43 protein-coding genes (2 of these 43 running past the window's edge) are annotated in these 57671 nt (G+C 61.0%); 15 read left to right on the forward strand and 28 right to left on the reverse strand.

All coding sequences use genetic code 11. The features are described 5' to 3' along the window. On the reverse strand, positions 1-22 hold the beginning of the coding sequence (locus VGF98_05080; GenBank protein ID HEY1680987.1) for an NTP transferase domain-containing protein. Its footprint begins 569 nt before the window's first position; 22 of the gene's 591 nt are visible here — the first part of the coding sequence; its start codon is at positions 20-22; its stop codon lies beyond the left edge, outside the window. A 432-nt stretch (positions 23-454) separates the two neighbouring features. Between VGF98_05080 and VGF98_05085 the strand changes: the two genes are divergently transcribed. Further along, positions 455-1564 carry a hypothetical protein gene (locus tag VGF98_05085; GenBank protein HEY1680988.1) on the forward strand — a complete coding sequence of 370 codons (1110 nt, stop codon included), beginning with the start codon at positions 455-457 and terminating at the stop codon, positions 1562-1564. 141 nt (positions 1565-1705) lie between these two features. Next, complete coding sequence (locus VGF98_05090) at positions 1706-2788, forward strand: hypothetical protein (GenBank protein HEY1680989.1); 1083 nt, start codon at positions 1706-1708, stop codon at positions 2786-2788. A 54-nt stretch (positions 2789-2842) separates the two neighbouring features. On the opposite strand, the gene VGF98_05095 is transcribed toward VGF98_05090, so the two are convergent. Beyond that, entirely contained in the window at positions 2843-3754 is a 912-nt protein-coding gene (locus VGF98_05095; GenBank protein ID HEY1680990.1) for a hypothetical protein, read from the reverse strand. Further along, entirely contained in the window at positions 3715-4317 is a 603-nt protein-coding gene (locus VGF98_05100) for an alpha/beta fold hydrolase (GenBank protein ID HEY1680991.1), read from the reverse strand. Before VGF98_05100 ends, VGF98_05095 begins: the two co-directional genes overlap by 40 nt. 187 nt (positions 4318-4504) lie before the next feature. Between VGF98_05100 and VGF98_05105 the strand changes: the two genes are divergently transcribed. Together VGF98_05105 and VGF98_05110 are read left to right on the forward strand one after the other, a co-directional pair. Continuing rightward, entirely contained in the window at positions 4505-5404 is a 900-nt protein-coding gene (locus tag VGF98_05105) for a hypothetical protein (protein HEY1680992.1), read from the forward strand. 3 nt (positions 5405-5407) lie between these two features. Continuing rightward, positions 5408-5809 carry a hypothetical protein gene (locus VGF98_05110; protein HEY1680993.1) on the forward strand — a complete coding sequence of 134 codons (402 nt, stop codon included), beginning with the start codon at positions 5408-5410 and terminating at the stop codon, positions 5807-5809. 445 nt (positions 5810-6254) lie between these two features. Here the strand turns inward: VGF98_05110 and VGF98_05115 are convergent, their stop codons facing one another. Further along, complete coding sequence (locus VGF98_05115; protein ID HEY1680994.1) at positions 6255-8954, reverse strand: adenylate/guanylate cyclase domain-containing protein; 2700 nt, start codon at positions 8952-8954, stop codon at positions 6255-6257. A 177-nt stretch (positions 8955-9131) separates the two neighbouring features. Here VGF98_05115 and VGF98_05120 point away from each other — a divergent pair, with 177 nt between their 5' ends. The 3 genes from VGF98_05120 to VGF98_05130 are packed head-to-tail and all read left to right on the forward strand — an operon-like array spanning position 9132 to position 13325. Next, positions 9132-10676, forward strand: a complete 1545-nt coding sequence (locus VGF98_05120) for a LuxR C-terminal-related transcriptional regulator (protein HEY1680995.1) — start codon at positions 9132-9134, stop codon at positions 10674-10676. A gap of 1 nt (position 10677) precedes the next feature. Continuing rightward, positions 10678-11241: a hypothetical protein gene (locus VGF98_05125; protein HEY1680996.1), complete on the forward strand. Its 564-nt coding sequence runs from the start codon at positions 10678-10680 to the stop codon at positions 11239-11241. Positions 11242-11285: 44 nt separating this feature from the next. Beyond that, on the forward strand, positions 11286-13325 hold the full coding sequence (locus VGF98_05130) for a SpoIIE family protein phosphatase (protein ID HEY1680997.1): 2040 nt from the start codon (positions 11286-11288) through the stop codon (positions 13323-13325). 6 nt (positions 13326-13331) lie between these two features. Here VGF98_05130 and VGF98_05135 read toward each other — a convergent pair whose 3' ends face one another. Both VGF98_05135 and VGF98_05140 read right to left on the reverse strand, forming a co-directional pair. Beyond that, positions 13332-14099, reverse strand: a complete 768-nt coding sequence (locus VGF98_05135) for an SWIM zinc finger family protein (protein HEY1680998.1) — start codon at positions 14097-14099, stop codon at positions 13332-13334. A gap of 1 nt (position 14100) precedes the next feature. Then, a complete protein-coding gene (locus VGF98_05140) occupies positions 14101-16977 on the reverse strand; it encodes a DEAD/DEAH box helicase (GenBank protein HEY1680999.1) in 2877 nt (958 codons plus the stop codon). Between the two features lie 67 nt (positions 16978-17044). On the opposite strand from VGF98_05140, the gene VGF98_05145 reads away from it, so the two are divergent. Then, on the forward strand, positions 17045-17608 hold the full coding sequence (locus tag VGF98_05145; GenBank protein HEY1681000.1) for a GNAT family N-acetyltransferase: 564 nt from the start codon (positions 17045-17047) through the stop codon (positions 17606-17608). Here VGF98_05145 and VGF98_05150 read toward each other — a convergent pair. Then, positions 17605-18813, reverse strand: a complete 1209-nt coding sequence (locus VGF98_05150; protein HEY1681001.1) for a S8 family serine peptidase — start codon at positions 18811-18813, stop codon at positions 17605-17607. The genes VGF98_05145 and VGF98_05150 overlap by 4 nt on opposite strands. Before the next feature lie 166 nt (positions 18814-18979). Here VGF98_05150 and VGF98_05155 point away from each other — a divergent pair, with 166 nt between their 5' ends. After that, a complete protein-coding gene (locus VGF98_05155) occupies positions 18980-20041 on the forward strand; it encodes an SMP-30/gluconolactonase/LRE family protein (protein HEY1681002.1) in 1062 nt (353 codons plus the stop codon). 3 nt (positions 20042-20044) lie between these two features. Here the strand turns inward: VGF98_05155 and VGF98_05160 are convergent, their stop codons facing one another. Then, a complete protein-coding gene (locus VGF98_05160) occupies positions 20045-20701 on the reverse strand; it encodes a hypothetical protein (GenBank protein ID HEY1681003.1) in 657 nt (218 codons plus the stop codon). A gap of 18 nt (positions 20702-20719) precedes the next feature. After that, the gene (locus VGF98_05165; protein ID HEY1681004.1) at positions 20720-23809 is read right to left on the reverse strand and encodes an error-prone DNA polymerase; all 3090 of its coding nucleotides are present in this window, start codon (positions 23807-23809) and stop codon (positions 20720-20722) included. A gap of 130 nt (positions 23810-23939) precedes the next feature. On the opposite strand from VGF98_05165, the gene VGF98_05170 reads away from it, so the two are divergent. Then, positions 23940-26189 carry a hypothetical protein gene (locus tag VGF98_05170; GenBank protein HEY1681005.1) on the forward strand — a complete coding sequence of 750 codons (2250 nt, stop codon included), beginning with the start codon at positions 23940-23942 and terminating at the stop codon, positions 26187-26189. A gap of 3 nt (positions 26190-26192) precedes the next feature. On the opposite strand, the gene VGF98_05175 is transcribed toward VGF98_05170, so the two are convergent. Both VGF98_05175 and VGF98_05180 read right to left on the reverse strand, forming a co-directional pair. After that, positions 26193-27515, reverse strand: coding sequence for a hypothetical protein (locus VGF98_05175; GenBank protein HEY1681006.1), 1323 nt, complete (start codon positions 27513-27515; stop codon positions 26193-26195). Continuing rightward, on the reverse strand, positions 27436-28206 hold the full coding sequence (locus VGF98_05180) for a hypothetical protein (protein HEY1681007.1): 771 nt from the start codon (positions 28204-28206) through the stop codon (positions 27436-27438). The genes VGF98_05175 and VGF98_05180 overlap by 80 nt, the downstream gene beginning before the upstream one ends. 840 nt (positions 28207-29046) lie before the next feature. Here VGF98_05180 and VGF98_05185 point away from each other — a divergent pair. Further along, positions 29047-30048: a hypothetical protein gene (locus tag VGF98_05185; GenBank protein ID HEY1681008.1), complete on the forward strand. Its 1002-nt coding sequence runs from the start codon at positions 29047-29049 to the stop codon at positions 30046-30048. A gap of 97 nt (positions 30049-30145) precedes the next feature. Here VGF98_05185 and VGF98_05190 read toward each other — a convergent pair whose 3' ends face one another. The 5 genes from VGF98_05190 to VGF98_05210 form a co-directional block, all read right to left on the reverse strand. Continuing rightward, positions 30146-31075, reverse strand: coding sequence for a hypothetical protein (locus tag VGF98_05190; GenBank protein ID HEY1681009.1), 930 nt, complete (start codon positions 31073-31075; stop codon positions 30146-30148). 55 nt (positions 31076-31130) lie between these two features. Further along, positions 31131-33248 carry a hypothetical protein gene (locus tag VGF98_05195; protein HEY1681010.1) on the reverse strand — a complete coding sequence of 706 codons (2118 nt, stop codon included), beginning with the start codon at positions 33246-33248 and terminating at the stop codon, positions 31131-31133. After that, positions 33248-33886, reverse strand: coding sequence for a pentapeptide repeat-containing protein (locus VGF98_05200; GenBank protein HEY1681011.1), 639 nt, complete (start codon positions 33884-33886; stop codon positions 33248-33250). Before VGF98_05200 ends, VGF98_05195 begins: the two co-directional genes overlap by 1 nt. A gap of 110 nt (positions 33887-33996) precedes the next feature. Further along, positions 33997-36087, reverse strand: a complete 2091-nt coding sequence (locus tag VGF98_05205; GenBank protein ID HEY1681012.1) for a pentapeptide repeat-containing protein — start codon at positions 36085-36087, stop codon at positions 33997-33999. Then, positions 36084-36470 carry a BlaI/MecI/CopY family transcriptional regulator gene (locus VGF98_05210; protein HEY1681013.1) on the reverse strand — a complete coding sequence of 129 codons (387 nt, stop codon included), beginning with the start codon at positions 36468-36470 and terminating at the stop codon, positions 36084-36086. The genes VGF98_05205 and VGF98_05210 overlap by 4 nt, the downstream gene beginning before the upstream one ends. A gap of 98 nt (positions 36471-36568) precedes the next feature. Here VGF98_05210 and VGF98_05215 point away from each other — a divergent pair, with 98 nt between their 5' ends. Both VGF98_05215 and VGF98_05220 read left to right on the forward strand, forming a co-directional pair. Beyond that, positions 36569-37624: a hypothetical protein gene (locus VGF98_05215; GenBank protein HEY1681014.1), complete on the forward strand. Its 1056-nt coding sequence runs from the start codon at positions 36569-36571 to the stop codon at positions 37622-37624. A 33-nt stretch (positions 37625-37657) separates the two neighbouring features. Next, complete coding sequence (locus VGF98_05220; GenBank protein ID HEY1681015.1) at positions 37658-38329, forward strand: DUF1345 domain-containing protein; 672 nt, start codon at positions 37658-37660, stop codon at positions 38327-38329. Between the two features lie 255 nt (positions 38330-38584). On the opposite strand, the gene VGF98_05225 is transcribed toward VGF98_05220, so the two are convergent. The 3 genes from VGF98_05225 to VGF98_05235 are packed head-to-tail and all read right to left on the reverse strand — an operon-like array spanning position 38585 to position 41546. Further along, positions 38585-39016 carry a hypothetical protein gene (locus tag VGF98_05225; GenBank protein HEY1681016.1) on the reverse strand — a complete coding sequence of 144 codons (432 nt, stop codon included), beginning with the start codon at positions 39014-39016 and terminating at the stop codon, positions 38585-38587. 33 nt (positions 39017-39049) lie between these two features. Then, the gene (locus VGF98_05230; protein ID HEY1681017.1) at positions 39050-40219 is read right to left on the reverse strand and encodes an adenylosuccinate synthetase; all 1170 of its coding nucleotides are present in this window, start codon (positions 40217-40219) and stop codon (positions 39050-39052) included. After that, the gene (locus VGF98_05235) at positions 40212-41546 is read right to left on the reverse strand and encodes a glycoside hydrolase family 125 protein (protein ID HEY1681018.1); all 1335 of its coding nucleotides are present in this window, start codon (positions 41544-41546) and stop codon (positions 40212-40214) included. Before VGF98_05235 ends, VGF98_05230 begins: the two co-directional genes overlap by 8 nt. Before the next feature lie 291 nt (positions 41547-41837). Between VGF98_05235 and VGF98_05240 the strand changes: the two genes are divergently transcribed. Continuing rightward, entirely contained in the window at positions 41838-42239 is a 402-nt protein-coding gene (locus VGF98_05240) for an ATP-binding protein (GenBank protein ID HEY1681019.1), read from the forward strand. A gap of 12 nt (positions 42240-42251) precedes the next feature. Here the strand turns inward: VGF98_05240 and VGF98_05245 are convergent, their stop codons facing one another. The 3 genes from VGF98_05245 to VGF98_05255 are packed head-to-tail and all read right to left on the reverse strand — an operon-like array spanning position 42252 to position 49909. Then, positions 42252-45374, reverse strand: coding sequence for an efflux RND transporter permease subunit (locus VGF98_05245; GenBank protein ID HEY1681020.1), 3123 nt, complete (start codon positions 45372-45374; stop codon positions 42252-42254). Beyond that, positions 45371-48616 carry an efflux RND transporter permease subunit gene (locus VGF98_05250; protein ID HEY1681021.1) on the reverse strand — a complete coding sequence of 1082 codons (3246 nt, stop codon included), beginning with the start codon at positions 48614-48616 and terminating at the stop codon, positions 45371-45373. Before VGF98_05250 ends, VGF98_05245 begins: the two co-directional genes overlap by 4 nt. Positions 48617-48634: 18 nt before the next feature. Beyond that, complete coding sequence (locus VGF98_05255) at positions 48635-49909, reverse strand: efflux RND transporter periplasmic adaptor subunit (protein ID HEY1681022.1); 1275 nt, start codon at positions 49907-49909, stop codon at positions 48635-48637. 169 nt (positions 49910-50078) lie between these two features. Here VGF98_05255 and VGF98_05260 point away from each other — a divergent pair, with 169 nt between their 5' ends. After that, positions 50079-50396, forward strand: a complete 318-nt coding sequence (locus VGF98_05260) for a hypothetical protein (protein HEY1681023.1) — start codon at positions 50079-50081, stop codon at positions 50394-50396. A gap of 114 nt (positions 50397-50510) precedes the next feature. Here the strand turns inward: VGF98_05260 and VGF98_05265 are convergent, their stop codons facing one another. From VGF98_05265 to VGF98_05290, 6 genes are all read right to left on the reverse strand, one after another. After that, entirely contained in the window at positions 50511-51554 is a 1044-nt protein-coding gene (locus tag VGF98_05265; GenBank protein ID HEY1681024.1) for a HAMP domain-containing sensor histidine kinase, read from the reverse strand. Continuing rightward, complete coding sequence (locus VGF98_05270) at positions 51551-51901, reverse strand: response regulator transcription factor (GenBank protein ID HEY1681025.1); 351 nt, start codon at positions 51899-51901, stop codon at positions 51551-51553. The genes VGF98_05265 and VGF98_05270 overlap by 4 nt, the downstream gene beginning before the upstream one ends. Positions 51902-52374: 473 nt before the next feature. Next, the gene (locus tag VGF98_05275) at positions 52375-53565 is read right to left on the reverse strand and encodes a hypothetical protein (protein ID HEY1681026.1); all 1191 of its coding nucleotides are present in this window, start codon (positions 53563-53565) and stop codon (positions 52375-52377) included. A gap of 119 nt (positions 53566-53684) precedes the next feature. After that, a complete protein-coding gene (locus VGF98_05280; protein HEY1681027.1) occupies positions 53685-55886 on the reverse strand; it encodes a DEAD/DEAH box helicase in 2202 nt (733 codons plus the stop codon). Between the two features lie 5 nt (positions 55887-55891). Then, entirely contained in the window at positions 55892-57121 is a 1230-nt protein-coding gene (locus tag VGF98_05285) for a BREX system ATP-binding domain-containing protein (GenBank protein HEY1681028.1), read from the reverse strand. Next, positions 57121-57671, reverse strand: the 3' end of a protein-coding gene (locus VGF98_05290; GenBank protein ID HEY1681029.1) for a TerB N-terminal domain-containing protein. Its footprint extends 946 nt past the window's final position; only the last 551 of its 1497 coding nucleotides appear in the window; its start codon lies beyond the right edge, outside the window — the gene reads right to left on this strand; the stop codon is at positions 57121-57123. Before VGF98_05290 ends, VGF98_05285 begins: the two co-directional genes overlap by 1 nt.

The following is a 57671-nucleotide window of genomic DNA, read 5'->3' on the forward strand; positions in this document are numbered from 1 at the left end:
ACACGACGTACGCAAAACGCATGGCGTTCGCTACGCGCTCGCGCCCGGCGTCTCCCGGCAAAAAATGGGAAAGAACTTCGATTACCTCATAGCGACCAATGCCGACATTTCGGATATCGAGGTGATCGCGATCGAAGGAGACGATTCTCGTATCAATTCGGCGCCCGCGAAGGCACCGTCGAAGTGGGTATCATCGAACGCGCCGGGCCATCACTGACCGCGTATTTCACGCGGCGGCGATGCGCATTCGCGAAGTACCGATCGTCCCGGATAGCTTATTTCGTAACGATAAGCAAGCGTAATACAAGTACCGCATTCTAAATCCAATGGGACTAAAGGCACGGATACGCAGTCGCAAGCTCCCTAAAAATACGGCGCTTATACCCGATAAACACAACAGGCCACGAGGTAAAAGAGAACGTAGATCGATGCAATACCTTCTGGAGGAATTCAAATGCGTACCATGTCCCCGCTCCTAACGCGTTTCGGCGGCGTCGCAGCCGCAGTTACATTCTTGTCCGCATGTTCGGGTAACATGCAATCGCAAGTTGCGCCATCGACGGCCACGTCGGCTGGCGTCACGTCGTATGCAACCAACGCTGCAAAAGGCGTTCTATCACCGTGGGCATTTCGCGGCCCGCTGCCGGCCGTCAAGCCGGATCGCAAGAAGTCGTGGATCTCGCCGGACGGTAAGAAAGCCGGAAACGCGAATTTGTACGTTTCCAATTTCGGCACCGCCGACGTCACGATCTATACGTACAAGAAGAACGGACTCAACACCGCGCTCACCGGAACGCTGACCGGTTTCACCGAGCCCGCCGTTCCGTGTGCGGACTCCGCCGGCAACGTGTTCATTCCGGATTACGGCACTGGTAAGATCTACGAGTACGCGTACGGCGCGACGACTCCCAGCCAGATCTTGACCGACCCGAACGGTGGTCCGGTCTCGTGTTCGGTCGATCCGTCGACCGGGAATCTCGCGGTTTCAGAGTTCGCGCCGTCCGCCGCTAACGGCACCGTCTCTTTCTACACCCACGCAACTGGATCGCCCACGACCGTTACGGTGAGCAACATTCCCCACCCGGCATTCGTCGGTTACACCCCGACGGGCGCGCTCTACGTGGATGGATTAGACAGTAGCTCGAGCTTCGCAATCGCGGTGGCGCCGAGCGGTTCGACCGCGTTCTCGCCCGTCACGGTTACGGACGGCGTTACGATGTATACGCCCGGCGCCATCGTATGGGGCGGCTCGTATCTGTTGGTCGGTGACCAGACGTACCAGAACAATCCGACGTCGGCTATCTATCAGCTCTGCACGTGTGGCACCGCGGCGACCCTCACATATAAGGGCCAGGCCCCGATTGCCGGCTCCAGCGACGTCATCGGATTCTGGAAGCGCGGCCAGCAGAAGGGCACCACTGCTCGCTTCATCGCGCCGGACTTTGGTAACGCTGCCAACGGCGTCATGATCGACAATCCGTTCACGCAACAAATCACCGCGAACATCACGGACTCCGTGTCGCAACCCGTCGGAGCGACGATCAGCCAAAAAGGCAACCTGTAACCCCTCGACACGCAAGGATGGGGGCGGCAACTGTTGCCTACCCCCCATCCTAACGAGCTGTAACGATCCTCTAACCGGCTCCAAGGATGCTTGGCCGCCAAACGGGGTATGTTGGTTCCTGAAGGAGCTTGAGGAACAGCAATGCGTGTAACAGGATTTTTAACTGCGGTCGCCTTCGCGGCGGCCCTTCCCCTAGCGACGGCTGCGCCGGCAAGCGCTCAGCTGTACGTCGGGATCGGCGCACCGCCGATCATGCCGGCATACCAGCAGCCGTATTTGGCCAACCCAAACTATCAGTGGATCCCTGGATACTGGGGATACGGGTCGGCCGGTTACTACTGGATCCCCGGCACCTGGATGGCGGCTCCGCAGTACGGAATGCTCTGGACCCCCGGATACTGGGGTTATCAAGCCGCGCAAAATAACTACGGATGGAACCAGGGGTATTGGGGCCGCACGGTCGGTTACTACGGCGGCGTCAACTACGGCGGCGGTTACTACGGTAACGGCTTCGTCGGTGGCGCTTGGTCGGGCAACCAGTTCCGCTATAACACCGCCGTGATGCGCGTCAATCCGCGGTACGTGCGGAACGTGTACGTCAATCGTACGGTCGTCGTGCACAACGTCAATCGCTATAGCTACTACGGTCCGGGCGGCTCGAGGGTCGTAGCCACCCCGGCTCAGATACAGTACGCTCGCCAGACGCACATCGGTTTGACGCCGTATCAGCGAAATCACATCAACACCGCGGCGGCGGATCGCAATATGTACGCCCGCGTCAATAACGGACACCCTGCCGAACTCGTATCGGCCAAACCGCTGAGTTCGACAAACCGTCCGCCGAACTTCAAGCCGGTAACTGCTGCAGATAAGGCTGCCGCTCCGAAGCCTCCCGCCAATGCTGCAAAGCCTCCCGCAAACAGCACCAAACCGGCACCGAAGCCGCCGGTCAACACCACTAAACCGGCGCCGAAGCCGCCGGTCAACACTGGCGTGGGAAAGCCTCCGATGAACAGCACGAAGCCGGCACCTAAACCGCCGGCAAACAGCACCAAACCGGCGCCGAAGCCGGCCTACAACACCAAGCCCGCGCCCAAGCCTCCGGCAAAACCGCCGACGCACGCGGCACCTCCGAAGCCTCCGCAAAATAGCGGAGCCAAACCGCCGCAAAACGGTGGAGCTAAACCGGCGCAAAACAGCAACGGCGGAAAGCCGCCCCGCTAACACCCTCGATCGCCGGCACGACTAACACCGTGCCGGCGATTTTCTTTTACTGCGTCAGGGAAGCCAACCGTCGGCAAATGGCGGAAACACTTCAACGAGCGTTGCGGGCGTCACGTCCGACGCGCGGTACACCACCATCGCTGCCAGTGGGTCGCGCGGCAACACCACATCGACATAGGTAAACTCGTTCGGCGCCAGCACGTGATCGTCGTTAGCGGAGAGCGCCGCGTCCGCGACCGCTTCGGCAACGAACGGCGTATCGGTTCGCGCTTCGATGTGCACGCTGTGCGGATGGGTCGTCTCGAACGACGGATAGTTAAGATAGAGGGAAACGACTCCGGGCGATACTTGATTACGAATCGGCTGATTGTCGAGGACGCTGCCCGAAACGCCGGCGATCGTACCACCCGTGTCGCGAAGAATCACGAGTGTGTCGTCGACCATTCCACCCATTCCATCGTAAATAGCGAACACAACCGTCGAGTTCGTCGCGTCCGAATGGGCGGCACTCCAAGTAGCGGTTTGCTGCGCCCAGCTCCGCGCCAACGTCGCGTACCCGGTCCCGTCGTGCACCGCGATCGCTTCTCGCAACGCGGTGTACGGTCGTTGGGTGGCGGTCGTAACGCCGTCGACGATGCCGAGCGTGCTGGCCGACACGATACTGGCCGGGTTCTTGAAGCCGTGGGCGATGTCGTCGAGCGCGCTGACTCCGTCCATGACGAGGCGCTGGGTATCGGGCGCGTTTTGACTGGTGTGCGAGTACCGCTCTTGGCCGAGTTCGATCACGAGGTGCGGCGCGGCTTGCGTCAACGTTTCGAGCCGGTACTCCGCGCCGGCTTCGCCCGGTACGTCGATCCAACGGTAGTTGAGATTCGCTCCGCTGATACGAACCGTTCCATCGGAACCGCTCTCGTGCGATTGCCAGGTCAAATGATTCTGCCAGAAGGTGTGATCGCTGCCACCCATGCTGAAGCAAACGTCTCGGCATATAACGGCTCTGCTGCATCGTTCCACGCATCGAGCCACTCGCGATTGAGTTGCAGCAGAAAGTCGCTGCCGTAGTCGAGATCTTCCAACACACGCTTACCGACCGACTGTCCTTGGGTCAACGTTCGAAAGAGATAAGCGAGTTCGGTACGCCCGAGCTGCGCCATCGTCGAACCGTGATTGGCGCCGGCGCACGAAACAAAGTGGCTCAGCGTTGCGGTCTCCGCCACGGCCTTTTTGGTCGCACGCCGGTTAAGGATCCATCGTCGAGCGACAAGAGCTCCGGTCGAATGCGCGACGAGCATTGTTCTTCCGAGATCGATCCCGTGTTCGGCGATCAGCGACGCGATACGCCGCTCCAACGCATCCGCTAAGTCGTCGCAGCCGAGATAATCGTCGAGCGACACGAATCCGGCAAGGTAGATAGAGGTCGCGGCGATCCCGTCGGCCTGTAAGAGGGCGGGAAGTTTGTTGAAACTGTTGAGGTCGCGCACGCTGTAGCCGTGCACGAAGATGACGGTGTCGATCGGTCCGGTGTGCATGCCCCCTGCTTCCAGAGGAGCCGAACGGCACCTCGCTTCGGTCGAGCAAGGCGAGCGAGCTAGCGCTTGACTTGCAGAGGCGCAAAGAGTAGCCTCTTCCAATGACGGGCGTACTCTCTCCGGCCAGCTTCCTTTTCACCAGGGTGGGGCCCCCGGAGCCGGCTGATCTCAAGATTCCGGGCTTCCGGTGCGCGTCATGAAGGGCACGTTCGTCGCGGTCGCATTAGGATGCGCCGTGCTATGCGGTTGCGAAAAACCGGTCGATACACAGCGAGTCCAAGAATATGCTAAAACCTTCGCCGCAGGCGCCGCCTCGTTCGACGACGTTGCCGCCGACTTCGCACAATCGTGCGTCCGCATTCGCGAATATTCCGACAACAGCGCCGCGTTTTTGCGTACGCGTCCCGTGGTGGAGATGACCCCTGCGCCGAACGGAGTCGCGCCCCCCACGTGCGCGCTAGCCGCAACCGTATCCGCGCAATGGAAACTGCGCAACGTTATTCTCGAACAGTACGTGCAGGGTCTAGCCGCGATCGCCGGCGTCGATACGAAGCCCGACGGGACGGATGCCTTGGGAAGCGCGTTGACCAGCACGTCGATCTTCTCCAGCACCCAAGCGACGGCGTTCGGCGACTTGGTAAGCACGATCGTTTCGATAAAAATGGAAAACGACCGCGACGCCGAGTTGCGGCGGGTGGTGCTGAAAGCGGATCCGTCGGTTGCGCAAGCCACCGAATCGCTCGCCTCGACTGCAGAAGGGCCGTATACCACGCTCCTCGACGATGAGGAAGTGGTCGTCGATCGCTTCTACCAGCGGTACCTGCGCAACGCCGTGCATCCGAATGGCGATCGATTAACGATTTTGCACGTTCGCCAAGAGTGGCTGGCTCGCAGAAACGACGTGGAGACACGCAAACAGAAAGCGTTGGCTTATGCCGCATCGATGCGCGATCTCGCGAAGACCGATGCCGCCCTCGCGAAGGCGGCCCAGTCGCAGGCAAGCCTGTCTGAAATGATCGATGTCGTCAACGATAACGTGGTGCCGTTGGTCAAAGACGTTTCGGCGCTCGCGTCGAGTGGAGGATAATCCGTGCCGAAGCTGTCTGCCGATCAACTGGAAACGCTAGCCAAACGCTATACGCAATTTGCGACGAGCATCAACACTTTTCTCGATGACAACGACGTCGCAGACCAAACGTCGTACGATCAACTTTCCAGCGACGCGATGCACGCCGCTAACGCGGGTGCCACGCTCGCCGTGCAAGCCGCGGCCACGACGTTCGACGACGCAGCCGGCGCCTTCGTCAAACTCGACGCCGCGACGATGCAAGCCAATGCTGCCGCCGCGACGTTAAAAAACGAAGTCGCGAGCATCAGCCGCGGAATCAAAATTGCGGCTGGGATGCTGTCGTTAGCCGCAGCGCTCGCCACCGGAAACGTACCCAACGTCTTATCGAGCGTCACTGCAATACATAGTGCCTTTATTTCTTAAGTGCCTCCAACAAGAAAGGGAGGATTGACGTCATGAATAGCACGCTAATGCGTGGAATCGGCTCAGTTATAATCGGTTTCGTTTTGATTGCCGTTGGATTCTACTTAGTCAGCGCCAAAGGCAAGTCGTCACCAACGGAGATAGCGTTCCGACCGGCTTTCATATTACTGGAAACCAACAGATTGTCGCACAGAAACATTGTATAGCGAATTGCGGCTTCGAGATTTTCGTTTTTACCTCCGAGAACAGCGCATCATCATCGCCGATCGTCGCCTGCACTGGTGTGACGACGTTTTGCCAACATCTGGCTTCTGTTGAAGCGGGCGCAACAACAGTAAACGATGGAATTCCGCAAGCGAACAGAGCTTACAGCATGAGCATCAAAGTTGTTACTGGATTGTCGAATTTTGACGCTCTGCCAAGAGCCAAGTAACTCCGTAGCGAGCTAGAGATAATCCCGAAGGGATCGCATGCGAGATATCGCCCCTTCGGGATCCGTATACCTAAACGAAGCACAAAGTGCTGCGGCTCCCGAAAACTGTCCGTTGCCGAGATCCGCAGCCAGGTAAGTTTCGACCAGCTTTTGGGCTAGACCGCGCCGGTTGCCGATTTTCATTTTAACTGAGAAGTCACGCGCCAGCCTATAACACGCTGCAGATGCCTTAACTTGATTTTGCAACGCATTGGCGCCTGCCAAGCCGTATAACGAGTCCGATACAAAACTTCGAGCCTCGAGCCGATGTGCCTCGCGCAGCGCGGTTTCGAATTCGGCCATCGCATTGGCAGCGTCGCTGTCGAGAAGCGCCGCGGTCGCTACACCTAAGCGGGCCTGACAAATACCATGCAGATCTCTCTGCGTCAGCTTTTCCTCAAGCGCTTCTTGAAACAGACGTCTACCATCTTCGGTCCGGTGCTCGGACAATGCAAGCCAGCCCTGTTCGATGAGTAGCTGCGCAGAAACGTTCGGGCTATGCAGTTCGGCCGCGAATTCAGCAGCTTCGTTTAGAAGAGAGTGGGCGGACTGAAGATCCTCTCGCTCGCGCGCCAAAAGTCCTAGATTGATCAAACACGTCGTCGTGCCAAGCAAATGGCGCGCGGTACGCAAATGCACCAATGCCTCTCCGTACAGGTGCTCGGCGTCTTCCCAACGCCCTTGTCTGTGGGCGATTTCACCCAGTGTGTGCTGCACTTTTCCAACCCCAAGCTCATCGTTCGCGTTCTTGTAGGCTACAAGCGCTTCTTCCGCCAGCGATGTGGCTGTGTTGTAGTCGTCCTGCATGGCTGCGAAGGCGGCGGCCTGGCGCGTAAGCTCCGGCGAACCCCGCGTCGACACTTTACGAGCGCGCTCCAACCATAGGCGCGCTTCCGTAAACCAGCTCCGCGCACGCCAATACGATGTCATGGCCAAAATGAAGGCGCTCGCTCCAGATTGGGGCGCGCTTGGTCGAAGCGACCAATCCAGGGCCGCACGTACGTTGTCAATGTCGGCCGCAATCCGCGCAAACCGATCGTCGGCGACCCCTCCAGCGTCGCCCGCGACGTTCGAGAAATAGTCGCAATGCCGCTGCTCGAGATGTCCCGCCTCAAACTGCGTGTCACAATGTCCGGCTGCATACTCTCGCGTTGGGTCGGAAAAACGATAACGCGGCTCACCGTCACCACCCGGCGTTTCGTGCAACAGCGACTTGTCGAGCAGCGATTCTAAGGTATCGTCGGCGTCAGCATCGAGGACATACGCTAGAGCGGCGACGGTGCAGCCTCCCCGAAAGACCGACATTGCGAGGAACGCCCGTTTTTCGTCATCATTGAGGAGCTCGAAACTCCAGTCAATAGCTTTTGCCAGCGTGCGATGGCGCTCGACGACGGTCGGATCTCTGTTGACCAATAGATGCGCATCGAGCCGCTCCGCAAGGCGCCGCAGTGGGATCGTCGCTGTTCGCGATGCGGCGATCTCGATCGCGAGCGGAATCCCATCGAGGCGCCGGCAGATCGAAACGATCGCCTCAACGTCGCCCGGCGCGCCGGCAACGGCGCCACCGCTCGCCCGTGCCCGCTCGAGAAAGAGCTTGCAGCCGTCACTCGTTTCGAGCTCCGATGCGTCGATGCGATCCGGCAACGACAGCGCGGCTAATCGCTCGACCCTTTCGCCGGTTAGGTGCAGCGGCTCGCGGCTCGTCACAAGAACCATCAGAGCGTTGCAACGCAACGCTAACGCTTTAACCATAGCAGCCACGTCGTTCAAAAGATGCTCGGAGTTATCGACGATGAGCAAAACGCTTTGCTCACCGATAAAGCGGGCGATAGTATCGATAGGAGCCTCGGCTGCATTCTCGCGAAGCCCGAGCGCGGCGACCACGACGTGCTGCAACAATGCGGCATTGGTTACACTCGCGAGCTCGATGAGGAAGACGCCGCCGGGGAATCGGTGCACGTTCTCGGATCCGAACTGCACTGCCAGGCGGGTCTTGCCAATTCCGCCGGGCCCGGCGACCGTGACGACGCGCGATTGCGTAAATGCCGTCCTCAAACGTTCCAGTTCTGCGCGCCGGCCCACGAAGGATGACAGTTGCGTGGGCAGATTATTCGGATGTTCGTCGAGGGTCCGTAAGGGCGGAAAAGATACAGATAAGCCTGCTGCGACGACTTGAAAGACGCGCTCTGGATATTCGAGATCTTTCAAACGTTTAACGCCGAGATCCCGAAATACAATCCCATCCGGCGGAGCGCCGATCACGGCGACCGTAGCACTGGACGCAAGAATTTGCCCGCCGTGGCCGCTCGACATCACTCGCGCCGTACGATTGAGTGCAGGACCGACGAAGTCGGTTTCGCTGCGAATCGCCGCGCCGGTGTTCAGACCGATTCGCACGCGTATCGGCCCGATGCTTTCGGGCCACGATTGTCGCGCGAGCTCCAACTGCGCTTCGACCGCAGCGTGTACGGCATCGGCAGCATCCTCGAACGCGCAGCAAAAGGCGTCGCCCATCGTTTTAAACGTTCGACCGTGCCATTTTTCCACTGCAGCTTTAAGCACTCGGTCGTGCAGCTCCAGGGAAGCATCCATGCCCGCTAGGTCAAGCTCCCACATCCGGCTGCTGCCTTCGATGTCGCTAAAAAGAAACGTGACCGTTACTGACTCGGTCATCGCGATTTGCCCGAAATCGAGCCCGAGAGCATAGCACGGGGCTTTTATACCTCGCTTCGCTTACCTGCGCGCTCCATACTTATTGGGCCTAAAGGCCTATTAGGCAGCGAAGAACGTTCGAAGGTTGGGGTTTCGCAATCCATGAACGAGTCGGGTCACCATGTACCGGTTTCAACCATGAAAAACGCGATAAACAAGCCGCCCGCGCGCGTCGCTTGGATGCGCATGATGAACGACGCCTTCGAAAGCGGGCGCGATTCCGAAGCAGTAGAAACGTTCGACGCGCACGTTCGCCGTGGCCAGGTTCCGCCGAACGTCGCGATCGTTCGCGCGCAAATCGCGTTGCGCACGCCAGGCCAATCGCAGAAGGCACTTCCGCTGCTCAAATCGATGCAAGCAGCGTCGAACGGCAGTGATTATGTTTGGCAGCAAATGCTGTTAGGCGAGGCGCACGCCGTGTCGGGCGATTACGTCGCAGCCGATGACCGGCTGCAGCGCGCGATGCAGACCGCAACGCACAAGGGTGACGCAGAATTGATCGCTGCGGTTGGATCCCGCATCGGTGGACGCTTCGTTTTGCAATCCGATCCGCAGCGTGCGCGCGAAGGCCTCGCGCTCGCCAAAGCCGGCCGTAGTACCGAAAGCAAACTCGCTGCACAACTCCTCGAAAGTCGCATATTAGAGTCGGAGTCGCGCACGCACGAACAGGCGCGCGTCCTGATACGACTGCTGGCGTCCATCGATCCGCGTTCGGAAAAGCACATGGTGCCGCGGGTGGCGGCGACCTATTCGCTGGCCGTATGCTCGCGCGAGAGTCACATACCCGATGCGGTTCGTTCGATCGAACGCCAGCTATCCGGAACCCCCTGGCCCGAGGACCTTTCCGGCCGCCGATTTATGGCTGCTCGTTCCCTGGCCTGGACCAGTGCGCTGGACGGCGACTACTTTAATGCGTTTCGCTATTTGCGCGAGCGCGCCGACGACGCACCCAACGACGCATGGCGCACGGTTGCGTATTGCGATCGCGCGTATCTTGCGCGAGCCCGCAACGAGCTGACGTGGTTTGCCCAGGAACTCTTCGAAGCGCAGCGGATCGCTGAATCCGTCGATTGGGACGCATTTGACGACGAGAGTACGCTCGCGTTACTGCTGCTCGCGGAGCTGACGGCCCCCATGGACGCGGCGCGTGCGGCGAAATATCTCAATCGATTCCAGCGCATAAAAGACGACCCGTCCCGCGTTCCGTTCTACCATCGCGAACGCCGCTTTCACGCGCTGCTCGATTACGTCAGCGGCGTCGTCGATCTGCATCACGGTGAGCGTAAGCGTGCCGCGAGCCACTTCGAGGGCGCGCGCGCAGTGTATCGAACGATTGCCTTCGAATGGCGAGCCGCACGATGCGATCTTCGGTTGTTCGACGCGACGCGAAAGACGGCGTTTCTTCAGGAAGCCCATCAGTGGCTTGGGAACTATCCCAAGAGCTGGCTGGCCGAAGAGTGGCGCGACCGTTTTACCAGCTCGCGACGGGGTTCCGGTCTGACGCCGATGCGCGACCGGACGTTCCGACTGCTGTGCGAAGGCAAGAGCAACTTAGAAATCGCTCAAGAACTCGATTTGAGCGTGGCCACCGTGGCCAATCATGCCAAGGCCGTGCTCAAGTTCTTTGGGGTCAGCAGCCGCCACGCGCTGCTGGCAGAAGCGAGACGCAGAAGGCTGACCTAACATGACGGCGGCCGCATGTGCGAAGCCGATCGTCGCGGGCCTGTTGGCGTTGGTTGCGTGCATCGCGCCGGCGAACGCGCTGCCGGGACAGACGCTGCCACAGTTCCAGGCATGGGCATCGACGCGAAAGTTGCTGGCGGGCATCGCCCGGCGCCGTGACGAGATGAGTGGCGATCCGGCCTTCGCGCTCGAAACGAGCGATCACGGAATCGCCTGGACGTTCTACGCCACCACCGATGGGTCGCACATTCGGCGCGAATCGCTGTCGGTCGGTAATCCCGGAAAACCGCCCGGATCGGCTGCCATCCATCACGATGGCAAGGGCTACGGCTACAGTTTCTTTGCCTCCCTCTACGGGCAAGCAGTGGCACACGATTTTCTTGCCGCTAAACGCGTCGCATCGATTCGCGATCGAAGCAACGGCGCGGTAGCCGAATTTTACCGAGGCAAGCGATACGGATATTCGATCAACGGCGGCATTGTCGTCGAGACGATCTCCGCGTTCGGAGTCGATCTCGCGCAAGCGCAGCTCTGCGCCAAATCGCCCGAGCAGTGTAGCGAATAGCCTCGGCCGCCACCAGCCAAGAAAAGGTGCGTAACCGCGCCACGATGGAACACAGCAGCGTGGGTGGCATTTCATCGAGTGCCGGCGTCGAACGAATCCTACTCGACGACTTTGCGGAAATTTTGTGGGTCGGCTCGTTCGATGGAAACGTGCACCGCTTCAACCGGCAATGGTTTGCGTATACTGGCCAACGCCTCGAAGACGGCCTCGATGCCGGCGAGCGGCTCCGGCTCGCCGTCCATCCGCGCGACGCCGAGACCGCGATCCAAGCCTGGACGCAAGGAATCGAACGCGGCGAACCGTTCTGGCTCGAGTTGCGGCTCCGCCGATTCGACGGTGATAACCGCTGGTTTCGCGCCAGCGTTTCGCCGCTTCGCTCGGGCAACGCAAACGGCAGCGAATGGCTGGCGGTGTGCACGGACGTCGACGACCACAAACGGCAAGGTGAGCGATTCGCGTTTCTTGCGCGGTCGAGCGAAGCGCTGTCCGAGTCGCTGGATCTGCAGACGACGCTGGAACGCATGCTGGCGATCGTCGTCCCGGAATTGGCCGACTGGGCCGCGATCGACTTATTCGACGAAACCGGCCGGCTGAAAACCGTCGCGGCAATCCATGCCTACCCGGAGAAGGCCGCGCTCGTGCAGCGGATCGTGGGCCGTTACAATCACGATCTCCAAGCCGAACCGCTGATAGAAGCCGAATTGCGGAAAAATCAGGCGATCGTTATCCCCAACATTCCTGACGAGTCGATCGAACGGTCGGCCTCGCACGATTTGATCGACGTCATTCGTGCACTCGCGCCGCACTCGACCGTCACGGTGCCGTTGAAATCGCGCGGCGGCACGATCGGTTCGCTGGTCGCTTTTTGGGCCGAGACGCCCCGCCGCTATTCTCACGACGATGTTCCATTGTTCAAAGAGCTGACGCGCCGGGCTGCCGTTGCGATCGAGAACGCGCGCTTATACGAGCGCGAGCGCGAGATCGCGACCGAATTCCAACGAGCCGCCTTGCCGAGCTCGCTTCCGAGCGTCCCCGGAATTCGTTTCGACGGAATCTACGTCCCGGCCAGCGATCGCGCGCTGCTGGGTGGCGACTGGTACGACGCGCTGCGTCTGAGCGACGGCCGAATCGTCGTTTCGATCGGCGACGTTGCAGGAAGCGGACTCAGCGCCGCGGTTATCATGGCGTCGATGCGGCAAGTCATTCGCGGCGTCGCGCAAGTCTATGCCGATCCGGTCGCGATGCTCGATGCGGCCGACCGTACGCTGAAAACCGAACATCCCAACATGTTTGTCACCGCGTTCGTCGGCGTGTTCGATCCGATTACGCGAACGCTCACCTACGCATCGGCCGGACATCCTCCGCCGCTCTTGCGCGATTCCGATGGCGGCGTGCGGGCGTTAAGTGGCGGTTCGCCGCCGATCGGTCTGCGTATGCGCGGCGACGAAGCGATGAGCATAACCCTTCCGGAAGATTGTCTGTTGGTGTTTTATACCGATGGCGTGATCGAGGTCGAGCGCGATGTGATCGCCGGCCAAGAACGCCTGCAGGCCGCGGTTGCGGCTGCAGACATCCCGTCGATGCCAAACTGTGCAGAAGCGCTGTATAAGCGCCTTCTAGAACGCGGCAGCAGCGACGACGTCGTCATTCTAACGTTACGTCTCGTGTCGCCGGGGCCGGCCGAACCGGCCTCGACACGACCCTCGATACGCTGGACGTTCGATACGAGCGATGCAGAAACGGCGCACCGTGCGCGGCACGCGTTCGTGCAGGCGTTGCGGGACGGCGGCATGTCCGAGGACGACACCGGCACGGCCGAGTTGATTTTCGGCGAACTGTTAGGCAACGTCGTCCGATACGCTCCAGGCCCGATCGACATCACCTTCGATTGGAACGACGAGATGCCGGTGTTGCACGTTCTCGATCGCGGTCCGGGCTTCACGCTCGTCCCGCGGCTTCCGACCGATCTGCTCAGCGAACGGGGACGTGGACTGTATATCGTTTGGAGTTTAGCCGAAGACTTCAACGTCACCGAGCGCTTCGACGGTGGGTCGCACGCGCGCGCCGTTCTCGGCCCTCGTTAGACGCGCTCAGGCGTCGGGCCAGGTCTCGGCGAGGAGCGCCGCGGCTCGCTCCGCGGCCGAAGCGTATTCGTCGTCCAGCGCGGATTCGAGCGGCTCGGTGCCGCTCCAAAACGGAAAACGCCCGGCACGCCGCAGCGGCCATGCATCTACCGACGGAACGTCGATCGGCGGACGAGATTGGGGAAGTGGCGCCGCATCCGGTGCGACCGATACCAAGCCGAACTCGCGCGCGCTGAGCGCTTGTACCACGCCCTCGCGATCCAGACCGCGTAACGCGAACAGCAAGAACGGATCGCGGTCGAACTCTTCGGCCAACAAATAGTAGACCGCCGCGACATGCTTGCACGGATTCGACCAATCCGGACACGTGCACGACGTTCGCAGATCCATCGCGGTGCGCGGAAAGAGCGCGCAGTGGACGGCAGTAAACGCTTCCTCGATGTCCTGCGGCATCGTACCGCTCAACAACGCGGCCGCAAATCGCGGCGTCTTAGCGATGCGATCGGTCACGTGCTGCCATTGACCGGGCGAGAGCGGCTGCATCGCGATCGTCACAGCATATGGCTCGGCACGCGTGCCGCTCACCGACGCGCGCACGCCGCGTTCGTCGACCTCAACGGCCGCAACGTTGCCGTTTCGGGCATACGCGCGCCCGCGGCGCAGACGCGCACCCAAACCGAGCGACTCGAGCACCGCAATCCATCGACGGCTCCACCATCGCTGCGCGAACGCACCGCGGCGCGACTGCGCGCGAACGCCGCCGGCTCTCGGCATGCTAACCCTCCACCGCTTCGGGCGCCAAGGCGACCAAATCGCGAAGCTCGCGGTCCGATAGTTCGGTCAGCCATTGCTCGCCCGTTCCGACCACGCTTTCGGCTACCGCAGCCTTTCGACCGATTAAATCGTCGATGCGTTCTTCGAGCGTGCCGGCGCAGACCAGTTTATGCACCTGTACATTCTTCGTTTGTCCGATACGAAACGCTCGATCCGTCGCTTGATTTTCGACCGCCGGATTCCACCATCGGTCGTAGTGAAAGACGTGGCTCGCCCGCGTTAGATTCAGTCCACTTCCACCGGCCTTGAGCGACAACACGAACAATGACGGGCCGTGCTCTTCTTGAAAACGATTGACCATCTCGTCGCGCGCGGCTTTTGGAACTGCACCGTGCAAGAAGAGCACCTCGCGCCCGAACCGCTCCGAGAGCCGGCGTACCAGCAGCTTGCCCATCTCGGCGAACTGCGTGAAGATCAACGCGCGATCGCCGACGTCGAGCACTTCTTCCAGCATCTCTTCGAGGCGCGCGAGTTTACCCGATCGCTCGGCCGGCGCCGAACGGTCTTTGGCGAATTGTGCCGGGTGGTTGCAAATCTGTTTGAGCTTCGAAAGGAGCGCCAAGATCGCGCCTCGCCGGGCCATGCCATGTGACTCATCGATGCCGGTTTCGAGATCGCGCAGCACGGCCGCATACAGCGTGCCCTGTTCGGGCGTAAGCGTACAATACTCGATCGACTCGCTCTTTTCGGGCAGATCGGGGACGATCGCCGGATCGCGCTTGCTCCGCCGCAATACGAACGGCCCGCTCAGCCGCTGCAGATGTTTGGCCGCATCCGAATCACGCAACGCCTGAATTGGAATAACGAAATCTCGCCGGAAGGCCGTTTGCGATCCCAATAGACCGGGATTGCAATACTCCATGATCGACCACAAGTCGCCAACGTGATTTTCGACCGGCGTTCCGGTCAAAGCGACGCGATATCCGGCTCGCAACGAACGCGCCGTGCGCGCTTGTTTGCTATCGGGGTTTTTGACGTTTTGCGCTTCATCGAGAACGACACCGTGCCAACGCAACGCCGCAAACGTTTCGGCATCGCGGTTCAGCAACGCATAACTCGTGATGACCACATCGTGCGCCCGAATCGCACGAGCGAACTCGCGGCCACGCAAGCGGGCGGCGCCGTGGTGCACGTAGGCCGACAGATCCGGTGTGAAGCGTTGCATCTCGCGCACCCAATTTTCGATCACCGACGTCGGACACATCAGGAGCACGGGACGATGGGCGTCGACGCGTTCGCGATCGTACTGTATTAGCGCCAGCATTTGCACCGTCTTGCCGAGCCCCATGTCGTCGGCCAGGCATGCACCGAAACCGGCCGCGGTCAGAAACTGCAGCCATGCGTAGCCACGCAATTGATAGGGCCGTAGCTGCGCGCGCAAGCCGGCGGGCGGTGCCAGTTCGCCAAGGCGTCCGCCGCTTTCTAACCCGTCGAGCAACGCCGTGACGTCGCTGCCGCATTCCACCGGCGAAGAACCGTCGAGCTGCAAGCGGACCACCTCGGCCAACGTCAGCGTCGAAGCGCCTTCGCGCAATCGAGCGAGAACGGTTCGCACGTCGCCCGGCTCCACGTGCACCCACTGGCCGCGCACGCGCACTAAGGGAACCTTGAGCCGAGCGAGTCGTTCCAACTCGGCTTGCGACAAGCGGTGATCGCCGAGAACGACGTTCCAGTCGACGTCGAGCAGCGTATCGGCACGTAAACCGGCCGACGTAGACGGCGGTTTGACGGTCGCCTTTGCGACGATGCGGCCGGCGGTGTGTTTACCGAGCCACCACGACGGCACGATGACGCCGATGCCGGCTTGTTCGAGTAGCCATGCCGATTCCGAAAGAAACGCGTACGCGCCCGCCGCGTCCGTTTCGAACCAATGCGGCACGGAGTCGACGCCGCGTAACGAGGCATCGACGGCGGGTGAAATTTGCGCGGCGCGACCCAATGCCGCTAGAAACGCACGGCGCGAAGCCGCCGATGCAGCAGCCGCGGCGGCGTCGAGCAACAGCGTCGGATCGGGACGGCTCTGCAACAAATAGACGACGCGCCACACGTCGTCGTCACCCTGCGGTTCTTCCAATCGTAAACACAAACGGTAATCGGTTGCGTCGTCGTCGAGAACCGGCCGGCGCCAAGAGGCAATCTGTGCGGCGAGACCGCGCAGTTCGGCCGGAGTAGCCGCCACCACCCCGTCCGTCGATCGCAATCCCTCGAGCCATCGGTCGTGGATCGAGGTTCCGGCGGCGGATCGTGGCTCGGCCGCGGCATCGCGCACCAGCGCGTCGACCGCGACTGCAAGAAAGCGTTCTAACGACGGAGACGATGCCGGCGACGTCGCCCCCAATGCGGCGGCCAGCTTGCGTTCGCGATCGCCGAGCATCGGGTCCCAAACCGCACGATAGCGCTTCTGGTCGGCTTCATACGAGAGACCGGGCAAGAACCGTTGCGACGCCACGATCTCGGCCGCCAATCGTAATGCATCGCACCAAAACGTGACATCGGCGCCGAGCGCAACATCGGGCGTTGCCATCTCGCGGCCGGCTAGTCGACGCAACAGCGCGACCGCGTCGCGACCGTCGAGCGCGAGCCCTTCGCGCGCGACCCCGCCGGTCGAGGCCGAACCGGCCGCGGCATCGGTCCAGCTCTGCGTGCGGACGTCGCCGCCCAGCCCAGAAAGGCGATCGCGCAGCGCCGACGGACGCGTGAACGGTTCGCTCCATAGAAACAATGCGTTTCCGGCCATTGCGGCATGCAGCGTCACGCGCTCGATACGGCTCGGACGACGGCGCGTCCGCGACGGCTTCGGTGGTGCTAAGGTGCTCAAGGCGAGTGCTAAGATACCCTCATCGCCGGCAATGGTTCCAAACCGTCCGGCGAAAAGACGGCTTTCGATGCAACTCGTGCTACCAGCCGAACCATATCTCGCCAGCTACGTAGACGCGCTTCGGCGCGGCTGGTCGCGGGATAACTTGCGTCCCGAAGCTTACCAAGAAGAACTTGCGGCCATCGAACGCGACGCACCCGCGTTCCTGGCTTCCCTGGACGATCCAGACGGGCGCGGCGAACCGATCGATCTTCCGGACGGTACGCGGGTGCCTCGGCTTCCGGGGTTCCAGCGCTGGATGTGGGACGGGGATTTTTGCGGCAGCATCGGCTTTCGATGGTCGCCCGGCTCGGCTGCACTTCCTGAAACGTGTTTAGGGCATATTGGATACGGCGTCGTGCCGTGGAAACGTGGTCGCGGTTACGCGACCAAAGCATTACGCCAACTCATACCCCACGCTCGGGCGATTGGCTTGCCGTACGTCGAGTTGACGACACGGCCAGACAACATCGCATCGCAACGCGTCATCCTCGCCAACGGCGGCGTGCTGATCGAACGCTTTGAAGCACCGCGCCATCACGACGAAGGCGCGGTGCTCCGGTTTCGAATCCCGTTAACGACGAATGGCTAAAAGGCCGAAACGCCGTTGGGCGTGCCCCATCCGGTCGGGCCGTCGTATCCGGGTCCTGCATTGCAGATATACGGATTCGCTTTGCAGTCACCGTTGCTGCCCGATGTGATGTCGTAAAAACCCGACGACCCGCCGTTCGCCCACAAGCCGGCTGCATAGTTTTGTTTGGAAGCATTTCCGGCTAACGCAAAGACTGCCGCAATGGTCGGTGACGACGCGCTGGTTCCACCCGTCGTGCCCCATCCACCCGACGGATACGTATCGTAAAATGCGAGACCCGGATAGGGAGAGGCGACCGACGACACGTCGGACTCAGAGCGAAACGCACAGCCCTTATCCGTTTGCCAGGTCGGTTTGGCAACCAGTCGCGCACAAGCACTGCCGGCGCCGTTCCACGCCGTCTCGGTCCAACCGCGGCCGCTGCCACCCTTAATCAACGACGTTCCGCCGACGCACACGACCGTGGCGTAATCGCACGGTGACGAAGCGTCATGCCCATAGTCACCCGAACTCGCGGTGATGACGGTTCCTGGGTGATCGTAATGCGAGTTCGACGAGCCGCCACCCGAACCGCCGTACGAGTTGGAAACGACGTTAGCGCCCAACAGCACCGCGCGATCGACCGATTTAGCCAAGCTGATCAGTCGATTGGAGGAGGCCTCGACGACGATAATTTTGCATTTGGGACAAACGGCCGACACCATATCGAGGTCGAGCGACATCTCACCCGCCCATCCCGGATCGGGACGCGGGAATTTGGTGGTCGATCCGCTTTGGCTGACTTTCTTGAAACAGCCGTTTTTCGTGGTGCACGCCGGCAATTTAAAGTACGAACGATACACTGCGAGATCGCTTTCGGCATTGGGATTGTCGTAGGCGTCGACGATCCCGACCGTCTGGCCCTTGCCGTTTTGCGACGATGGCAGATTATAGGCGGCTTGCAAATCCGCCGGCCCATATCCGCTGATCGACGGATGCTCGCCCTGCGTGCGCGGAACGTCGGTGCGGATCCACATATAGCAGGTCGCATACCCCGGCTGCACCGTCTGCGGACAGCCCGGTCGCGTATGTCCTGTATCGATGGCGGCGAGTTGCGCTGGATTCGAAAAAGTGGTGGGCAGCGCCGAGTTCGTCGTGCCGCTCGAACAAGCGGTGACGGCTGCGACGCTTACGATCGTGAGCGCACGAGCGAAGTAACGATTCAAAGCGATCTCCCTCAAAGAGTGACGACTGCGGCTGTTACACGAGATAGACAGCAGCGCCTACTTGTAGTAAGTGCCGCAGGTAGGACGATAACAGAAAATAATAGTCCCCAAAGACCAGTACCGCTGACGCCTCGTAGAACTTGCATTTCTCTTGGAGGAACGTTCGATGAATCGTTTCCGTTGCTATCTTCTCTCGACGCTCGCAGTTTCGATAACCGCGGGTTGTGCCGGCGCCACAAACAATGCCGTATTTTCAGCGTCTCGGACGTTACCGCAACCCGATCGCATACGACCGGCCTTAACGGCGGCATTTTCGCGCTTGTACGTGGCAAATAGCGGCAATAACACCGTTACCATGTATCTTCATCCAGTCCGGAAACTCAAACAAACGATAAGCGATAACATTCAATGGCCGGTGTCCGTTGCCGTCGATTCGTCTGGCACCACATACGTGGCAAATTGCGGTGGCGCGTGCAACGGTAATGGGAGCGTCGCAGTGATCGGTAAGAATGGTAAAAAGGTTCGACTAATCACCGACGACATCAGCCGGCCGGAATCGGTGGCCGTGGATCCGCAGGGGAATCTGTACGTTGCGAGCGTGGGCCGCTTGTTCACGACACACTATAATCGGTCCCCTTCGATCGCGATGTACGCGCCGGGATCCAAGTCGCCCGCGGTTCGAATAACGTCTGGGGTTGCGCAGCCGAGTACGGTGGCGCTTGACGAATCCGAAAACGTCTATGTCGCCAATCATGGCTTCGTTACCGAGTATGCACCGCAATTGGGAAGTGTTATTCGCTATATCAACATCCGTGCACCACTCGCGTTTGCTTTCGATGCAAGCGGCAACCTATACGTCGGTAATAATGGCCGAAATCGGAGCGATGTCGAGGCTTACGCACCCGGCCAAACCAGCCCGTTCGAAACGATTACGGAAGGGGTCAATCAGCCGTACGCGATGACGATGGATCCGGCTGGGAACCTCTACGTCGCCAATACGTTCGGCAACAACGTTACCGTGTACGCACTCGGGACCACGACGCCGTTTGCTACCATCTCGCAAGGCGTCTCGCAACCTCGGGGCATCATCCTCGACGGTGACGGAAATGTCTATGTAGCGAACGCCTCGGCGAACTCCGTCACCGAGTATGCGGCGGGAAACTTTTCATTAATACAAACCATCACGGACGGCGTGAACTATCCCCAATGGCTTGCATTCGGCCCGTAGCCGTTACGTTCGATCGGCAACGAACGATACCAATGCGGCCGCGGCATCCACGGCTAATCTTGCTTGAGCTGCCGTTAGCTTGGCATCTGCGAGATCGTCCAACGAGTCGATCAACTGTGCCAAGTTCCGCAATCCAACGCGGACGACCGCTGCGGTCTTGTTTTTCCCGCCGATGCCGAAGCCGTCGCCGGCGATTCGGCCGGCGGATTCGACGAGTTGCCGCGATCCCGCCACGGCATCACCTGGTCGCTCTCCGGCTAGCACTCGCAGCCGCCGGATGCGGTCGTCGATTGCCGCGATATCTTCGAGACGAGTCAGGGCAAACGAGCTCGCATAGGTGACGGCAACTCGAAACGTGCCGTCCGTCAACGAAAAGCCGTCCCGCTCCGCCGAGTCGATGAGAAAAGCTTTCTTCGAGTCGGCCACCTCGTCGATCAAAGCGCCGAGTGCGTCGCCCAGTTGTTGCAGTTGCCGTTCGTCGTTGCAATCGATCCCTGCGAGATACCGGCGAAATTGCGTCCGGCGAGCGCCGCCCGAATCGTCGCCGGTTTTGCCCGGACGGATGCCGGCGCGTTCGAATGCTCGATCGAGTGGGCGGAGCGGAATCGAAGCGCACGCGTCCGCGAATTTCGAGAGCGTTTCCTTACTGAACGTTGCCATATCGCGTGCTTCGACGTTCTAGCGGAAATTCCGAGCGTGAATGCCGTCGGCGATGCCGCCGCCGTCGAAGGCGTACGCACGCTGTGCCAGCACATCGACGGAACCTAACTCCTTCTGCAGTTTGCCTTCGACGATCAGCATCGACGACGCGCGAATCACGCGGCGATACCGTTCGAAAACGTCCGGCCGAACGATCACGTTGACGAGTCCGGTTTCGTCCTCGAGGGTTAAAAAGACGAAACCCTTGGCGGTGCCGGGGCGCTGGCGCGTGATCACCAAACCGCCGACGCGACAGATCTGATTGCCCTTGAGCTCGGACAAACCGGCAGCCGTCACGACGTTTCGCGCGCGCAACTCCTCGCGAAAATGCGCCATCGCTTGGCTTTGTGGCGTGATACCGGTCGACCATAAATCGAACGCCGCCGTTTGCCGCGGGGCGAGGCCGGCAAACACCGCCGCGGGTTCTTCGACGTCCATCAGCTTGCCGAGTTCGCCGCGCGCCTCGCGCTCGTCGAGCGCGCGCAACGCCCACATCGCTTCGCGACGCTTCGGATACCAGGGCGAAAACGCACCCGCCACCGCGAGATTTTCGAGCGCTTCTTTTTCTAACCGAGTCCGGTGCGCGAAATCGAGCATATCTGCAAAGACACCGCCCGTCAGTGCTGCTTCGAGCCGGTTGCGCTGCACCTGACCGAGACCGCGAATCACGTGGAACCCGATTCGAAGCGCACCTTCGTCGTCGACGTACGACCAGTATTCGCTCGAGTTTACGCGCACCGGCTTGATGACGACGCCGTGTCGCCGGGCGTCGTTGACCAGCACTTCGGTCGAATAGAATCCCATCGGTTGCACGTTGAGAATTGCGGCAGCAAAGATCGCCGGAAACCGGCATTTCACGTAGGCCGAAGCGTAGGCCAGTAACGCGAAGCTCGCCGCATGGGATTCGGGAAAACCATAATCGGCGAATCCCTCGAGCATGTGAAACAACTGCTCGGCAGCGGCACGGTCGATGCCGTTTTCCACCATGCCGTCGACCAGGCGCGGATAGATCTCCAGCATCCGGTGGCGCGAACGTTTGTGGCCCATGGCGCGTCGCAACCGGTCGGCCTCGCCGGCCGTAAAGCCGGCCGCTTCGATCGCCATGCGCATCCCTTGCTCTTGAAAGAGCGGCACGCCCATCGTGCGTTCCAGCACTGGTTTGAGCTTGGGATGGGGATACGTGACCGGTTCCAATCCCGCGCGACGGCGTAAAAACGGATGGATCATGTCGCCTTGAATCGGCCCGGGACGGATGATCGCGACCTGCATGACGATGTCGTAAAAACACGCGGGCTTCATGCGCGGCAGCATCGACTGCTGCGCGCGCGACTCGATTTGAAAGACGCCGACAGTATCGGCTTTCTGAATCATCTCGTAGGTCGGTTTGTCGTCCGCCGGAATCGTGTGCAGCGCCAGCGACGTCCCGTAGCAGCGTTCGTGCAAGGAGAACGCTTCACGCAGCAGCGACAGCATCCCCAAACCCAGCAGGTCGATCTTGATCAATCCGAGGTCTTGCAGATCGTCCTTGTCCCATTGAATGATGGTACGATCGCGCATCGTCGCCCATTCGATCGGTGCGACGCGAACTAGCGGATCGCGCGTTAGCACCATTCCGCCCGAATGGATGCCCATATGGCGGGGAAAGCCTTTGAGCCGCAAGCAAATCGCGTACAGCCGTTTGGCCGTTTCTCCCGAAAGCGCGCCGGTGACGTCTTCGAGCGATTCCAACGCGTCGTATTCTTTGGCCAGCGCGTCGACCTCCGCCAAGCGCAGGCCGAGCGCCTTGCCCACATCGCGCAACGCCGAACGCGTTCGATAGGCGATGACTTCGGCCGTCATGGCGGCGTTGGAGCGCCCGTAGCGCTCGTAGACGTATTGTATGATTTTTTCGCGGTCTTGGTGCGCGAAGTCGATGTCGATATCGGGGATTTCTTTACGCTCTTCGGACATGAAGCGTTCGAACAGCAACTGCATGCCGATCGGATCGACGGCGGTAATGCCGAGCGAATAGCATACCGCCGAGTTCGCCGCCGAGCCGCGACCTTGGCAGAGCACGCCCAATTCGCCGGCCTTCCGTACGATGTCCCAGACGATCAAGAAGTAGCCGGCCAGATCCATGTGCGCCACCATCCCGAGTTCGTATTCTAGCTGACGCTCGACGTCGGACGCTAACGGCGACCCATATCGTTCCGCCGCCCCGCGATAGACGAGTTCGCGCAAATACGATTGCCGCGTTTTGCCGTCTTCGACCGGAAAGAGCGGAAACTGTCCGGTGATGCGTTCCAAACGGAACGAGCAACGCTTTGCGATTTCGACGCTGCGTACGACGGCATCGGGATAGCGCACGAATAAGCGGCGCATCGCGCGTGCCGCTTTAAGATGAAATTCTGCGTTCGAACGCAGTAAGTGGTCTGCATGCGCGGCATCGATGGTCGTGCCGTGCCGCACGCACGTTAGGATGTCGGATAACCGCGCGTCGTCTTTGACGGCGTACACCACCCCATTGGTCGCCACACACGCGATGCCGAGCCGGGCGGCGAGCGCAGCCATTCGTTGGTTGCGGCCGGCGTCGGCCGGCGTTAGGTGATGTTGCAACTCCACATACAGACGGTCGCCGAAGGACGTCTTGAGGGTGCGCAACTCGTGCTCGGCACGCTCCGGGTTGCCGCCGGCCAGCGCCCGTTCCGCGCGGCCTTCGGCACCGCCCGAGAGCGCGATCAGCCCATCGCAACGACCGGCCAGATCTTCGAGACGCAGGCGTGCGTCGCCCTTGGCACCCCGTAGTTGTGCCAGTGAGATCAGCTCGCACAAGTTTCCGTAGCCGGGAGCATCCGCGACCAGCAGCACGATGCGTGCGCCGTCTTCAAACGTCAGCTCGCTGCCGACGATGGCCGGAATGCCGCGCTCCTTGGCTCGGGCAGCGAAGCGCACCATCCCGTACAGCCCGTCGCGGTCGGTCAGCGCGACCGCAGCCAGGCCGAGATCGGCGGCCCGGTCGACCAGCTCTTCGGGGTGCGATGCGCCGTCTAAAAACGTAAAATTCGACCACGCGTGCAGCTCGGCATACATACAGGACCTCGGAGTATAGCGAACGTATGTTCGATATACAAGACCCTTCTGACGGCGGTTTGAGAGGAGCACGGGGTTTGATGCCATTTTGACCGCGCGCCGGCCGGCTCGGTGCTACACTTCGGTCACCTTGCCCCTCGTTCGAACGTTGCTCTATTCGCTGGCCGGATTGCTCCTCGCGTTGCTCGCGGGCAGGGCACAAGCCGTCGCTTCCGTCGGCAGTACGTTCCAGTTCACGATGGCGCGGGCACCGCACCCGTTAGCGCTCGATCCGAGCCTGGCAGATCCGGCCTGGCAGACCGGCGCGGTGCCGAATGGAACTGGACCGTGGCAGAACATGACCACGCGTTCGCCCGCGCAGTTCGCGACCACCGCGTACGTGCTGTACGACGACAAAAATTTGTACGTCGGGTTCAAGGCCGTGCAAACCGGCGTGCCGATCGTTGCGTCGCAGACGACCAACGACATCGGATTCGGTCTCGACGATTTCGTCGGCCTGGGCGTCGACACGAGCGGAGCCGGCAGTCAAGCCTATTATTTCGAAACCACGCCGCGCGGCGTGCGCTACCAACAGTCCAACGAAAACGTCCGCTACAAGCCCCGCTGGAGCGCCGCAGCCACGTCGGCCGATGGCTCGTGGAGTGCCGTGATGATTATTCCGCTGAACGTGTTGCGCGTGCCGCACGGCGGAAAGCAAACCTGGCGCGTGCAGTTCGTACGCGGCGTTGCCGGTCGCGGCGAGCATCTCTCGTGGGTATCGGACCCGATCATGCAGGACTCCGGTGGCGGCAATTGGCCGCAGTTCGCCGACACGCGTTTTTGGGCTGCCGTGGCGATCGACGTAGCGTCCGCGGCCGCCTTACGTCCGCGTCCTCGCGCGGATATTTACGGGTTAGCAAGTATCGGCAACGATCGCAATCTTTTTCAGCAAGCCAATGGGACGTTCTTACCGATGAAGGTGCGTTGGATCGGCGGGGATGCCAGCATACCGATCACGCCGACGATCCGCTTCGTCGGAACGCTCAATCCAGATTTTTCGAACGTCGAAATCGACCAGCAGACGATCGCTCCGCAAGAATTTCAACGCCAGTTAGTGGAGTATCGTCCGTTTTTCGCGCAAGGTGCGGCCTTTATCAACGCATTGTCGGGACCGCGGTCGCCGACCGGAACCTACGTCAACGCTTCTAATTTGATTTTTTACTCTCCCTCGGTCGGACCGTTCGACAGCGGAGGAAAGGTCGAGGGCACGTTCGGCAACCAGAGCTTTGGGGCGCTAACGTTCCACGGTTACGATCAGACGACCGGAAATACGTTTAGCGATCAGGCATTCGGATACGAGCACGCGATTCAAGGTGGATCGTTTCTGTATTGGAGCGACGGCGTGCTGGCCAATCACTCCATTTTCGGGACCGACGATACGATCGAGGGCGGCATGGAGGCCCGCGATTTGCAAAACGGGATGGTCTACTATTTCGATCACTCGTTCGAGAACGGTTCGTGGACCGGCCATGCGGACCTCACGCAAGCCTTCATCGACCGGCATAAAGGCAACACCGAGTTCAACATCGGATACATGGACATATCGCCCAATTACAATCCGATCGACGGATACACGGCTAACTCCGACATTCGCGGGCCGCAAGCGTACGCTCAGATCACCGGCGCGAGCAGTGCGATCAAGAACTACGGAATCTTCGTTACCGGGGATCGTTTTCTCGACGACTCGGGAGCGGTTCACCAAGCGGACGCCCAGGTTTTCGTCAACGCAACATTCGCCAACGGATTCTCATTGAACGGCATCGGACAGGCCGTCGGTGAGTTGCGTTCCTACGGGATCCCGTCTGGTCCCGGCTGCAGCGGTCCGATCGCGTATACATCGAGCTTCTCGGGCGCACCGTGCTATCGCGACGGTTTCACGCAACCGTTCGACCTCACCCAAATTCCGATCGGTTATCGGGACGGTACGCCCACGCCGATCGACGCCAGCTATTCGTGGGGACCGTTCGGCGACAACTACATTCACCTGTTCACGATCTCGACGAGCCGTCCGATCGGGCGGCGGCTCAGCCTCGGGCTCGAATACGACGGAACGTTGCAGCAAGCGTTCTCAAACGGCTCGATCGATTCGCAATGGTTACGCCGCGTGTCGCTCTCGTACGGTATCTCGAGCGAAAGTACGTTCACGCTGGAGCTGCGCGACATCAACGGTCTGGGTGGCTTTGCAACGCAGGTCGGTAACAATCTCGCCGTCGCGTTCCATCAACGGCTGCGCAGCGGTGACGAGCTCTACGTCAACTATGGCAGTCCGGCCGCCGGTGCCACCTTGAATCGTTTGATCGTGAAATACGTTTTCCATGCGGGCGCCGACGAAGGGACGTAGCCCTCAATCGTACGCTCCGCGTACGTACCAGTGCGCGCCCTGGCGATAAATACGATACAGTTCGCCGTCTTCGAGCAATACATCGTATTCGTCGCGCACCACATCGTGTTGAGGCCAACCGGTATCGATGCGCCACGGTCCGGCACATTCGAGCACCGCGCGCGGCGGATCGCCGACCGATGCCGGCTCTCCGGCACGCAAACGCACGGCGATTTCCGCGACGGTCAGCAGCCGCAGTTGCGGTACGACCGTATCGGACGGTGCCGCCTCGGTCGCACCGCTTTGCAGTACCGTCCGTTTCGGTAACTCGAACCGATCGTACGAAAAGCGATCTTCGAGCGCGTGCGCTTCTTTGGTACGCGCGCGCTGGACGGGGGTGCCGAGCACCGATTCGAGCCGAGCAATGGCAACCGCGACGGCTTGCGGATCGAGATCGTCGCCGGCCAGCAGCGCCAGCGCTTCCCCACCTTCTTCTAACCCGGCCGCTCGCACGCGCAAACCGACGATTGCGGCCGGAAACGTCGCGCCGTCGAGTTTCGCGCGCACGACGTCGAACATCGCACGTTCTTGCGCGGTCGGAGCGGCCAGCAATACGTCGAAGCGGTACGTCTGCGCGTCTTCCAACTCGAGCGACAATTCGAGCGCACCGGCGCGCCGCCCGCTGCGTTCTAGATCCGAAGCGATACGCGACAGTAACATCCGCAAGGCGAAAAATACCTGCGCTTCGTCTTCGGCACGCCCTTCACCGAATAACGCCGCTTCGATCGCCGCCGAATGTCCGCGCGGAACGAATGGTGTCGAATCGTCGCCACGAGCGAGCGCGTGCCATCGCGCCGATCGTGCCCCGAAACGACGCACGAACGGTCCGTGCGGAAGTTTGGCAAGATCGCCAAGACGTTCTACTCCCAACAATCGCAAGCGGTCGATCGCATCTTGGTCTACATCGAGCACGGCCAACGGTAACGGTGCCAGCATCGTGCGCTCCCGTCCCGCTGGAAAAATCGTTCCATCGTTTGTAAACGCCGCTCCGCGTGCGGCGATACGATTGCTGCCGGCGCCAAAACGGGCGCGGACGCCGGCACCCTCGAGCACCGTTCGGGCGTGCTCGATCCACTGGGGCGGCGTTCCCGGCATGCCGCGCATATCGATAAACGCGAGCCCCGGGCGAACGTCGTCGATCAGCGGTGAGACGGCATCGAGCGCGTCGAGTGCGTCTTCCCACACAGCGACGTCGACCGGAATCGCTTCAACGCACAGCAGCACGGTGCACACGCTCGCGACGAATGGGACGATCTTGCGCCAGCACCCGCTCGCGTAATTGGGCACCCGCAAGCGCATCGATAGCATGCACGCGTGCGTACGCACCGGCGGCCGCGCGTTTATCTTTTCCGATCGACGCGCGCACGTCGTAGCCGGCGACCGTGCACCACGGACCGCGCGAGCCGTGCAGCACGACGCGCTCGAGCTCGCAGCGCAGCCGCACCGATGCGGCCGCGCCCAGTTCCGCACCGGCGCGCTCGGCGATTGCGACGAGCAATACACCGGAACGATGTGCGACGGCCGCCAGGCGCATCCAGGCCGCCGGCCGCAATGCGGGCGCGCCCATCAAAACCAAACGGCAGGCGCGCGAACGAATCAGAATGTCGGCCGCTCGTGCGATGCCTTTGGGGGTGGCCGCCGATACCACCATGAGCCGGTCGAGCCGGACGCCGGCTCGAACCAGATCCGGCGGATACAGCCCGCCATCGTCGATGACGGCGGCCAACGCCGTCCGGGTCACACCGGCCAGCGTACGAGCCAGAATGCTCCAGCGGCCGCTTCGCCCCTCGAGCGCGACCAAACCGGTGGGGAAACCGCCGCCCAACGCCCGGTCGAGCGCCGGAATCGAGGTGGGAACGGCGGCGGCAATTCGCAGTTGCGGTGCCGATGTGTGCCCTCCGGACAACGTGGCTTTGAGTGCGGAAAACGCCTCGCGGCGGTCCGCATCCGAGTCGGAATTCGTTCGATTCGGCGCCATGGGAGCACAGCGTATCGAACACCTGTTCGTATGTCAAGGGGCTTTGCCCATAAAACCTGGCTTGCCTAAAAAGCCAGCGGGTCTGCCCACAAAAAGGTCAGACTGACCCGGTGGGCTTGCCTTGCGTGCTAACCGAACCGCCCAGGTGTGAGCGCTGACGCAACAGCCGACGTTGTAGCCGCCCTGAGTATAGTAGGAGCGTTCGGAATTCTCGCAGCCCTAGGGGCTGTCTACCTTCGGTGGTGTCGCAAGAAATCTCGACGGCCCAGTTTCTTTGAATTCTTCGGCCTGCAATTGGCGGCTCAGTTCTTGCTGGCAGTCCTCGCTGGGGTCGTGTTCCTGCTAGTGCTAGGAGTCAACGCGCTACACTTAACCTGGCTGGGCGTAGTGATCGGCGTCGCCGCAATAGGAGTCATAATCGCAGTCGCCTGGCTATTGGCGGCGGCGCATCCGCGTAAGGCCCGATAGTTGTGAAAACGGCCGCCCTGCATCAACTCGGCTGCATCGATCCACGTCCCAGGCGTTATCAAATCCCAGAGAACTTCGCAGGTCTCGCTGCACCACATTGCGGCACCGCTAAGGAGCGCAGGCCCTTCGTAAATGACCAGCTCCGGACATACTGAGCACCGTCTGATCGAGAAAATCTGGTCCACGTTAACACCTCCGTAAAAGAGTATCAGTACCACTTTTTGTGGGCAGACCGCTGGCTTTTTAGGCAAGCCCGGTTTTATGGGCAAAGCCATGTCAAGGTTCCAGCCGGCGGTTTTGGTCCAGGAGTCCCGGTCTTATTAGCGCAGGAGCAAGGATCGGACCGATCGCTGCATTTGCGAAAGGATGCATATGTTACACCGAGCCCCATTTGCATTGTCTTTGGGAGCGGCCGCGGCGCTGTTGGCGGCGTGTCAGGGCAATCCAGCCGCCTCGTCGGGCGCACCGCCGGCGCTTTCCGCCGGCTCCTACGCGCACGACCGCTTGGGATCGTGGATCGCGCCGAACGCCCGCGCGGCATCGAGCTTACTGTACGTTTCGAACCTCAGAAGCAACGACGTTCGAATTTACAGCTACGACGGGGGCGATCAGCACGAACTGATCGGAACGTTGAAAGGCTTCAAGCAACCGGCCGGCATGTGCACCGACAAATCCGGAAACGTGTACGTGGTCGATAGCGGGGCGTATAGCGTCTACGAATACGCGCACGGACAAACTGCCCGTCTCCAAACCATCTCCGAACGCCCGTACGGCATTCCTTATTCGTGCGCCATCGATTTCCAGCACACCGGCGATCTGGCAATCGTCAATCAAGCCGATCGCAAGCGCCACCTCGTACCCAACGTGCGCGTCTATCGCGGCGGCTCCGGCGGCACGGGATACGAAGGCTTCGACAATACTGGCGACCTGCTGTGGTCGGCGTACGACGACAGCGGCACGTTATATGTCGATGGTTACGATAACTACGGCATTCCGGCGCTCTTCGAACTACCAAAGCGCGGCGGAGCCTTCGGTGAAGTCGCCATTCACGGTGCCACCATTTCGACCCCGACGGGATTATCGTGGGTCAACCCAGCCCTTCTCATCGGCGACCAAGACTTTCAACGCAAGAACATTTCAGGGGCGTACAAGTTGAACGTGTACGGCGACCGTGCCGACGTCGTCGGAAAGCTGCCGTTCAAAGGCACGATCGACGTGCATGGATTCTGGCGCCGCGGCGACCGTTTGGTCGCGCCGGACGAAACCGAAAACAACGTTGCGATCTTCACCTTTCCGCAAGGTAAACCGTACGCGATTTTCAATAACGACGTTTCCAAACCGTTCGCGGCCACGATCAGTCAGTTCGGCAACTAACGCCGCTCGGGTCCGTGTTCGTTTAGATAGCAAAAAGGTAGATAGCAAAAAGGACGCCGGTACGCGGCGTCCTTTTCACGTTCATGCGCGACCGGCGTTAGTGCGGTTTTTGGGTGGCGGCGGGTTGGGGTGAGGGAGCGGCGCATTGTTGCGCTCCGTTCATCACGGCGACGGAAGCGGTATTTTCACGCTTTTCGGTTTCGGCGATCGTCCAACGCAACGCCGTCAGTAACCGCGTCACCGGATTGTAGCCCAGCGTCAATCCCGGGACGTTGGCGAGATCGATGTCGTACGGGTTGGGCGGCAAACCCGGCTGATTGGGATTTTGCATCAGCGGATTCGGCGATGGCGTCCCGGACATCGACATGGTGCCGCCGCGGCTGCCGGTTTGTTCGCTGGAGTTGATCGCGGCGACGTATTCTTCGCCTGCGTGTTGCAAGTCGCCCATCTGCTCGGTAGCAACGAAACCGCTAACGATGTCGAGGGCAGCATTTTGAGTCGCCAGCGCTGCCAGAAGTTTGGCGCGAATGTCTTTCAGTTGCTTGTCGTCGTCGGGATTGCCGGTGCCTTGCATTAACGCAGGCGAATCGAGCAGTTTCTGCGTTTCGATGATGTTGTTGGCGATCGGGCTGACGAGATTTTCCATTCCAAGCAACGCCATGTTCTGGTCGGCGTTGAGCGTGCCGTTCGACGCATCGCCCGCAGTCACGGCCGCGCCGTTCGCCGTGGTACCGACGCTATTGCTGACCGAGTTGTCTACGCCGTTCAACGCACTGAGGTTGTATTGCGAGAACAGCTTCGGACTTTGCTTGATCGTTCGATCGTTTTGCAGCATCATCGCGATGGCCGGCGCGATATGCTGGTGCAGCTCGGCACACAGCGGACGCGTCACGATGTGGTAAATCTCCGGCGGCGGGGTGCCTTTGGGAGCGGCCGTGGCGGCGACGCCGACGACCGCCATTTGGGGCGCGGACGCCAGCGCGGCAAAACTCAGAATCGCTAAAGCGGATGCGGCACGTACCATCACCGTAGATATACGCCCCCCGCAGTCTGCCGCCTCTCTTAAGCCGCCGAGCGTACGCTCACGTTCCCTTCTCGGCGCCCGCATAGAAAATCCACTTGAAAATCGCCTGCGGCACCGTCGTCAGCGCGTTCGGATTGCCGTAAGCGACGTAGAACTCGCTGTGCGGCGTCAACAGATGGTACGCGACCGTCACGTTCGAGCAGCTGCCGACACAGTTGCCGCCTCCGTTAGGGATCGGAGGATCGCCGATGACGCGCCGGACGCCGAGCGCGAACGACGAGTTGCGCGTGATCTGAAACGAGTAGCTCGCGTTCTCGAACCACTGGATGTTGGGCGTCGCGTTCGGAAAGCGCTGCGCCGTATCGTCGAGCGCCAGCGTCAGCGCACCGCGCGATCCCACGCGAATGGTCGAACTGCGGAACCACGTGTCCAAGCGCCCGTTGCCATAGGCACCGGTGCTGTAGTTGATCGAGGTCGGGTCCGAGGACGATCCATGGTACGGAAAGTTACCCGGATTATTCGTCTGAAGACCGCTGTGATACGTAATTTGGAAGCCGGCGTTCTGCGAAACCGGTGTAAGAATCCCCATCCCGGTAAGCGGGTCGACGAAACGCCAATAGTTCGATCCGGTGAAGACCTGAAAATCCCACGCGCTCTTGGTGAGGACGTCGAGCAGCAGCGAGTTATCGCTCTGCGCGATCCCTTGTTGCGGTCCTTGGTACCGGTCGAGGAACCCCGCGACACCCACCGCCGCAAGCACGTCGTTGGGAGCGAACGTCCAAATCTTTGCGCTGTATAGCGCGTAGCCGGCGATACCCGGGTGCGAAACGAAGCCGTCGACCGGATTGTAATATTCGCCCAGCTTTCGAACCGAGCCGAAAAATCCGAACGTCGAGTTGCTCCAGCCGCCGCCGAAGTCGTAGCGCTGTGCCTGGTTCGGCACGAGCACGTTCGTGCCCGCATCGCTGCCGTAGTCGAAATACGCTTGAACGTGTTTGAGGTCGTAATACGAGATGCCGGTGGTCGTGACGTCGTCGGTCAACCCCGGCATGTTCGCAGAGATGCGCTGCACCGCGGCGCCCCATCGACCGTCGGGCGACGAATAGTCGAGCGCGCTCGCGACGTCGGTGCGATCGTCGCCGATCGAGTCGAACGTTCCGAACGTTAACGGCCCCTGTTTACCTTCGACGGCGTAGCCTTCGCGAGGCGTCGGAATGGCGGGCGTGTATAACTCTTGTATGCTCGGGCAGGCGTCGCAGTTGAACTGATTGTACACGTTGGCGCCCTGCGTGAAGAACGGGCGCACCTCGCTATAATAGCGGGCGTAGACCGTCGGCGCAATCGACTGCTGATCCAACTCGACGTTCGAATAATCGGGATGGAACGTCGCGTAGAACGCGGCAGTCGGGCCGATCGGAACGGACAGATCGGCACCGACGCGACTCGTCGATCCCCCAATCGTTTTCGACGCCGCTTCGGCGAGTGCGTAGGTCGCGAGTCGCGGCTTCGGTTTGGGGACGGAAACGTGGAGCGGCGGCATGACGAGGACGCCGGCGCGCGTTACGTCGTCGGCACTATTTTGTGACGAGTCGTACGACCATACCGCGATTTCGCCGGTCGCGTGGACGTATCGCACGAACTGCGCGCGCCACGGAACGTTCGGAGCGATGCCGCGTATGATCTTTAGAGGAATCTTCATGGTCACGGTATAGCCGCCGGCGTGCGTCGCGCCTTGCGACTGCCACGACGGCGTGTAGTTGGTATTCTCGGAAGAGTATTGATAGTGCGTGCCGTTCGGTGTCGCTTGAAACTGATAGGTGAAACCGCTGGTGCCGTCCGGCCATAGATCGATCCATACCGAGTCGTCACTTCCTTGCCCGATGTTGTCGGTACGCTGGGCTGCCGCTACCGGCTCGCGTTGCGTTGCATCGAAGCGAACGTACAGCGACGTTCCGTCGGTCGAAATTGCGGCTTGCGTCGCTTCGGATGCTGGCCGCGACGCGGGAACGTTCCATCCTAACTTGACTCGTGCCGCCTGCGCCCACCCATCGCTCGATGACGACGGATCCAACGGCGCCGCCAACTCGGGTACGGTCAAGCGCGTGACGCCGAGCGCATTGGCCGGAGCAGCAAGCGTCGCTAGAAGACATACGACGATCGCCGCCCGGCCAAACATTACAGACGCGCTCCGGTTAAGGGCGAATGTCCGCGCTCGCGCAAGGTCGCCGCATCGACCGGCGCACACGAGTCGTTGTTACCGCAGATCATTGCGCCGCGGAGGTCGGCGCCGCGGACGTCGGCGTTCGCAAATTCGGCACAATCGATGTGGCCGTTGTAATCGCGCGTGCAGATTTTGGTATCGCGCAGATTTGCGTCGCGGAGATCGGCGCCGGTGAAGTTCACACCGATCAGATCGGCTCTCGGCATTTGCAAGCTTTGTGCTTTAGCGCCCCTGAAGTTGGCGCCGACGAGGCTGGCCGCGTCGAAACGAGCGCCGGTTAAGGTCGCGAGCTGAAAGTTGACGCCGACGAGTTTGGCTTTGGTGAAATCGGCCGACGTCGCATCGGCATTACGAAAATTCGCGCCGACCATTTTGGCTCCGGACGCTTTCGCGCCGCGTAGATTCGCGTCGGAAAAGTTCGCCCCGACGTAATTCGTGCCCGAAAGATCGGCACCGTGCAGATCTCGTCCGCTAAACGAGCAGCCGAGACAGCTCGACGGCAGATCCGACGAAGCACTGCGAGCGGCCGGTGGTACTGCCGCCACGATCGCGATTGCGGCGATCGCGAGACAAGCGGTGGTGATGCGGGTCATATACTAACATCCTTTCGATGGTTTTGGGCGCAACAAACCAGACCGGGGGTCCGGCTCGAACAAATACTACGAACTGTACGGGGTTAGCGGCTGGAGAGATTCATGCGTGGTTACCGATCGTCTGGATAGTCGGTATCGATGAGTTTGGCGCGAGCCAGGTCGGCACGCGTTAGATTCGTCCCACTGAGATCGCAGTTGGTGAACACTGCACCCTCGAGGGTAGCGCCGCTCATGTGTGCCCCGGCGAAATCGACGTTAGTAAACGAGCCTCCCAGCAGATTGGCATGCGAGAGATCCGCGCCGGCAAAATCGATATTGGCGCCGCGAACGTTCGAAAGGTCGACGCCGCCGAGATTTGCTCCCGAGAAGTCGCAGCCGCTGCAACCAGTTACGATACTGCGGATGCGCGCCGAGGTCAGTTGTGCATGGTTGAACTGACATCCGGTGACGCGCGCGCCGGTGAAGTCGGCCCCCGACAAATCGGCGCCGGTGAAATCGCATCCGGAAAGACGGGCGTTACGGAACGATGCGTTACGCAACCGAGCGTGCGTAAAGTCGACGCCTAGGAACGTGCTGCCGGAGAAATCGGTGTTGTCGAGATTCGCACGAGTCAGATCGACGCCGGTATACGACACACCGCGAACGTCCCGTCCGCGCCAGTCGACGCCGGTGTAATCGCATCCAGTACACGCTTTTCCGTCGTTAACGAGGCCGATCTTCGGAATCGTGACGTCGATCGGTGCCAAGTGAATCGAGGGCATGTCGATGGCCGGGATGTGCACCGCGATCGCGCCGCTCGCGAGAGGTTTCGGCGAAACCGTTACTCGCAGGCTCTTCGTCCCGAACGGTGACATCGACGCGAGCGCATGCGCCGTCGCGACCGGATGCGCCGTCGACGCCGGGTGCGCCGTCGCGGATGCGTGCGTCGTCTTGATGGAAACCGTCGTTGCGGCAGGGTGCGATGACGGCACTGCGGTTGCCGCAGCAACGGCGGTGCGCGGAATGTCCACGTACCGGACTACGTCGCGAACGGTTTGAACCCGATCCGCCACGATCGGAGGTAGTGCGGCCGGCTGTACCGTCGCTGCAACCGACGGAGCGACCGAGCCGATCGCGCAGCCCAGCAGTACGACGCCGGCGACGGCGAACGCCGCGATGCCGAACGACGGGTTCGTGCCGGTGGCGCGGCCCGCGAACAAGAGACGTTCGATGCGCAGCGAGAGATGTTTGCGCGTTGCAAACACGGCCGGTGCGGCGATCGGGCCGCGCGGCCACGACGAAGATTCGGCCATTTTCGCCAAGCACATCGCGTAGGGCCGAACGACGCCGCTCGCATCCAGCACGTAGTCGTCGCACGCAACTTCACGTTCGAGATCGAGCTGCGCGGCGGCGAAGCGCACGGCCGGATTCCAGCCGAAAGCCGCTAGCAGAATGCGCGTCAGACCGTTCGTCCAATCGTCGGCGCGACGCAGATGCGCCAACTCGTGTAACGCGATTTGGTCGATTTCATCGGCCGATAACCGTTCGAGCAGTTCGCGCGGAATCAAAATCATCGAATCGAACAGACCGACCGCGACCGGCACATCGATTTGATCGCTGATGCATAAGCGCACGTCGCGCACGCCCTTGGTGGCGGCGTTCCAGCGCACCATGCAGTCGCGATACTCGACCGGCAACGGAAGTGCATCGCGTTTGAGCCGTTCGAGCCGCATCAATCCGACGCCGAAGCGAACCGCGCCGGCGAACGTCACGAGCGCCCACAACGATGCGAGCACGACCGCGACGACCAGCGGCAGCTGCAGATGCAAGCGCGGAACGACGGCCGGGGCGACGATCTCGTTGTGCGTTGCGGCGGCATCGTGGTGCGGTGTGCCGGTGCGCGAAGCCACCTGGCGAGCGCGAACCGGAGCCGCAGTAGCGGGGAAGGCATGCATCGCAGGTACGATGGACGCCTTCACCGCAGCGGTCGCCGCTGCCGGCGGCGACATCGAGAGGAACGGCAGCGTCGTTGCGACCGGCACAACCACGGCCGCAACGAGCGCTATGCTCCAGATCACGTATCGCGTCGCCGCGTTGACGCGCGGCCACGTACGTAGGAACATCCAAACGCACGCAACCACGAGTGCGTCTTCCCACAACGAGTTGAGTCCCACCGCGGTGACGGTTGCGGCAACGTTGCCGAGAACGTGCGATGCGTTCATTGAGAACGTTCCTCGTATCGCTCGATGAGCGTTCGGAGACGGGACAGCTCGTCGTCGGACGGTCGTTCCGACTCGATCAAGCGTAACGCGAGCGAGCCCGAACTGTTCTCAAAGAATCGTGAAACCAAATGTCCGACGGCAGTTTGAGCGGCGGCGTCTCGCGCGACCAGTGGATGGTACACGAATGCTCGCCCAGCTTCTTCATGAGCGACGAACCCTTTCTGCTCCAGGATGCGCATGGTCGTCAGAACGCTGTTGTAGGCGATTGGGGGCGGGGGAAGCGACGACACCACTTCGGCGACGGTCGCCGTCCCCAGAACCCACAGCACCTCCATTAACCGAAGCTCCGCCTCGGTCAACGTCTTCGAGCGCGAGCGCGCCATGTAGCCTCCTTCAACGGGTACTCTTAAAGATTTAGTTACACTCTACGACGGTTAGAAACAGATGTCAACTAATTTCTTAGGAGTAGCCGCGCGCGGGAATGCCGCGACCGTGTGCCAATAAGGAAACGCTCATGATGACGACGGTTTCTGTGCGCTTGGCCCTAGGCGCGGTTATTGCTGCCGCACTGCTCGCCGCTTGTGGAAAAGGGACGCCGCTGACCAGCGGTACCGCGACGCCGGGCCCGGCGTTTACGCCGCAAGTCACGAGCGAATACGCTATTCCGACGGCATCGAGTCAGCCAATGGGCATCGCGCTCGGCTCGGACTTGAACATTTGGTTCAGCGAAGCGCGCTCCAGCAAAATCGGCCAGCTCAATGAAAACGCTAAGTTTAGCGAAGCGGTCACGCCGACCGCCAAAGCCGGTCCCGTCGGCATGGCGTCCGGTCCGAACGGCCTCGTTTGGTTTACCGAAAAGAGCGTCGGCAAAGTTGGGCAGATCCAGCTAACCGGGCCGACCTTCGTCGATTTCCAGCTGCCGAATGCCGCCGCCCAACCCGTCGGTATCACGCTCGGGTCCGACGGCAACATGTGGGTGACCGATCCGGGCGCCGACCTCATCTGGCGCGTTACGCAAAAAGGTGTCGCGACTTCGTGCAAGCTGCAGGCCAACGCACAACCGTTGAGCGTCACCAGCGGCCCCGATGGCGGCATTTGGTTTACCGAGCCCGGCACCAACAGCATCGGACGCGTCAGCGTGACCGATCCGTGCGCGTCGCTGGCCGAGATCAAGATTCCCACCCCTAACGCGTCGCCTGCCGGCATCACGTCGGGAACCGATAATGCGTTGTGGTTTACCGAGCAAAAAGCCGATAAGCTCGGTCGCATCGCCGTGACGGGCCAAGTCACCAATGAATATCCGATGACGCCGGCAATCTCGCCCGACGGAATCATCCAGGGCATCGACGGCAACTTCTATTTCAGCGATCCCGGAGCCAACGCGATGGGACAGTTCAAATACAAGAGCCAGGCCGTGCGCCTCTTCAAGGTTCCGACGCAGAACGCGCAGCCAGGGGCGGTGACGCTCGGTCCCGACTCGCAGGTCTATTTCGTCGAAACGGCTGCCGATAAACTCGGCCAGTTCAAGTACTTCTAAAGAACTTCCAGGCGCACGGCGAAGGCGGGCTGCATGATCGCCTTCAGTAGCCGAGCCTTACGGCCGGTCGCGGTCGCGATCGTCATCGCGATCGTGCTGGGAACGCTCCTGGCGTTATTCGGCCCGCATTGGCTGCGCAGCTGGGTGCGAATCGTTGCGGTGTACGATGCCGCCGCCGTAGGCATGCTGTGCACCTATTGCTGGAAGATCTGGCACGCCGATGCGGACGAAACCAAACGGCACGCCGCTGCCGACGATCCGGGGCGCAACGTCGCCGCGCTTATCGTCTTCATCGGCGTCCTGTTCGGTTTCGTTTCGGCATTGAGCATTCTCGCCCGCGGTCCGAGCGGCGAACCGCCGGGCCACGACGCCCTGATCGACGCGTTGGGATTCGGTGCGGTAATTGCCGGGTGGTTTTTGATCCACATGACGTTCCTCTTCCGTTACGCGCACTTGTACTATCGCGACCGCGATCGCGAGCCGGGCAGCGATCGCGGCCTGACATTTCCGGGCGACGAACCACCCAACGACCTGGACTTCGCGTATTTCGCATTCGTGATCGGAATGACGTTTCAGGTGTCCGACGTGCAGATCACCAGCCGCAACATTCGGCGCCTGGTCTTAGCGCACGGCTTAGTCTCCTTCGGTTACAGCACGGCGATTCTGGCGTTGGTCGTCAACCTCGTTTCGGGCCTGCTGCACTAGCAAGACCGGCGTACCGCCGGCGGCAATCAAAAATTCGCACTCGGCGGCTCGCACGATATGTACCGAAACGTTCGGAGCGAGTGCGATCGAGGCCAACACGGACAAACCGGCTCCATCCCCGGCCCGCTTTCGCCTCCGAAGGACGGAGGCCAACCGTGACAACAGCCAGAGCGCCGCGCAAACCGTTGTAACGGCGATTGCGTATCGCATCCAAAACGTCTGCGTCATCGCACCCGCACCGTCTAGGAGTGCCCGTTATTGTGTCGCGCGTGCGAGCATCGCGGCATCTTCCAGAGCGGCGGCTTCGTTGAGCGCGCGACGGCGGCGCCACACCGCCTGCCAACGCTCTTCGAGTTTTTCGATGACGCGACGGTCGAGCCGTGCCGCGCATAACGCCGAAAAAGCGGCATTGCGGCGCTCGGTACATTTGCGTAGCCGCTCGGAGGCGAAACGAAGGCTGAACGCGGCGCGCGACCGGTTCCACTCGGTCGCGGCGGCTCGCGCCGCCGGTTCGCGATCGCCCGCTACATGCGAAGCAACCGCAGCACGTTCGAGCAGCCGAATCGATTCGAGCATTCCGTTCCATTCGGTTTCGATCTCGATCCACTCGCAGAAACGTGCCTCTTCGATCCGGCCGCGTTCTTCGAGCAGTGGGTGCAACGAAAACACGCCGCGCCGAAGGCTCACGCACATCTATCCCGCGCGCTCGATGGCTAGCGATTAGCGAGCGAGTTGTGAGCGCTCCCGCCCGACCGAAACCAATGCGACCGGCACGTCGAGGGCGCGCTGTATGCGATCCACATACGCGCGAGCGGCGTGCGGCATATCCGAAATGGATCGACACTCCTCGATCGATTCGCTCCAACCCGGCACGTCGTCATATTCGACGCTCAAACGCTGGTCGGACGCATCGCCAAAACCGGCGGACGCACCGTCGATCGAATATCGCGTTGCAAACGACAAGCGCTCGAATCCGCTCAATACATCGAGCTTGGTGATCACGGCCTCGGTCAATCCGTTCACGCCGGCGGCGTATGCGCCGGCGACCGCGTCGAACCATCCGCAACGTCGCGGACGTCCGGTCACCGTCCCGAACTCCCCACCCTGCCGCCGCAGCCGCTCGCCGCGTTCGTCGTGCAGCTCGGTGGGAAACGGTCCGGCGCCGACGCGCGTGCAATACGCTTTCGCAACGCCGATGACGCGACCGATCGATGTCGGTCCGATGCCCAAACCGACGCATGCCGCGCCCGCGACGGTATGCGAACTCGTCACGTACGGGTAGGTGCCGTAACTTACGTCCAGCAGCGTTCCTTGCGCTCCCTCGGCCAAGACGCGTTTACCCGAGTCGAGGCATTCGCGCATGTACGCGACGCCGTCGACCACGTGGGGCGCCAATCGTCGAGCCGGCGCCTCCGATCCGGTGACAAAATCGCGCATCAGCGTTCCGGTGCGCGCGACTTTATCGACGTACGCCGGACCGATTCCGCGGCCGGTCGTGCCGATTGCATTGGCGCCGCGCGCCTCCTCGGCAGCGCGATCGGCTAACGCGTGCCGCTCCAGCACGACGTGCGCGCGATCCGAAATCTTGACGCGCGAAACGTCCACGCCCAGATCGGTCAAACGGTCGAGTTCTTGCACTAACGTGACCGGATTGACCACCGTACCGCTGCCGACGAATAGTTGCGCGTGGGGCACCAGCGCTCCCGACGGAACGATGCGCAATGCGAGCTCGGTCGCGCCCACCACGATCGAGTGGCCGGCGTTGTCGCCACCACCGAACCGCGCGATGACGTCATACTCTTGCGCGAAGAGATCCACGATGCGTCCCTTACCCTCGTCGCCCCATTGGATGCCGACGATGATATCGACCGTGCGCCTGGAGTTACTCAGTCCGGAACTCCAAGTCGCTGGTGTCGCCCATCGGAATTTCCGAAGCGCCTTGAAACTGCGTCATGACGAATTCCGAGAACAAGGCGTTCGGCCATCCGAAGTCTTGACGGGTAAACTGATTGGGATTATCGGGATTGAACGATTCATGCAATAAGTGGTCGCCCGGATCGCTAGCTAACAACTGCGTCAGTACGTCTTGCTTTTCCGTCGGCGTCGTAGCGGTGATGCCTTGCACGATCAGTGCGAGCGGCCACACCCAGTGATCCGGCGTGTGATAGCTGCCGATCCCGCGCGCCTTCTGACCCTGATAGAACGACGGATTATCCTGCGATAGCAAAAAGCGCCGCGTGTTTTGATAGTAGCGATCGCTGGACGTCGTGTAGCCGATGTACGGAGCCGACAGCAGCGAAGGGATATTGGCGTCGTCGGTGAGGATCGCGTGCCCGAGTCCATCCACCTCGTAGGCGTAAATGTAGCCGTATTTCGGTACCAGCACTAACCCGTAGGTTTGAATGCCGCGCTGCACTTCGTCACGTAGCGCCTTGGCTTCGCGCGCTTTGACGATGTTGTGGTACACGTCGCGTTCGATTTCCGCCATGTCGCCCAACGCGACCACGGCGAACATTTCCGATGGAATTAAGAAGTTGTAGTAGCACGCGTCGTCCGACGGCCGGAAGCCCGTCCAAATCATACCGGTGTATCCGACCGGTCGCCCGGTGCCGTTGTTCGGCAGCTCTTTATGCGTGTAGCGGGAGTTCCGCGGGTGGTCTTGCTCGCGCTGCATGGTCGCCAGCACGTCGTCCAGCATCGTCGAAAATTCCGGCGTGAACATCGACGTGTCGCCGGTGGTCTTCCAGTAGCTCCACGCCAGTGCCGTCGGATATGCCAGCGAGTCGAGCTCGAACTTTTGCTCCCACACGCGGTAGTCCAGCGTATAGGCGTTGGCGTACGGATCGGTGTGCACGTAACGGACCATACGCGCCATGATCGCGACCATCAACTTGCGCACGTCGGGATCGTTCTTCGCGAAAAACAGATAGGGCCGCGATTGTGCGCTGGCGTCGCGCAGCCATTCCGCCGGGATATCGCCCGTCTTCACGTAGGCGGTGCCATCGGAGGCATATTCGGCCAATTTGCTCGTGTCGAGCAGCGCCGCACGGAACATTTCTTGCAGGTGTTCGTTGGCGTTGCGATAGTCGGCTGCGGCTTGCTCGATGGAGTGCAGCTCCAGCGCCGGAACGCGCAACGGCAATACAAATACGACGAACGCTAAAAGCGCAGCGAGCCAACCGTGATACTTCGGCGTCGGCCCCCGTGACGTAGGCACGGGCGTTAGTCTACGACGAATCGCGGCGAGCGTCCCGCCCCGGCCTCTTAAAAGCCGGTAAGGCTTCACCAGCGACGTCCACCGTGGTGGCTTTGCCGCGGATGGCTTCTAACCGATCTCGACGCGCTACGCGAGGGCTTACGCCATGGGAAAATTGTCCTATTTGCGGCGGGTCGCGCAGGGCCGCCCGCCGTTCGCGACCGGCTTCGCCGGACTCTCTTAGCCTGCGAGCGCCAAACCGGCCGCTTGTGCCGCTAGGTTTGGCTGTGGACAACCTGGGAATCTAAAGACATGTGTCGGGTTGGGGTGCTTTGGCGATTTACAGCCGATGAAGCGATAATCGCCATCGCGCACCGCACCCAATTCGTCGGCATGCTTCGCAGCCATCAAGGCTGGTCGGTGGACGAATACGCGGCATCGGTCGTTTTCAGCGAGCTGGTCGGAAACGTCGTAACGCATTCCCCCGGTCCGATCGAAATCGTTCTCGAATGCGACAATCAAGAGATCGTTCTGAAGGTAACCGACCGTGGCATGGGTTTTCGCTTTTCGCCCACGTTGCCGCGTAACGTCTTGAGTGAAGGCGGCCGCGGTCTGTTTCTCGTGGCACAATTCGCCGCCGCGGTGCAGTTGGATGACGCGCGGCCCGGCACGACCGTTCGAGCCACCTTAGCCCGTAAGGTGCCGGCAGCCTAAACCGCGCTCCGTTTACACCGGCTCTTCTTGTTCGATTTCGGCGCGCGACGGCGCTAACCGCAAATACACGACCGGCACGAGCAGCAGCGTTAGCACTAGCGAGCTGGTCAGGCCGCCGATGACGACCGTTCCCAACGAGCGTTGCGCTTCGGCACCGGGTTCGAGCGCCAATGCGAGCGGCAGCATGCCGGCGATCATCGCGACCGTCGTCATGACGATCGGACGGAATCGCTCGTACGCGGCCTCGATCATTGCCGCGCGCGCGTTCGTTTGCGTGATGCGCAGGCGGTTGGCGAAATCGACCAACAAAATGCCGTTCTTGCTAACCAAACCCACCAGCAATACCGAGCCGATGAACGAGAACAGGTTCAACGTTTGATGCGTGATCGCGAGCGCACCCAACGCACCGACCACGGCAACCGGCACGCTAAACATAACGACCAGCGGCGTTCGGTAGCCGTTATATAGCGCAACCATCAACAGGTACACCAACAGGACCGACAATGCCAGCGAGATCGACATCCCGATCACCGTGTCGTTGACGAACTCTTGATTGCCGCCACTGACGGGCGCGACGATGATTCCGGGGCCCAGCTTGAGGCCGGCGAGACGCTTATTGAAATCGCCTTGCACGTTCGACAGCTCGCGACCCGGAGCGATGTTCGCTCCGACGTACACGACCGATTGCCGGTTGATGCGTGTGATCAAGGGCGGAGCCGGTTCGCTTTCGATGCGCGTGACGTCGCCGACGTTGACGATCGCGCCTGCGCTCGACCGCACCGGAATAGCTGCGATCGCAGTCAGGTTGGTCTGATCCGATTGCGGATAGATGACCTGCACGTCTTTGAGACCGTCGGACGTCGGAAATTGCGTTGCCAGCGTTCCGCCGAACGCCGCTCGAATAGCGGATGCTGCCGTCCCGACTTCCACGCCGAGCGCGCGCGCTCGATCGCGGTCGAATGCGACTTCGACTTGGGGCGATGCCGGGTTGTCGGACGTCGTGGCGTCGACCGCTCCCGCCGTCTTGGTCATCGCAGAGTATACTTTGCCGGCAGCTTCGGTCGGATCGCCGCCCGGAGCGCTGACGACCTCATCGATCGGCTGCTGGATGCCTCCCATCGTGCTCGTCGCCGGCACCGCCACCACCGAAGCGCCCGGCGCTGCGCGACGCACGTCGTCGAGCACGCGCGTGCCGAAGTCGGACGTGTTGCGCCACCGCTTGGGATCCAAGAAGACGTGCAGTTGTCCGATCGCGCCGTTATTGACGTAGCCGGGAAGGTTGCCCTGATACGCGCCGGCCAGCGCGGTCTCGGCGAGAACGCCGGGTGCGCCGTCGATGACCCGCTCCGCCGCGAGAATCCCCTTACGCGTCGTTTCGAGCGGCGTTCCCGTCGGATAGTTGAGCGTCAGGAACAGCTCGCCGCGATCGACGCTGGGAATGTACTCGAATCCGACGATACCCAGCGGCAACACCAGCAAGATGAGTGCTAACGAGCCGAACGAAATTAGCACGACGGTGCGCGCGCTTCCTAACCCCCACATCAGCGCGCGATCGACGTACCACAAGCGCGTGCGGTCGAACCAGTCGGTGAACGCATCGATCGGTTTCCACGGTTTCCAGCGCGAAACCAGCGACCAGTGCGCCGCCAACGACGGTGTGATCGTAAACGAAATGAATAGCGATGTGAGCGTGGCCACCGCCACCACCAATCCGAATTCGCGCAAGAACAACCCGACGGCTCCCGGCAAGAACGAAATCGGGAGGAACACGACGACGTCGACCAACGTGATCACCAAGGCCGCGGTTCCGATTTCGGAACGGCCGCGATAGGCGGCATCGAAGGGCGCCTCGCCCGCTGCCGCGTGACGTTCGATGTTCTCCAGCACGACGATCGAGTCGTCGACTAAAATGCCGATGATGAGCGTCATTGCCAGCAGCGAAACGGTGTCGAGGGTGAAGCCCAGCAGCCGCATCGCACCGAGGGTCACCAGCAGCGACGCCGGAATGGCGATCATCACGACGATCGCACTCCGCCACGAACGAAGGAAAAACAGCATCACGATGCCCGTAACGACGATCGCCTCGGCCAGCGTACGCAAGACGCTGCTCAACTGCTCTTTGGTGTAGGTGGCCTGCACGTTCTGCACGGTAAAGTGTATATCGGGAAACTGCCGCGTGAGTTTAGGAAGCTCGTCCAATACGGCTTGCGATGCCGCCACCTCGCTGGTATTGGCGGCCTTCTGCACGTCGAGTGCGATGGCCGGCGTGCCGTGGTCGTAGCCGAAGACGCGCTGCGGTTCGTACGTGTCGAGCACCGAAGCGACGTCGCCGATTTTCATCAGCCGGGCCGTGGTTCCGTATGCGCTGGTGGTGTCGCCCGACGCCGACCCGCTCGTCCCGAGGAGAAGATCGGCCACCGTCGGCGGGGTTTGTACGTCGCCGCGAATATCGATCGAGGTTTCGCGATTGGGTTCGTAGGCGATGCCACCCGGAGCGCGCACGTTGTTTGTCGATATCGCGTTCACGATGTCGGTCAATGTAAAGCCCGACGAACTCAGCGCGCGCGGGTCCACTTCAACTTGGAGCGACGGCGTCACGGCGCCGTTCACCTCGACGAACGAAATGCCCGGTACTTGCTCGATCGCCGGCACGACCTTATTGGTCACCAGTGCCGACAACTGGCCCGCGCCCAAGGTCGACGATTTGGCCGTGAGCGACACGACAACGGCTTGGCTCGGATCGTAAATGGTGATCTGCGGCGTCTCCAGATCGCTGGGAAGTTGGCGCTGCGCATTTTGTACGCGACCCTGCACTTGCACCAAATCGGAGTTCTGGTCCGACGACAGCGCAAAGCGAGCAACGATCGTGGCTTGCCCAGGCTGAATCGCCGTTTCGATCGCGTCGAGATCCGGAGCACCCGCAATTTGGTCTTCGATCGGTCGGACGATCGCGTCGCGAATTTCGGTGGTCGATCCGCCCGGATACGTTAACGCGATTTGAATCGTCGGAACGTCGTAGTTGGGGAACTGCTGCTTGACCAGCACGTTGGCGGAGATCGTTCCGCCCAATAAGATCAATGCCAGCAGCACCGTCACCAGCGACGGGCGTTTGATAAAGAGATCGGTAAGCTTCATCGAGCGGGCGCCTCTGCGACGATGTCGAGGGGCGGTGCGATCGGTCCCGGCCGCGATTGATATTTCGGTGCGAGTAAGACGAACGCAACCGGAACTACCACCAGCGTCAGTAGCAGGGAACTCAACAATCCGCCGATCACGACGACGCCCAGCGCCTGGCGTTGCGAGCTGCCCGGCTCGAGTGCCAGCGCCAGCGGCAGCATGCCCGCCACCATCGAGGCCGTCGTCATGACGATCGGCCGGAAGCGTTCGTGCGCGCTCTCGCGGATGGCGCGAACGCGATCCATACCGGCCCGCACGCGATTATTCGCAAAGTCCACTAATAAGATACCGTTCTTAGATACGAGTCCGACCAGCAAGATCGTTCCGATGAGCGAGAAGAGGTTGAGCGTTTGGCGCGTCAACGCCAGCGCGCCGATGGCACCGACGGCGGCCACAGGGACCGTAAACATGATGATGAACGGAATTCGATAGCTATCGTAGAGCGCCAGCATCAACAGATAGACGAGCAACAGCGAGAGCGCCAACGCGACACCCATCCCCGCGAGCGTCTGCGCGAGATTGGCCTGTTGGCCGCCAGCCGACGGAATCACCGAAACGTCGTCGGGCAGATTGGCCGCGGCCAGGCGCTTGCGAAACCCGCTCTGCACCGTCGACAAGGCGTATCCCGGCGAAACGTTCGCGCTGATGTGAATGACGGTTTGGCGATTCGTTCGAGTGACGATCGGCTCGACCGGGTCTTGCACCAGGCGCGCGACGTCGCCGACGCGCAGCAGACTGCCATTACGGGCGCGAATCGGTATCGCGAGCACGTCGTTCACGCTGGTTTGCGCCGACCGCGGATACGTAACTTGGACGTACTGAATGCCCTTGGCGGTCTCGAATTGGGTGACCAACGCGCCGCCGTAGCTCGAGCGGATCGCGTTCGCGGCCGTCGCGATATCGATGTCGAGAACGCGAGCGCGGTCTCGGTCGAACTCGACGTCAACCTGGGGCGACAACTGCTGATACGAGCTCGTCACGTGCGTCGTGCCCGGCGTAGCGGTCAGTAGTGCGAGAATTTTGCCGGCGTACGCTTCGGGCTTATCGTCGAGCGACGTCACGAGGTAATCGATCGGCTGCTGATTGCCGCCGCCGCTACCTGTGGCCGGAATCGCTACGACGTTGGCACCCGGTGCGACACTACTTCCCATGGTTCCAAAACGCCGCGCCCAGTATTCGGTCGACTGTTTGCGGTTCAGTTTGAGAAACACGTGCAGCTGGCCGGTCGACCCGACGTTCAACGATCCGCCGAACGATTGTTGCGAGGCGCCGGCAGTACCGGTGACGGCTTGCACGTCGGATTGCCGGGCGATTTGCGCCGCGAGCTTTTGAATCGCGCCGTTCGTGATCGACAACGGCGAGCCGGTCGGATAGCGAACCTGCACGAACACTTCTCCGCGGTCGACCGCCGGCATGAACTCGAATCCGACGGCCCCCAACGCTAACAGCGCGGCCGCCAGCACGACTGTAGCGGCACACGTGCCGAACACCAGCCAGCGATGACCGAGCGCCCAGTCGACGACGCGGGTTGAATAGAACCGACGCACGCGCTCGAACCCGCTTGCGAAACGCTCCAAGAACGGCCACGGCTGCCACTTGGAATGTAACGCCCAGTTGCCGGCGAGCGACGGCGTGATCGTGAACGATACCGCCAACGATGTCAGCGTAGCGGCGACGACCACCAAGGCGAACTCGGCCAGAAACTTTCCAGTGATGCCCGGTAAGAACGCGATCGGCAAAAACACGACCACGTCGACCAGCGTGATCACGATCGCGGCGGGACCGATCTCGGTGCGTCCGAGAATCGCCGAAACGCGTGGTGATTCCCCGTTGTCGTAGTGGCGCTCGATGTTTTCGATGACCACGATCGAGTCGTCGACCAAGATACCGATGATCAAGGTCATGGCCAAGAGCGAAACGGTGTCGATCGTGAACGAAGCCAGCTTCATGATCGTGAATGCGATCAAGAGCGAAGCCGGAATCGCGATCAGCACGACGACTGAATTGCGCCACGAATGCAAGAACAGCATCATCACGATGCCGGTTAGCACGATGCCCTCCGCCAGCGTGTGCCACACCGCGTCGATCTGCTGCTTGGTGTATTGGGCTTGGACGTTTAGTACCTTGAGATCGATGCCCGGATAGCGGGCACGCAGGGCCGGAAGCACCGCCAGCACCGCATTGGACGCCGCAACCTCGCTGGCACCGGTAGTTTTCTGCGCGCCGAGCGAAATGGCCATCGAACCGCCGACGTAGGAATAGACGCGCTGCACTTCGGCGCCGTCGAAGACGTGGGCCACGTCGCCGACCTTGACGTAGCGCGGCGCGACGCTGAACGAATTAAACTCGTCGGCCGACGATGATACCGGCGTTCCCGACGTCTGCGTCGGCGTAACGGTAGTTGCCGCGGTGCCGGACAACCCGGAGTTGAGCGTCGCGCCGCCGGTGCCGCCGGCGGTCGGCTGCAAGAACAGGTTACTGACCGATGCAACGTCTTGCACGTCGCCACGCACGTCGACGCTCGTCTCGCGATTCTGTGAATAGACGATGCCGCCCGGCGCCCGCACGTTGTTGCTGCCAATCGCACCGACGACGTCGGCGAGCGTAACGCCTGAAGAACTCAGCTGCGCCGGATTGACATACACCTCGATCGCCGGCGTGAGGGCGCCGCTGGCGTTGACGTTCGCGATACCCGGAACTTGCTCGAGATCCGGAACCAGTTGATTGTTGACCAGTAGCGATAGCGCTTCGGGCGTCATGGCCCGCGACGTAACGACCAGCGTCGCGACCGTCGGCTCGCCCGGATCGAAGCTGCCGATACTGGGCGTGACCAAGTCGCTGGGTAAATTGCCTTCGGCCGATTGCACTCGCCGTTGTACCTCAACGAGATCGGTCGTTTTGTCGGAGCTCAGCGTAAACGTGGCGGCGATCGATGCTTGTCCGTTCTGAATCGTCGAGTTGATGTGATCCAAATCGGGCGCACCCGCGATCGCGTCCTCGAGCGGACGGACGATCGCATCGCGAATCTCGCTCGGCGAACCGCCCGGATAGCTGGCGCGGACTTGGATGGTGGGAAAATCGATGTTCGGAAACTGTTGGTTGACTAGATTGACGTACGAAACGATGCCCGCCAGCGCGATCGCGGCGAGCGTGACGAACGTCAGCGTGGGCCGGTTAACGAAGACCCGGGTCAACCACATGTCGGAGGTTCCGGTTTCCTACGGACCGTCTTCGAGATCTTCGCCGGCCGTAATCCCGAGTTGCCCGTTCGAGATAACGGTGGCGCCGCTTTTCAGGCCTTCGACGATCGATGTCGTGCCGTCGTTAGCGACTTCCCGCACGGACGTGCGCGCCGCCGTGCCGTCCTTGTCGATCATCACCGATGTGTGCGAATCGTCGAGAAACGCGGTGACCGGAATGCCGACACCGCTGGCCGACGGCAACGCGATCACGCCCGTCACGGGCAGGCCCGCGGCCAATGCGCCTTTCGTATTGCGCACCAACACCTTTACGGTGAAGTTGGTCGATCCAGGCGACACTTGACCGAGCACGCCGATGGTCGACCCTTGATAACGCGCGTTGGGTTGGCCCGGAATCGTTAGTGCGACCGGGGCGCCGGCATGCACGCGAAACACGTCGGAACTCGAGGCATTCAGTTCTGCGAATACCGGGTCGTCTTGCTGCACGACGAAGATCGTGCGCGAACCCGGATATTCGCCCGGATTCAGATTGCGGTTCACGACGATGCCGTCGACCGGCGATACGATGGTCGCGCGGGAGATTTGCGCGCTCAGATTGCGCGCGTCGGCTTGAGCCGAGGCCGCATCTTGACGCGCCGCGGCAATGGTCGAAGCTTGCAGACCTTGCTGCAGGTTGCCGTTGGTGCGTTGGGAGATCACGGCAGAGTTCAACGCCGCTTGATTCGAACGGACGTTGGCGGTGTAAACGTTCGCAAGCGTCTGCTGGGTCTGCAACGATTGCGCCGATAGATAGCCCTGCGACTCCAACGATCGATCGCGAGCCAAATCGGCGTTTGCCTGGTTCAGGTTGGATTGGGATTGGTTGAGCGCTTCGCGCGCGGTCGAAACCGTATTAGGCGCCTGGTCGATCGTCTGCTGAGCACTGAACACCGCTTGGTCAGCTTTCGAAGAATCCGAGCTGGCGGTATGCTGGGCCGATTCGTATTGCGCTTGCAGGTCGGCAGTGTTGAGGACGGCGAGCACCTCGCCCTTAGTGACCCGATCGCCTTCGTTCACGTTGACCGAGTCGGTCGGCTCGGGCAAGTTATTAGTCAGCATCACGTTTTGGTAGGGAGCGATGATGCCTGAGATGCTGAGCTTCGGGTGGATCGTCGCCGGCTTGGCCGTCGCCGTTGGGATCGACCCGGCATGCGCGCCCCCTTGCCGACTTTGCCGGCCACCCCCATGGCCGCAACCGGCAAGAAGGCAGACGCCGGCTAAAGTGGCCGTCACGCGTAGCAGGGCTCGTTTCACGTTATTAAGCCTACTCCTCAAGCTGAGAACTACCGGGGGGAACGCAAAATAGCTCAGACGCTTCCCAGGGCCGGTACGTATCCTAATCCGCCGGTAACAAAGGATGGTGACCATGTCTTTTTCTTCAAGCCCACGACTCCAAACATGCATCGGGGTCATAGTAGCGTCGTTGGCTCTAGCCGCGTGCGGCGGCGGAGCGAAAAGCGCAACGCCCACGCAACTCTCGACCTCGGCGGCGGACTATGACGGCCAATCCGTCAGCGTCAGCGGAACCGCCAAAGACCCGCACGTGCGAAAGACCCAACGTGGCCAAATGGTGCGGTATCAACTCTGCGACAGCACCTGTATCAACGTCGTTCAGTTCGGCGACGCCAGCGTAGCCGATGGGACGCAAGTAACCGTGACCGGTTCCTTCCATCAATCGTTCGGACGAGTCCGCAAGTACTCGAACGTTGTCGTTGTCGGGGGACGCCGCCCGAATTCATAGAGCGACTCGGCGCTGACCAAAAAGGCGCACGACTGAAACGCACATTGGCTGCAGGTACGGCAACGCCGCGCGCCTGCCTGCAGCATTGCGCCTACCTTCGGCCGACCGGTAGTCCTACGCTCGCTCGAACCACAAGACGAAGCGCGCTCCACCCAAACGTGACGGTAAGACGCTGACACGCCCGGCGCAGGAACGGACGATCGCGGCGACCGCCGCCAATCCAAAACCGCTTCCGGCGTAATTTGAGCCGGCTCGTCCCCTTCGCTCGCATTCGAAGATCGCGCGCCGTTCGCGCGGATCCACGCCTGGCCCGTCGTCGTCGATCGTAACGGCAACTCTGCCCCCGGCGGAGCTCGAAGCGACGTGCACGGTGCGTGCGCCCACATCGATTGCATTCTGCAAAATGTTAACGGATGCACGAATACAATCGTCGGAAGCTATGCGAGCCGCACCGCGAGCGCGATGCGTTATGCGGACCAAAACGCATTTCGCAAGCGCGCGGGGACGGATGGCCGCTACGGCGTGGTCGATTGCGGGTGCGACGTCGCACGTCGCGTCCGGGCGTATGGCGCTACCGTCGAGCAGCGAAACGTCGACGATGCCGTCGAGCAACCGGCTCAACCGCAAAACTTCACCGCGGGCGGTCTCCAAGCACTGCAGCCGCCCCGGCACGTCGCCGGGCGGCTCGAGCAACAACTCTAACTGGCCGCGAATGCTCGTGAGCGGCGACCGCAATTCATGCGCGATGCCGGCGAGTTCGCGTCGTCGTTCGTCCCGGCAAAAGGCGTCGTCCAACATCCGGCGGAGCACACGGGCCGAAACGGGACGGGTCACCCGAGCGAACGCACTCTCAAACGCACACCCCATGCTTTCCCGAAGCGCCCCCGCGATGCGGCAAGCGGCGCCGCGGACGTGCCGGTCGCTCGCATCGGCACCATCGCGCGGATCGCTCAACAACCCGACCACGTAGGTGCCGCCGTGCGGTTCGTGCATCAGAACGTCTTCGGCGCGCACGATCGGCACGCAGGAGCGCCGGCCGTTTCGGGCCCTACGAACGACGCCCGAACGATCGCGCAGCGCGATCAGCGCGACTGGATATCCATGCCCGACGCGACGATTAATCGCACCGGCGAATGCGCCGGCCGATAGTGCCGTCACGCCGGGGTAAACTTGTAGCCGAGCCCGTGCACGGTACGAACCATCGACGGCAGCGAACGTGCTTCCTCAACCTTCGCGCGCAGCCGCCGAATATGCACGTCGATCGTGCGAACGTCACCGTCGAAATCGAAACCCCAGACCTTTTCGACCAAGCGCTCGCGCGAGAGCGCGATACCTGGATTCGCAGCGAGCTCTAAGAGCAGCGCGAATTCGCGCGGCTTCAACCGCACGTCTTGGCCGTCCACGCGGACCTCGCGGGCGCGCTCGTCGATCTCGAGCCGTCCGAAGCAAAGAATCCGGCCTACCGGCTCGACCGGCGTACCGCTGCGCCGTAACACCGCTTTCACGCGCGCCGCGACTTCGCGCGGCGAAAACGGTTTGCAGATGTCGCCGCTTCTGAGAGCCATTGGAGAGCCGCGCCCGAATCGCTAAATAATTGCTCTGTTCCAAAAATCCACTTTCCAAGTGGATTTTTTAGTTCAAGGTCAAGGCGCGTGGATTACCATAACTGACGCGCCTAAGACTCTGCCTGACGCGAGAACGCGCGGTGTCAGACAGCTGATGCTGGGGGCCCGTTATGAAGAAGGGCTTCCCTCGACCTACGACCCGAGTGCAGAAGGCAGGAAGAACTGCCGCCGCCCTTTGGCCTCCCGAAAGTTTATCTTGGGATCACCTGCGCAGTCCCGCCGCGCCTTCTGGACGGCAACGGTCTCCTTGCTCCCTATACATCCTGCGCGACTTTGGGAACTTGGCCATGGAACGTCTGGGTCTGCGTGTAGTTCCCGGCGGAACAATGTTTAGCTTGGAAATACCTCCAAATCTAAGACTCGTGGTCGGCCGATGCTGCAGCGTCATCTAAAATGCGCCTTACCGCTTCAGGGCGTAGCTTGCGCCGTTGTGCGAGGGCCACTGTAGCGAGGTCAATAACGCGGCCTCTGGTTTCAGAGCCGCGAAGTAGGCGCTGCAAGTCTTTGGAGAAGCGGGCGACTGTCACGTTCGATTGAATCTCACCGTGCGAAGATGGCGCCGGCGACAGCTCCCACAAAGCTCGCTGACCCCGCGAAAGCATCCAATAATCTTTGCGAAGCGAGCCTATTGTGGGGCTAAGGTGAATTTGGGTGCCTACACTTTCGTATAGCCGCCGCAGATCTCGTGAGAAAGCAATCGCGCCCTCGACATAGGGTTTGCTTTCCAAACGCAAGACAAGCGCAACTAACACGAGGCATGTATCTGAATAGATGTGTTCGACGTTCCATGCGATACCATCGAGCGATGCCCGGCTCGGAAGCGATTCGGCAGTCGCCGCAAACGCCTTGGCGAGCATCTCACTCATCCCAGTGTGTCCGTACGGCTGCCTCTGGTAGACAACCGGACTACCCAACAAATCGTTCAACGCCAATACCAAAGATAATACCCCTTGTTCCACGGTCTCCGATTCGCTGTACCGCCGCACGCTGACTACACCCGGACCGAACCGCAATAGGTCCATGATCGTGCTACCCAGCTGGGTGAAAACGCAATAGGGCTCGACCGGAACGTCTGCGCTCCGTTTTGCGACCGCCAATATCTCGGCGGTGTCGATGTTTGGAAAGAGCGCCAACAGCGTCTCTCGCGCCGCACGCCCTATGCGGACAGATTGGTCGATTGCGAGCATTGTGGCGAGTGGCGGTTCCTTGCCGGAAGCAATAGCTAAATCGAACGCTAGTCGCTGATCGACCAAACCGGCTGCGATCGCGTCGAACTCGAAGCAACCACGCTGCAAACGAAGGTCTACGATCAATGCCGATAGGCGATGTTGGAATCCGCTGTGCGCCTCATCCCCGTATCGGTGATAAAGCTGTAACCAGTGGCGTTCGAGCTCTTCGCGCGAGGACGCCTCTACGCCGAGCTCCTGTAAATACAGGTGTAAATATCCCGTATGCACAGGAACCGATTCACCTCGCTCGTAGATCGCGCGCCAGTATCGAAAATACGCCCGATGCTCCTCGTTCATGGCGAGGTAGTGGTTCATATATCCAGCTCTCTCGGGCATGGGAACGATCACCGGTTCGTCCCGAGGTGGGAAGTACGTCGGATCGTAGTTCAGTTGTTTAGGGTCGTCCACTTGACGTATATAGACAAAAGGAGGCTTTACTGAGTGATGATGGATTTGTCCGTTGTGGCGGCTCCGGCCATCGCATCGCGCGCGGCCCGCTCGATAGCAGGCTCGAGTACGCGATAATATCTGCTCAACGCGTGCCGCTTGGTCTTTGGTCCCAGATAGTCCCAAAACTTCCCGAGGCGACCCTCGTACGTGTCGTTCAAGGCGACGCCGAGCCGATGCTCTCGGAGTTCTTTTGATTGCAGCAGGGCATGCAACTCGGTCTTAGCAGGTTCGATAGCCAAGCCATTGACGACAACAAACTCGCTGGTAGCGACGGAGCCGTGAACGCTTTCATTTCCGCGTACGAGCAGCGCGAGATACGCATTTAGCGTAGTGCCGAAGAACGTATGCAGACGAACGCCGCGCTCCTCCATTGAGACGGGAATCCGCCCGATTTGCCAGCCGTCGGCGACAGCTTGCGCTCGTGCCGGAGCCATCTTAGCAGACAGCGCATCTGTTTCGAGCTGGGACCGCCGACCGCACAGCAAGTCGAAAGTTCGCCGCATGATCTCGTACGACGGACCTAGGCCACTATTGTTCCATTGTGGGACAGGGCCTCGTTCCGACGGCTCGACGGTAAGGATGAGATGCGACTCGTCGACCTTTACGACGCGCCATCGCCGGCCTCCGAGCACCAGAAATGTTTCGCGGTCGCGTGCGATCGGATAGCGTCTGTCGATCGCGCCGATTACCTGTGAAGCCGTACGTACGGTCCACTCGGTTTCCGTTTCGAAGACTCCATAAAAATCGCGATAGCCCATGGCGGAAAAGCGACGCTCGGTCTCGGGGCCGACGCGCAGCCACGCCCTATCGCGTTCTAAATATCCGTCGCCGAGCATCTCTCCGATGACGTCGTCGTACTCGGCTTTAGTGAGATCACGGAAACTTCCGGCAGCCGAGAGTATTGAGCGAATCTCCGGTTCGTCAGCACGCTCGCGCTCACGAAGTAACTGGATAATCTGATGAAAAAGGACATGGCATGCAGCCGTCTGGGGATACAACTCTTCGACGATGCCCTCGGCCGTCAGCTCTGCCCCGGCGAGGCAGACTGCCAAGTCAGACTCGAACATCGCATAAACGACGCCCTTCGGATCGCGGCCTGCGCGACGACCGGACCGCCCGATTCGCTGTGTCAGCGACAGCGAACTGAACGAGGGGCCGATCTGAACGACCAAATCCATGTCGCCGATATCGATCCCCAATTCCAATGTGCTCGTCGCTACGATGACACTTCGATCGTCGTCGCGGAACGATTGTTCGACGCGCTCCCGTTCCTCTCGATGAATGGAGCCGTGATGCACGAGCGCCGGTACGCCGATTTCTTTGAGCTCAAGAGTGATCGTTTCGGCGTCACGCCGGGAGTTCACGAAGACGATCATCCGCCCGCTACACGCGTGCCTGGCGATCACTTGGGCGGCACGTCGAACGGCGCGCGCCTCATCTTCCTTGTCCTTACGGTCGCCTGCCCCAAGATAGCCAACACCGACCCGTCGCGGGCGCGGTTTAGGATCGATGATCACGCTTATCGAAGGCGCGTCGGTGCGCGGGGAGGATATCCACTGCGCGATTCTCGCAGGGTTGCTTACGGTCGCGCTGAGCGCAACACGAACGAGGGGCGTACGTTTACCCGCTTCTAGCCGCGCAAGAAGCGATAAAAGCTGTGTGCCACGGTCATCGCCGATGAAGGCGTGAATTTCATCGAGCACGACGTAGTGAACATCGCCTAATAGACCACCATGGCCATAAGAGTCCGATGAGAGCAGCACCTCGATCGATTCGGGCGTCGTAAAGAGCGCGTCCGGAACGTACGAAAGCAGTCGTTTCCTCTGGCTCGCCGGCAAATCGCCGTGCCACCAACCCACGCGCAATCCGCACTCTTCGAGGAGGACTCGCGCACGGCGTGTCTGGTCGTTTACCAGCGCGCGCAACGGAGCGACGTACAGCAGCGAAAGCGGGAGCAACTTCTGTCGCTGGATTTCGGAAATCACCGGTAGTAGCGCCGCCTCGGTTTTTCCCGTCGCAGTAGGCGCTACGAGCACCGCCCCGTTGCCGGCCAGCAGCGCTGGAATCGCCGCGCGCTGAATCGGCGTGAAGTCATTCCAGTCGTGCTCCAGCATCCAGCGCTGAACGCCCTCGTCCAGGCTATGGAAAAGCGCGGCTGTGACCGTTTCGCCCGTTTCGTCCGGCAACGGAGCTATACCGCGGCTTCGATCACATCATCGTCCAATGCAGCCGCAGAGAGTGTGTCGGTATCTTTTGCTTCATCGACGATGGCATTGAGATCGACGTCCAGCCCTTGCTGCCGCGCGTCCAACGCATCCACCAGCGCTTTGAGGAAGGCACGGGGACGCTGTTTTACTTCACCGAACTTCGTGCCGGCCGCCGCGATCAGCGCGCGCACGCTCGTTTCGGGAAAACGCTCCCGCGCGTCCCAATCATACGCGAGCGCGTGCAGCTCGCGGACCTTCTCCGAAACCATGCGTAAAGCGTCGCCGTCGAACTCCTCAAGTCGAATGATCGGCTGACGCAGATCACGCTGACTATAGACCTGCTGCGGTCGGACGCGCTGCCATAGGGGCTGATATGAGGCACAGCCTTTGAACTCGTCTTCAAAAAACGGGGGTGTCCCTGCGAAGAGGAACAGCGTGTAGGGAAACTCCACGGGACCGACGTCGATGATTTCTCTCATCGAGCCATAGGCAGCGTCACGCTGTGGTTTCGATAGGCGTTGGACGGCTTCGATCTCGTCGATGAGAATTACGATCCCCGGATAGCCGGCGTCCCGCATCAGCGCGCAAAACGCACGCAGTCGACGGAATGCGCCTTCGGCGCTCACCTTCCCAACGACTTTGATCGCGGCACGCACGTCTCGCTCGATGGACTCTCCGCGTAGCCAATCAACGACGCCCTGCATGAGGATATCGTTCCCATCGATCATCGCTCGGTGGTAGGCTCGCAACCCCATTGCCATTCCCGGGTCCGAGGATGACACACGAGCGATCGCTTCAGCCAGTTCCTTGTTCACTTCGACCGGCGTCGATGGATCGTACTTGTAGAACCATCGTTCAAGAATCTCACCCATGGCGCAACTCGATCCCGAGTTCACCGTGCGTAACCCGCGCAGTACTTCGGCCAGCACCAGATCGCGACGACCAAAGGGAACTTCGCGGTTAAGATTTACAATGGAGACCACCATGCCAGCCTCGAAGGCGAGCTCGCGAACGATACTACACATGAATGTCTTGCCGGAACCGTAATCGCCGCGCAGATAGCGCGAGTCGAAGCCGCCACCAGCGATATACTTGAGAACGTTGCCGAACTCGGCAATCTCGGGTTCGCGTGCAACGCACAGTCGCCTAGTCCCAACATGTGGTACCTTGCCGAACTTCAGCGCCTTGATGACATGCATTGCAGTAACGTCCATTAGATCAGAGCTCCCGGTGAACAGCCAGTGTGCGATTCGAAAGCAGTCTTTACGACGTCAGCGCTCGTTCGCCGACGACGCGCAATTCTGACGGCCAATGCGTGCATGGCCTGCTCGCGTGCCGCGGATCCCCTCAAGAGATGTTGCATCTCCTTCGTAAAGCGTGCCACCGTTACACCCGTTTTCACATCGTTCGGCACGTTTGGTGCGGGTTCCAAGACCCACACTGCTCGTGGTCCGTGCGAGAGTGTCCAGAAATCCCGGCGCATCGTCCCGATGGTCGCGTTGAACCCCAAGTCGGCACCTACGCCTTCGTACAGCGATCGCAGGTCCTTCGAGAACGAAATAGCCCCTTCGATGTAGGGCTTGTTTTCGAGCCATAGGACGAGCATCAGCAACAGCAGAGCGCCGTCGTCGAAGACCCGCTCGACGCTCCATATCAATCCTTCGATCGAGGAGGTTTGCGGCAACGAACCAATGGCCTTGCGCACCGCTTCGCCAATGGTATCATCGCTTGTTGGTACCGGCGCCGGGCGTGGGTTATATTTTA

It is taken from the genome of Candidatus Tumulicola sp. (assembly GCA_036490475.1).
Taxonomy (GTDB): domain Bacteria; phylum Vulcanimicrobiota; class Vulcanimicrobiia; order Vulcanimicrobiales; family Vulcanimicrobiaceae; genus Tumulicola.

Excerpts from the sequence above, each read along its gene's own strand:
- VGF98_05085 (HEY1680988.1), top strand. The coding sequence starts at position 455 with ATGCGTACCATGTCCCCGCTCCTAACGCGTTTCGGCGGCGTCGCAGCC.
- VGF98_05090 (HEY1680989.1), top strand. The coding sequence starts at position 1,706 with ATGCGTGTAACAGGATTTTTAACTGCGGTCGCCTTCGCGGCGGCCCTT.
- VGF98_05095 (HEY1680990.1), bottom strand. The coding sequence starts at position 3,754 with ATGGGTGGCAGCGATCACACCTTCTGGCAGAATCATTTGACCTGGCAA.
- VGF98_05100 (HEY1680991.1), bottom strand. The coding sequence starts at position 4,317 with ATGCACACCGGACCGATCGACACCGTCATCTTCGTGCACGGCTACAGC.
- VGF98_05115 (HEY1680994.1), bottom strand. The coding sequence starts at position 8,954 with ATGACCGAGTCAGTAACGGTCACGTTTCTTTTTAGCGACATCGAAGGC.
- VGF98_05120 (HEY1680995.1), top strand. The coding sequence starts at position 9,132 with ATGAAAAACGCGATAAACAAGCCGCCCGCGCGCGTCGCTTGGATGCGC.
- VGF98_05125 (HEY1680996.1), top strand. The coding sequence starts at position 10,678 with ATGACGGCGGCCGCATGTGCGAAGCCGATCGTCGCGGGCCTGTTGGCG.
- VGF98_05130 (HEY1680997.1), top strand. The coding sequence starts at position 11,286 with ATGGAACACAGCAGCGTGGGTGGCATTTCATCGAGTGCCGGCGTCGAA.
- VGF98_05135 (HEY1680998.1), bottom strand. The coding sequence starts at position 14,099 with ATGCCGAGAGCCGGCGGCGTTCGCGCGCAGTCGCGCCGCGGTGCGTTC.
- VGF98_05145 (HEY1681000.1), top strand. The coding sequence starts at position 17,045 with ATGCAACTCGTGCTACCAGCCGAACCATATCTCGCCAGCTACGTAGAC.
- VGF98_05155 (HEY1681002.1), top strand. The coding sequence starts at position 18,980 with ATGAATCGTTTCCGTTGCTATCTTCTCTCGACGCTCGCAGTTTCGATA.
- VGF98_05160 (HEY1681003.1), bottom strand. The coding sequence starts at position 20,701 with ATGGCAACGTTCAGTAAGGAAACGCTCTCGAAATTCGCGGACGCGTGC.
- VGF98_05165 (HEY1681004.1), bottom strand. The coding sequence starts at position 23,809 with ATGTATGCCGAGCTGCACGCGTGGTCGAATTTTACGTTTTTAGACGGC.
- VGF98_05180 (HEY1681007.1), bottom strand. The coding sequence starts at position 28,206 with ATGGCGCCGAATCGAACGAATTCCGACTCGGATGCGGACCGCCGCGAG.
- VGF98_05185 (HEY1681008.1), top strand. The coding sequence starts at position 29,047 with ATGTTACACCGAGCCCCATTTGCATTGTCTTTGGGAGCGGCCGCGGCG.
- VGF98_05195 (HEY1681010.1), bottom strand. The coding sequence starts at position 33,248 with ATGTTTGGCCGGGCGGCGATCGTCGTATGTCTTCTAGCGACGCTTGCT.
- VGF98_05200 (HEY1681011.1), bottom strand. The coding sequence starts at position 33,886 with ATGACCCGCATCACCACCGCTTGTCTCGCGATCGCCGCAATCGCGATC.
- VGF98_05205 (HEY1681012.1), bottom strand. The coding sequence starts at position 36,087 with ATGAACGCATCGCACGTTCTCGGCAACGTTGCCGCAACCGTCACCGCG.
- VGF98_05210 (HEY1681013.1), bottom strand. The coding sequence starts at position 36,470 with ATGGCGCGCTCGCGCTCGAAGACGTTGACCGAGGCGGAGCTTCGGTTA.
- VGF98_05215 (HEY1681014.1), top strand. The coding sequence starts at position 36,569 with ATGCCGCGACCGTGTGCCAATAAGGAAACGCTCATGATGACGACGGTT.
- VGF98_05220 (HEY1681015.1), top strand. The coding sequence starts at position 37,658 with ATGATCGCCTTCAGTAGCCGAGCCTTACGGCCGGTCGCGGTCGCGATC.
- VGF98_05240 (HEY1681019.1), top strand. The coding sequence starts at position 41,838 with ATGTGTCGGGTTGGGGTGCTTTGGCGATTTACAGCCGATGAAGCGATA.
- VGF98_05245 (HEY1681020.1), bottom strand. The coding sequence starts at position 45,374 with ATGAAGCTTACCGATCTCTTTATCAAACGCCCGTCGCTGGTGACGGTG.
- VGF98_05250 (HEY1681021.1), bottom strand. The coding sequence starts at position 48,616 with ATGTGGTTGACCCGGGTCTTCGTTAACCGGCCCACGCTGACGTTCGTC.
- VGF98_05275 (HEY1681026.1), bottom strand. The coding sequence starts at position 53,565 with ATGAACCACTACCTCGCCATGAACGAGGAGCATCGGGCGTATTTTCGA.
- VGF98_05285 (HEY1681028.1), bottom strand. The coding sequence starts at position 57,121 with ATGGACGTTACTGCAATGCATGTCATCAAGGCGCTGAAGTTCGGCAAG.